This is a genomic window from Marinobacter sp. ES-1, from assembly GCF_000475255.1.
GTDB lineage: Bacteria > Pseudomonadota > Gammaproteobacteria > Pseudomonadales > Oleiphilaceae > Marinobacter > Marinobacter vinifirmus.
The window spans coordinates 1-55,796 of record NZ_AXBV01000033.1; the positions used below are offsets into that span (position 1 = coordinate 1).

The following is a 55,796-nucleotide window of genomic DNA, read 5'->3' on the forward strand; positions in this document are numbered from 1 at the left end:
ACTCCCCCTCCTACTCGATTTGCCGTTTCAAGGATCAGGCGGTGGCTTTGAGGGCTTCCTCGAAGATGCCGCAGGCTTCGTCAATCTGCTGTTCGTTGACGATCAGCGGCGGCAGCCAGCGTACGATTTCCTGGTAGGGGCCGCAGCGCAGCATCAGCAGGCCCCGCTTCTCGCATTCCTTGAGAATCTTGCCGGCCCGCTCGCCGTCCGGGCATTCGCCCCGGCGCATTTCCACCCCGATCATCAGGCCCTTGCCGCGCACATCGGCCATGTCCGGGTAGTCTTTCTTCAGGTTATGCAGGTTGTCCCACAGGCGCTTGCCCATGCGGTCGGCGTTTTGCACCAGGCCTTCTTCCTGGATTACCTCGATGGTTGCGATGGCCGCGGCTGCAGCCACTGCGTTACCGCCGTAGGTACCGCCCTGGGAGCCGGGCCAGCCCTTGGCCATGGTTTCCTCAGACGCCGCCAGCGCGGAAATCGGGAAGCCGCTGGCCAGCCCCTTGGCAATCATGATGGCATCCGGCGTTACCCCGAAGTGCTCGTGGGCCCAGAATTTGCCGCTGCGGCCGAAGCCGGCCTGCACTTCATCGAATACCAGCATGATGCCATGTTTGTCGCAGCGTTCCCGCAGCCCTTGCATGAAGCGGGCGTTGGCCGGCACATAGCCACCTTCACCCTGCACCGGCTCGATCAACATGGCAGCGGTTTCTTTCGGGGCAGAATAGGTGACAAAGATGCGGTCCAGTTCTTTCAGGCAGAAATCGGTGGCTTCGTCTTCGCTCCAGCCATAGTGGAAGGCGTGGGGGAAGGGGGAAACCACGACACCGCCCATCATCGGGCTGACCCCGGCCCGCAGGCCGACGCTGGAGGTGGTCATGGACAGCGAGCCCATGGTGCGGCCATGGAACCCGCCATGGAACACAATGATGTTGGGCCGGCCGGTTACCTGCCGCACCAGCCGGATGGCCCCCTCGGCCACTTCGGTGCCGGCGTTGGAGAAGAAAAAGGCATTGAGCGGGTCTGGTGTGAGCGCACCGAGTTTTTCCGCCAACTCCGGCAACCGGGGATTCATCACCGTGGTGGCCTGGGCGTGAATCATGGTGGCCACCTGTTTCTGGGCGGCTTCCACCACTTTCGGGTGGCAATGGCCGGTACTGGTTACCCCGATACCCGAGGTGAAATCCAGGTAGCGACGGCCGTCTGTATCAACAATGTAGGCGCCTTCGCCTTTGGCGGCAGTGATGCCGGTAGCCTGCTTGAGCAGGGGAGAAAGTTTGCCTTTGTGGTCGGTCATGGATACCTCCCGAAGTGAATGGAACAGCTCTCTATTGCAGCCTAGTCACGGGGCCAGCCGTTTACAAATAGCGTCGCCGATTTCACGGGTGGCGCGCCGGTCTCCGCCGTGTTCGGCCAGGTCTGCCGCCACCGCATCGAACAGTTCTTTGCCGGCCTGGGCCAGGGTCGGGTCTTTGCGGCCCAGCCAGTCGAGCATGCGGGCGGTGGTGAACAGCATGGCGGTGGGGTCGGCAATGCCCTGGCCGGCGATATCCGGGGCGCTGCCGTGGGTGGGTTCAAACATCGACGGCATGTCCGGGTCTGTGGGGTTCAGGTTGCAGGAGGGTGCCACCCCCATACCGCCGGAGATCACTGCGGCCAGGTCGGTCAGTATGTCGCCCTGCAGGTTGCTGGCCACCACCACGTCAAAGGCCCAGGGGCTGGATACAAACTTCATGCAAGCGGCATCCACCAGTTCGTGGTGGGTGGCCACATCCGGGTATTCCCGGGCGATGTCCTCGAACACCTCGGTGTACATGTCGCCCCAGTAACGCAGGGCATTGCGCTTGGTTATCAGGCACACCTGGCTTTCACAGGTGGAACCGTCGTACCGGTGGAAGCTGCGGGTGCGGCCGTCCTGAACGCGCTCGGCGGCGCGCTGGCGGGCCTGCTCGAAACCGTAGCGGATAATCCGCTCGGTGGCTCGGCGGGTGAATACTTCCATCTGGGTCGCCACTTCATCCGGCGTGCCCTGGCGCAGGCGGCCACCCTGGCTGACATACTCGCCTTCACTGTTTTCGCGGATCACCAGCATGTCGATGTCTTTGGCTCGGTCATCTTTCAGGTACTGGCGGGCGCCGGGCAGTAACCGGGCCGGGCGTTCGCACACCCACTGGTCAAAGCCTTTGCGCATCTCCAGCAGGGGTGCAAGGGACACGCTGTCCGAAAGCAGGTAGCGGTTGGTGTCATCGATCGGCCCGGGGTCTCCCAGCGCGCCCAGCAGAATGGCGTCGTAGGCTTTCAGTTGCTGCAGGGCATCCTTCGGCCAGCTTTCGCCATATTCCTCATGCCAGGCGTGTGAGGGCCAGGGAAACCGTGTCCACTCCAGGGCCAGGTCGTGCTTTGCACGCAGGGTTTCCAGGCAGCGGACGGCTTCTGCCACCACTTCCGGGCCAATGCCGTCACCGGGGGTAACGGCGATGCGAGCGGTCTGGGCCATTCCCGAACCTCCTTCATGCTTTGCTGTAGGGTGTGATGCAACACCGTCAGTGTAGTTCCCGGCAGGTCAGATGCCAGTGGCAAAGCCGTGTTTCCGGATTTGTTGTTTTACCCCTGAAGACATGCTGGCTATAGTGGCAGGTAATTGATTTCTGGAACGGCTTACTCAGCCGGATTGTGGCTGAGGGGGTGGAAGTGCCCGAAGAGTATTACTGGCTGCGATCCCAGGGCATTGCGCTGTACCAGGGCTATCTGTTCGCCCGGCCCGGATTCGAGTGCCTGCCGGAGCCGGTGTTCCCCGATTGATCATGTTTTAACAGGATACCCGCGTGCTGTACCGGATAATGACCCTGATTGGCGGCCTGGTGTTTGTGGCCGCACTGTTCGCCCTGGTGTGGTTCTTCTGCAAGAAGTTCCTGGAGCACCACAATGTGACCGACCAGACCTCTGACCGGGCCATGGTGCTGGCCACCTGGACCTTTGCCGGTATTGCCATCGGGCTAGTGTTTGCCGTGGTAGGTGCCTTTGTACTGGGCCCCTGGGCTTTCTATCGCACTCTGCGGGGCCACGGTGTGAACATTTCCGATGGCGCCGCCATCTGGTGGGGGTTCGGGATTGTGGCGGTGTCGCTGGGCATTACCGCCACCGGGTTCTTCGGTTTCCTGATGCTGGTGGGGGCTTACTGATTCCCCGACAGGCTCCGCAGCAGATCCCGGAACCACACCAGCGCCGGTTCGCCTTCATAGGCCTTGTGCCAGTACAGGTGCACGTCTAACGACGGCAGCTGTGCCGGCGGGCTCATCACCTGAATGTCGGAACGCTCAGCGATAATCCGGGCGTAGGTTTCCGGCATGGTCAGCAGCAGGTCTGAATTTTCCACCACCCGGCAGGCGGCATAGTAATGCTGGCAGCGCAGGCGGATATTGCGTTGAACGCCACGGCGAGACAGCTCGAAATCCTCAATGCCCGGCCCCTCGGTTCGGGACGACACCAGCACGTGTTTCGCCGCCAGATAGCTGTCCATATCCAGCCCGCCTTTCACCACCGGGTGCCCTCCACGGGCCAGCACCACCAGCCGGTCCTGCCGCAGTAATTCATGGCTGGTGTGATTGCTCACCGGCAGCAGCACATCAATGGCAAAGTCCAGCTTGCCGGCCGCCAGCTGGGTTTCCATATCCCGCCGCGGAATTCGCTGGCTGACGATTTCCATTTCCGGGTAAGGCTCCAGCCGGTTCATCAACTGAGGCAGGAAGGTGGACTCCAGCACATCCCGCAAACCGAGCGAGTAGGTTTTACGCTGGGTGGCCGGGTCAAAGGCGTGGAACTGGTTCACCGCACTCTGGATCTGATTCAGCCCCGGGCGCATGGACTCCAGAAACCTCCGGGCCAGCGGCGTAGGCACCATCTGGTTGCCCTGGCGGGTAAACAGCGGATCGTTGAAGTGATCCCGCAACCGGGCCAGGGAATGGCTGATGGCGGGCTGGGTCAGGTGCAGGGCCTTGGCGGCCCGGGTCAGGCTGCCCTCCCGGTAGATGGTGTCGAAAACGTGCAGCAGGTTCAGGTCCAGTCGATTCAGGGCCATGATGGGAATCCGTTATCTGAATTAATAACGCTAATGATAAATGATAAGAACAATTCAGTCGCGTAATAGAGCTTCGGCTCCTAGACTGTTCGCCATCTGACTGAAAGTGCGCCCCCAACGGGGCAGGCAAGCGCGAGGAGCTGCACCATGGATTTCAACATTTCCGAGAAAGGCCAGGATTACCTCAACCGCGTGAAAAAGTTCATGCGTGACGAGATCTATCCCATCGAAGAGCAGTACCACAAGGAGCTTGCCTCCCTGGACAACCGCTGGGTGGTGCTGCCAGTCATCAAGGAGCTGAAAGAAAAGGCCAAGGCCCAGGGCCTGTGGAACATGTTCTTCCCGGACGACAAGTACGGCTGCGGCCTGCTGAACTCCGACTACGCCCTGATTGCCGAAGAAACCGGGCGCAGCTTCATCGCTCCGGAAATCTTCAACTGCAACGCGCCGGACACCGGCAACATGGAAGTGCTGATCCACTACGGCTCTGAAGAACAGAAAGCCGAGTGGCTGCCGAAACTCCTGAGCGGCGAAATCCGTTCTGCCTTCTGCATGACCGAACCGGCCGTGGCCTCCTCCGACGCCACCAACATGAAAGCCACCGCCACCGTTGAAGGCGACGAAGTCGTGCTCAACGGCCGCAAATGGTGGAGCACCGGCATCGGCCACCCGGACTGCAAAGTTGGCATCTTCATGGGCGTAACCGACCCGGACGCCCAGAAACATCGCCGTCACTCCATGGTGCTGGTGCCGCTCGACACCCCGGGCATCACCGTTGAGCGCATGCTGCCGGTTTTCGGCGCCTACGACGAGCCCTATGGCCACGGCCAGGTACTGTTCGACAACGTACGCCTGCCCAAAAGCGCCATCATCGCCGGCCCCGGCCGCGGCTTCGAAATCGCCCAGGGCCGCCTTGGCCCGGGCCGCGTACACCACTGCATGCGCGCCATCGGCGCCGCCGAACGCACCCTGGAAATCATGATCAAACGCGCCATGACCCGCGAAGCCTTCGGCCGCCCGATCGCCAAACTAGGCGGCAACCCGGACATCATCGCCAATGCCCGAATGAACATCGAACAAGCTCGGCTTCTAACCCTGAAATGCGCCTGGGCGCTGGACACCAAGGGCATCATGGGCGCCTTGCAGGAAGTCTCCATGATCAAGGCAGTGGTACCGAAGATGCTGCAGCAGATTGTGGATGAGGCGATTCAGATTCACGGCGGTGCCGGTGTCAGCGACGACGATTTCCCGCTGACGGCGTTGTTCGGTTACGCTCGGGTTCTGAGATTAGCCGATGGCCCGGACGAGGTTCATCGGGCTATGGTGGCCCGGTTGGAGCTCCGGAAGTACAAGTCCTGACGTTGGTTCGGGCTTGGGAGCAGGGTGTTCGTCTTGGCCGCCAGTATTGGTGATGGGAGCGGGTGGGTTGGGGGTTCTGAAAACCGCTCCTTACGGCACATCCCTGTGGCGCTTCTGCTCCGCCATCCATGGCTCCGCACATTTTCAGAACCCCCAACCCACCCGCTCCTTCAGACTGCGGAGAGGGATGACCGGGTGAAAACACTCTATGCCGTGAGGCATTAAGGATTTGCCAGCTAGATTTGGTTTTTTGAACAGCTGACTAGAGAGTATGGGAGTTGGTGCTGGAAGGGCCTGTCCAAAAATTTCGTAGGCCATGGATGGCCGGAGAGAAGCGCACATGGATGTGCTCGTAGCGGTTTTTGGACAGGCCCTTCCAGCACCAACTCTTACTCAATAAGAACATGAACTCAAACGTAAAAACGGTGAGCACGAACATGACACAGAGGGTATTCATAACCGGCGGGGCCAGTGGCCTGGGCCGGGCGATTGCATTGCGGTACGCCAAAGAGGGCGCGAAAGTCTGCATCGGGGACATTAACCCGGAACAGGGCTTGGCCGTTGAAGCGGAATTGAACAACGCCGGTGGCGAAGGTTACTTTGTTGAGTGCGACGTACGCCGCCTGAGCGACTTCGAGAAAGTCCGCGATGACCTGGTACAGAAATGGGGTGGTGTGGACGTGGTCGTCAACAACGCCGGCGTCGCCTCCGCAGGCTCCATCGAAGACACCACCATGGCAGACTGGGAATGGATCCTCGACATCAACGTACTGGGCGTAGTGCGTGGCTGCAAAGCCTTCACCCCGCTGTTCAAGGAACAAGGCTCCGGCGCGTTTGTGAACGTGGCCTCCATGGCCGGACTCATGCTTGCGCCCTTGATGGACAGCTACAATGTGTCCAAGGCCGGGGTCATTGCCCTGTCTGAAACCCTTAGCCAGGAGCTGCGGGATGCCGGTATTCATGTCAGCTGCGTGTGCCCGGCGTTTTTCCAGACCAATTTGACCAGCACCATGCGTTCGGACATTCCCGGTATCCAGCAGAACGTGAACAAGCTGATGAAGCGCTCCAGCATTACCGCTGAAGACGTGGCCGAGGATATTTTCCGCAGTGTGAAAGACAAGGATTTCTGGGTGCTGCCCCACGCCAAGGAGCGCCGTATGTGGGTGCTCAAGCGCCATGCGCCCTGGGCGTTTGACTGGCTGATGCACCAGGAAACCAAGCGCTGGATGAGCAAAATGGGTGGCAAGGCGAAAGCCTGAACACATCACAGGAGAAATTGAATGACACAGATCGACCAGGCCGTAGACATCCGCGAAGGCGAGGAGCTGGATGTTGGTGCTGTTGACCGGTTCATGAAGCAGGCCATTCCGGGCCTGGAAGGCCAGCCGAGTATCAAGCAGTACCCGGGCGGTGCGTCCAACCTGACCTATCAGGTGGATTACGGCGACCAGTCCTACGTGCTGCGCCGGCCGCCGTTCGGCAAGATTGCCAAGTCTGCCCACGACATGCTGCGGGAAGCTCGCGTAATGGAGGCCTTGAAGCCGGCATATCCCTACGTGCCCAATATTGTCGCCATCTGCGACGATCACAGCGTTCTGGGCTGTGACTTCTACGTGATGGAACGGCTCAAGGGCATCATTCTGCGCCAGGACTTCCCCAAGGATTTCGAGCTGAGTGCTGAAGACACCCGCAAGCTGTGCCTGAATGTGATCGACAAGTTGGTAGACCTGCACAACGTGGATGCCAGGGCCGCAGGGCTGGATAAGCTGGGTAAGGGTGCCGGTTACGTGCAGCGGCAGATTGGTGGCTGGAGCGATCGGTTCCGGAAGGCTCGTACGGAAGACGTGGGTGACTTTGAAGAAGTGATGGCCTGGCTCAATGACAAGATGCCGGACGACATCGCCCAGGTGGTGATCCACAACGACTACCGTTTCGACAATGTGGTGCTTAACCCGGACAACCCGTTTGAAGTGATCGGCGTGCTGGACTGGGAAATGGCCACCATCGGCGATCCTCTGATGGACTTGGGCAACAGCCTGGCCTACTGGATTGAAGCTGACGACGAAGGCCCTTTCCAGATGCTTCGGCGCCAGCCCACCCACCGCCCGGGCATGCTGACCCGGAAGGAAGTGGTGGACTACTACATGGAGAAATCTGGCTTTCGAGCCGATAACTTCGATTTCTACGAAATCTATGGCCTGTTCCGGCTGGCGGTGATCATCCAGCAGATCTATTACCGCTTCTACCACGGCCAGACCAAAGACAAGCGCTTTGCCGCCTTTGGCCATGCCGCCAACTACCTGGAGAAGCGCTGCCAGCGGCTGATCAGTGAGAGCAGTTTGTAATGGCCACCATCTATCTGGTACGCCATGGCCAGGCCAGTTTTGGCAAGGAAAACTACGATCAGTTGTCTCCCCGCGGCTGGGAGCAGGGCAAGATTCTGGGCCGCTGGCTGGCGGACAAGGTGGAGCCCGGCGCCATCTTTGGCGGCAACCTGCAGCGCCATCGTGAAACCGTGGAAGCCATCGCCACCGGCTATGGCTCGGCCTTGCCGGGGATGCAGGTGCTCGAGGGCCTGAACGAATTCGATCACCTGCAAGTGGTGGAGCGCCTGCGCCCGGAGTGGGCCGATAAACAGGTAATGGCGCGGGATCTGGCCAGCTTTCCCAAGCCAGCCAAAGCGTTCCAGCAAGCGTTCGAAAAAGCCGTGGCCCGCTGGGTCAGTGGCGAGTACGACCACGAATACGCCGAAACCTGGATCGGTTTCCGGCAGCGGGTCGGTGCAGCGCTGGATGAGTTGATCGAGCTGGCCGGCGGTGCTGATGTGATCGTCTCCACCTCCGGCGGCCCCATTGCAGTGATTGCCCAGCACCTGCTGGAGCTCTCGGACCGCAAGGCGCTGGAGATGAACAATGTAATCGCCAACACCAGCGTGTCCCGCATTCTGTATTCCGGCCCCCGGCGCAGCCTGGCCGTATTCAACAACTACAGCCACCTGGAAGCGGAGAACCCTTCCCTGGTGACATTCCGATAATTCTTTACCCGAAAACCAAGAGGGAACCCCATGAGCAACCTGAACCTGTTTGATCTGAGCGGCAAAGTCGCCCTGGTAACCGGTGCCAGTCGCGGCATTGGCGAGAGCATTGCCCGCACCCTGGCTCATTACGGCGCCCATGTGATTGTCAGCAGCCGCAAGATTGACGGTTGCGAAGCCGTGGCCAGCAGCATCCGGGAAGACGGCGGCAGCGCCGAAGCCTTCGCTTGCCACATTGGTGAGATGGACCAGATTGAAGCGGTGTGGGAACACATTGCCAAAGAGCACGGCAAGCTGGATATCCTGGTCAACAACGCTGCCGCTAACCCGTACTTTGGGCCGGTGGAAGATACCGATTTAGGTGCCTTCAACAAAACCGTAGACGTGAACATCCGCGGCTACTTCTTCATGTGTGCCCGTGGCGCTCAGATGATGAAGAAGAACGGAGGCGGTTCTATTGTGAACGTGGCGTCGGTTAACGGTGTGAACCCCGGCCACTTCCAGGGCATCTACTCGGTAACCAAGGCGGCGGTGATTTCCATGACCAAGTCCTTCGCCATGGAACTAGGCCAGCAGAATGTGCGGGTGAATGCCCTGCTGCCGGGCCTGACCGACACCAAGTTCGCCAGCGCGCTGACCACCAATGAGGCCATCAAGAAACAGGCCATGGCCCACATCCCGATGAAGCGGGTAGCGGACCCGGACGAAATGGCCGGTACTGTGCTGTACCTGGTGTCCAATGCGTCCAGTTACACCACCGGCGCCTGCATTAACGCGGACGGTGGTTACCTGACCGTTTAACGATTGCAGCGTAGCCAAACAAAAAGTCCGGATGACGGAAAATCATCCGGGCTTTTTGTTTGGCTGAATGAAAATTCAGCTACAAGTGAGGGTGGTGAAGTCGCCGTTCAATTCGCCGGCCTTGGCCAGCAGATGTTCCTGGTGCCGGCTGCTGCCTGCCTGCAGCAGGTTATGCATCAGCTCTGCCATGGCTTGCTGGCTCTCATCCAGCATTGCCTGGTACTCAGGCCCCCGGGCTGTCTCCGAGTTCACCACCAGCTCCCGGATATTGGCACTGAAGCCGGGTTGGTTCCGGGTTTCCAGCGTGGCCAGAAGGGCTTTTTGCCAGCTCTCTCGACCTTGCAGCCAGATTTCGGTTTGCCGGCCCCGGTCGGCAGACCAGGCCTCAACCAACGCCTGCTGCTGCGAATTCAGTGAACCCAGCCAGCGTTCCAGCCGCTCGCTGGTTCTTTCCGCCCGGGCCCTGGCTGTTTCCTGCTCGGTGCCAGCCAGCATTTCGTCTTCCAGTTCCCGCTGATCACGGGCCATGTTCCGGGCCAGCTCCTGAACCTGGTCATCTGACAAGGTTTTCAGCAGGTTGACTGCAACGGGCACGGCTCGGTCCAGCAGGTCCGGGATAAAGGCAGTGAGCTGCTGGCGGTGGTAGTGAATGGTTTCGACATCGGGCGTGCCGCGGGCCAGGTCGGTTTCCAGTTCATCCAGCCAGAGGGTATAGCGGGGAAGCTCCGCGGAGCAGTGCCACTGGCGCAGGGCATCAAGATCCCGGTTCAGGGTGGCTTTTTGTTCACCGGTCAGGTCGACGTAGTCTTCCACCCACCAGACCACACCCCAGTCGGCATAACGGTAGGCCAGTTTGGTTGAGCTGCACCCGGCAAGTATCAGCATCAGGACTGCGAGGCCGAGGAAGCCAGGGCGTTTGCTGAGCCTTCGATGATCCATCATGAAAGTCTCTCGGTAATAAGCCGTATGGAAAAATGTTGCATGCTTACTAAGATGCAAGCCTTAGCTATACAATACGCCATCGCCGGCGGAACAGATGCCGGCACATCTGCTTGAAACCTGGAGTCTGAATGTCAACGTTCACTGTAGCCCGAGCGCGCAGGTTTATCTTCTCGTTTTACATGTCGGGCATTATGTCGTCACTGATGTCCGCGATTATCACACTGATCAATACCGGTCTGTCTGAGGGTTTCCTGCCCCGCTGGGGTGCGGCGTGGCTGGTAGCCTTTCCGTTGGTGATCTTTATTGCCCCGCTGGCGGGCAAGATGGCCGATGCCACCGTTGCGAGGCTATCAAGCCCGAAATAACTTTCGGGCCTATTGAATAGAGGTACTGGCGGAATCTGCCCGGGACACGGCGGTACCGGTAGGCGGCCGGTAGTGCAGGGAGTGCAGAACCCGGTCGAGTACGGCCCGACCGTTCCAGGCCGGGGAATTATTGACCATACCAACGATTGCCCAGGTGGTGTTGTTTTCATCGCGGGCAAAGCCTGCAATGGAACGTACGTCTGCCAGGGTACCGGTTTTGATGCGCCCTTCACCATCCATTCCCGTGTTGCGTAACCGCCTGGCCATGGTTCCGTCCATGGCAATGATCGGTAGCGAGGCCATCAGGTCAGAGGCATACCGGCTTTCCCAGGCATGCTGCAGAATTCGGGCACCCTGCCGGGCGGTGATGCGGCCATGGCGGGTCAGGCCGGAGCCGTTGTCGATCACCATGCCGGCGGTGTTGATGCCTTTCTGCTCGAGCCAGTCATAAATGGCCCGGATACCGGCTACCCGGTCATCGTTGTCCGAGTCTTGCCGCACTTCTGCGCCAATGGCCAGAAGCATCTGCCGGGCCATTACGTTGCTGCTCCACTTGTTGATGTCCCGCACCATGGTTACCAGGTCGGGCGAGGTGGTTCGCATGACCAGCCGCAGGTCTTCCGGAGTTTGTTCAAAACGGTCGCCGCCGCTCACGATAATGCCCATTTCTGACAGTACCGTGCGAATGGTCGAGGCCGCGTAGTGATCGTGGGGTAGCAGTGACATATAGGTAGTGGTGCGGCAACCCTGAGGCAGCTCGCCGGTCACCTGCACGGTCACCCGCTGGTCGTCATGAAACACCGGTTGCCATTTGAAGTCCCGACGGGATGGGCAGGGGCCTTCCGGCACGGCGGTTACCCGGTTGTCGATGGTGACCTCGCCAAGATTGGGGGTGGTCCAGGCCTGGGTGCCACGTTCGTCTGCACGCACCTGGAACTGCAGCAGGTTCAGGTTGGTCAGGTAGGCCGAGGGCTCTACCAGGAACGGTGCATAGGGATTGTTTCCGTTGTCATTGAAGTGCGGGAAACCGCCATCTACCTGAAAATAGCTGCCATCCAGTACCAGATCGCCGCTGATGCGGTTTATTCCCATGTCTTTGAGTTCCCTCAGCGTGCTCCAAAGCCGCTCCAGGGTAAGCTTCGGGTCGCCGCCGAAGCGTACATAGAGGTTACCTTCCAGGGTATCACCCACCATCTGGCCGTCGGTCAGAAAATCGGTATTCCAGTGGTGGTTGGGGCCCAGCAGCTCAAGCGCGGCGTAGGTAGTCACCAGTTTCATGATGGAGCCGGGGTTCATCAGCTTGTCAGCGTTTACATACTGATCAATACCAGGGCCGTTGAGGGGAACGGCGGCAACGCTAAGGCCTTGCTCGTTGTTCAGGGATTCTGTGGCGTAAGTGCGGATTTCAGAAGCCCACAACCCGGGATTGGAGAAGTTCCTGGCTGCGTCGTCCTGACTCTGGGCCAGTGCCGGCGTGGCGAATGAACATGCGGCAGCAGCGGCAACCAACAAACGGCCGGGCCTTGAAATTCTTTGGAGTGAGCACGCACTCACCTTTGAACCGTGCAGTCGCATGGCCTGAGTCCCTTGTTAGCTTCTTTTCCTACCATAGCCCATCTTACGGGTTTGTACTATGCAAAAAAGTGATACATGACGTTAAAAAATGACAGTAGCCATGTTGTTTCTATTGAGGTTTTGTTTCAAATTTCCGCTGGGCTTTGTGAATCAGTGAGTTACTGTGACCCCGGGTTTGTGGCCCTGCAGCCAATGGTGAGTGCAAAATATGTGGGACAATGCCTGAAATACTCAACAACAAAGGGAAACATCCATGTTTCGAGCCCTCAAGCATCAGGTTAACGTGCTGGAGTCTGTGGCCACGTCTTCGTTTTCGGCCTGGCGCGGGTGTCTTGTGGTCAAGGCCGTGCCGCAACCGGAAAAGCCGCTGATTCTCTTTGATATTGAAGCCTGCCCGTTCTGCCGCAAGGTGAGGGAAGCGTTGACTGCCCTGCACCTGGATGCAGAGATTCGCCCGTGCCCGAAAGGCGGCCGGATTTTCCGGGCGGAAGCCGAGGCCGTTGGCGGCAAAAAGCAGTTTCCGTTGCTGGTGGACCAGAACACCGGTGAAACCCTGTATGAGTCAGACGCGATTGTGGAGTACCTGTTCCGTCAGTACGCCAATCGTCCTGTGCCGGGCTATTACAAAGGCAAATCCTGGCAAACCGCCCTTGGCGCGGCTGGCTCTGCCGCCAGTGAGTTGAGGGGCATGCGGGCGAGGCCAGCCAAGCGCCCGGCCCAGGCGCTGCATTTGTGGAGTTTTGAGGGCAGTCCGTTCTCCCGTTTGGTTCGCGAGCGCCTGTGCGAATTCGAAATTCCCTACACGCTGCATAACCTGGGCAAAGAGCATTGGACCGAAATCGGCCCGGCCGTTCAGCGCATCAAGCCCGGCCCCTATGAGCCCGAGGCTGGCGGCAAGCGTGATGCGTTCTTTCAGGCGCACGGCCGGGTACAGGTGCCGTACCTGGAAGACCCCAACACCGGTGAGAAGCTGTTTGAATCTGCCCGTATTCTGGCCTACCTGGAAAAAGAATACGCCATGTGAGGTGCAGGCTGCCCCGGGTATGGCAATCGTGCCCGGAGCAGGTATCATCGGCGCCGGTAACCTGACAGATGATTCCGGGAGAGTGCGATGTATACGGGCCAGTGTTTGTGTGGCGAGATCAAGTTTGAATACGACGGTCCCCTTGGCCCCATCGCGTTGTGCCATTGCAGCCAGTGTCGCCGTGCCCACGGCAGTGCCTTTTCGGCCAGTGCGCCGGTTCAGAAAGTGCGTTTTCACTTTACCCGGGGCGAAGACAAGGTGACCGAATTCGAGTCTCGTCCAGGCAAGTACCGGGCCTTCTGCAGCTGCTGTGGCAGCCAGTTATACAGCCGGGTAGACGCCATTCCCGGTATTCTGCGTTTGCGCATCGGCGTGCTTGACGAACCGGTCGGCAAGAAAGCGGCCCAGCATGTCTACGTGGGTTCGAAGTCTGACTGGTTCGATATTACCGATGACCTTCCGCAGTTCGAGAAAACCGAAAGAACCAACGACCCGCACTGACCGCCTACTTCGCCGGAACCATTCGGTAGACCTTGCCCCTTGGTGAATCTGTCAGTAACCAGAGGGCACCGTCTGGCCCCATGCGCACATCCCGGATGCGCTCACCCAGCTCGGTCAGTAAATCTTCCTCTTCGGTAACCTTCTCGCCATCAAGACTCAGGCGCACCAGTTTGCGCATTTTCAGCGCACCAACAAACACATCACCTTGCCACTGGGGAAACAGCTCTCCGGTATAGAACGCCATGCCCGATGGCGCGATGGAAGGATCCCAATAGTGCGGGGGATCGGCCACGCCCTCCATGGTGGTTCTGCTGGAAATCGGAACGCCGGAGTAATCGATGCCGTAGGTCACCTTCGGCCAGCCGTAATCGTTGCCAGCCCTGATGATGTTGATTTCATCGCCACCCCGGGGGCCGTGTTCGTGGCTCCAGACCTCACCGGTGTCCGGGTGCAGGGTCATGCCCTGAATGTTGCGGTTGCCGTATGTGAAGAAGGTGTTGTTGATGTCCGAATTGCTGAGGAAGGGATTGTCAGGTGCGGGTTCTCCGTTAATGGTGATGCGGTGCACGCCACCGGCGTCGTCCCGGGTGTCCTGGGCCCGCTCCATCTCGCCGCGGTCACCAACAGAAATGTATAGATAGCCATCCTGGCCAAACACCATGCGCCCGGCAAAGTGCCGGGTGGTGTTGCCTCGCGGCGAGGCTTCGAAAATCACCTCCGCATCACTCAACGCCTTGCCGTCAAACCTGGCCCGGGCTACCCGGGTGGTCATGCCCTCACGACTTCTGTGGGCATAGCTGAGAAACAGCGTCTGGTTATCTTCAAACTCCGGATGCAGCAATACATCCAGCAGGCCGCCCTGGCCGGCAACTACCAACTCCGGCACACCGGTAACCGGCTCCTTGTGCAGCTCCCCATCGCGAATCACCCGAAGCCTGCCGGCCCTTTCGGTGACCAGTTGCGAGCCGTCTGGCAGGAAGGCGAGGCTCCAGGGGTGTTCGAGGTTGTCTGCAACCACCGCCAGTCGAAAGCGAAGGTCATCGGCCTCATAAATATCAGCAGCTCCGGCTGCCGCCGTGTGGGCCAGAAAAGGAGCAAGCAGCAACAAAGGGATGCGGCCGTTCATGGCGAAAGACTCCTGAGAGGATCAACTTAGTCAACCATAGCACCGATTTACGACTCCCGCGGCCCGCGCAGTATTTTCCACTATTCCGGCCAAAACTGTCGTCATCAACCGCTACACTGAATCGTTCAGAATAAACGCGAAGGAGGTGTGCAATGCCAAGTCGTTATCAGGATTTTCATTTGCAGCCGCTGGCGGGCGAATGGCGGGAAGGCAGCAGTGACAAGCTTCGCCCGGTGTTAAACCCCTATTCCGGAGAGGAATTGGTGAGCATTCGCCTGGCGAATTCTGAAGACCTGGATAAGGCATACCGTATGGCCCAGGCTACCCAGCAAGAGTGGGCCAACCGGGCACCTTCCGAGCGATCCGGGGTCTTGTTTCGGGCCGTATCGATCTTTGACGAGCGTAAAGAAGAAATCATCGACTGGCTGATCCGCGAATCCGGCAGCACCCGCCTGAAGGCGATGGTGGAGTGGGGAAGCGCCCGGGCAATCACCCAGGAAGCAGCCAGCATGCCGGCAAGGGCTCACGGCTACACCATGGCCAGTGATATTCCGGGCAAAGAAAACCTGGTCTACCGGCGGCCATTAGGGGTGGTTGGAGTGATCAGCCCCTGGAACTTTCCCCTGCACCTGTCCCAGCGTTCCGTAGCACCGGCGCTGGCGCTTGGTAACGCGGTGGTTATCAAACCTGCCAGCGACACACCGGTTACCGGTGGCCTTTTGCTGGCCCGTATTTTCGAAGAAGCCGGGTTGCCGGAGGGTGTGTTGAGCGTTGTGGTGGGTGCCGGTTCGGATATCGGTGACGACTTTGTGGCCCACCCGACCCCGGCGCTGATTTCGTTTACCGGATCCACCCCTGTGGGCAAAAACATCGGCCGAGGTGCCACCGGCGGCGACTACATCAAGAAAGTCGCGCTGGAACTCGGTGGTAACAGCCCCTTTGTGGTGCTGGATGATGCCGATGTGGAGCAGGCCGCGAAGGCTGCTGTGTTCGGTAAATTCCTGCATCAGGGCCAGATCTGCATGGCCATCAATCGGATTATTGTCGACCAGAGCCGCTACGACGAATTTGTGGCTGCTTTTGTTGCCCAGGTCAAAACGCTGAAAGTGGGCGACCCTTCCGACATCGAAACGGCTATCGGCCCGATCATCAATCAATCCCAGCTTGAAGGTCTGCAGAAAAAGATTGCAGACGCCAAGGCACAAGGCGCCACCGTCTTACTTGAAGGCGAGGTGAGTGGGCAGGTGCTTCCTCCCCATGTGTTCGGTGATGTGACGCCGGATATGAAGTTGAGTGCTGAAGAGATCTTCGGGCCGATTGCCGGCATCCAGAAAGCCCGGGACGAGCAGCATGCCCTGGAGCTTGCCAATGGCACAGAGTTTGGTTTGTCCAGTGCGGTGTTCAGCGGCGACCCCGAGCGCGGTTTGAGCTTTGCCAGAAAGGTGCGGGCGGGGATGACCCATGTGAACGATATGCCGGTGAACGACGAAGCCGCCTTGCCGTTTGGTGGCGAGAAGAATTCCGGACTGGGCCGCTTTAACGGTGACTGGGCCATCGAGGAATTCTCAACGGTGCAGTGGGTCAGTGTGCAGCGCACACCCAGGCAATACCCGTTCTGAACCGGCGCATTTTCTGAATTGAGCGAGCCCCGGCCCCGGATTGTGGCAATTGCCTGACTGGCCACCCGACCGTGTGTGACACCGTCAACGACCGTGAAGCAGTCTCTCAATGCTCTGAGACCGTTGGGTACCTGCGCTATTGTCGGCGTGACTCCGGGCCTCTGGCGATTCTCCCGACTTTACTTCCCGCGCGTGTTTTTCTGCAGCCACCGGTCCAGCTGGTCGGCAAATTCCTTGCGATCGGCCTGGCCAAAGGGGGCCGGGCCGCCGGTCACCTGGCCGGCACTGCGCATCTCTTCCATGAAGTTACGCATGGCCAAGCGTTGGCGGATGTTTTCCTTGGTAAAGGCCTGTCCCCGGGGGTTGAACACGTCGGCGCCTTTTTCGATGGCTTCAGCGGCCAGGGGAATGTCCTGGGTGATCACCAGGTCGCCTTTGCTCATCTGGTCCATGATTTCGTTATCGGCGACATCAAATCCCTGGGGTACCTGCCGGCGGCTGATGTAGGGGCTTGGCGGCAGGGTGATGGCGTGGTTGGCGATGAAGGTGGTCTGGACTTGCCAGCGGGTAGCGGCGCGGCAGAGGATTTCCCGGATGGGTACGGGGCAGGCGTCGGCGTCGACCCAGATTGGCATTTAACTTTCCTTCGGTAACTTGGTGTATTGTCAGTTTAACCGTTCAGTGCGGGTGCGGGTTAGTTTTGGCCCGCTGATTCCTGGTGGTGGTATAATTCGATACTCATTCAATTAACAGGAAATGATAATGTCTCAACTTCCTCCATGCCCCCAGTGCAGCTCTGAATACACCTATGAGGACGGCGTTCAGCTGGTTTGCCCCGAATGTGGCCATGAGTGGACCGAAGCGGAACAGGCGGAGGCCGCAGCTGGCAAGGTGGTTCGCGATTCCAACGGCAACGAGCTTCAGGACGGTGATACGGTAACAGTGATCAAGGACCTGAAGGTGAAGGGTTCCAGCCTGGTGGTGAAAGTCGGCACCAAGGTGAAGAATATCCGGCTGGTAGATGGCGACCATGATATCGACTGCAAAGTGGATGGCGTGGGTGCTATGAAGCTTAAGTCAGAGTTTGTCAAAAAGGCCTGACCGCTTTGATGGCCATTGCCGCAACCACCCTGGCTTTTGTGGTTACCTGTAGGCTGTTGCGGCAAGGCCTGCCATATGAGCGGTGGGATGATTGAGTCTCAGGCCTGGCTGACGGCCCGCACTTGTTGATCAAGCTCTTTGGCCAGGCCGGGGTCGAGGTTCAGGGCCGCGGCCAGTTGGTCCAGCCACGCTCGTTCCATGGCGTTCTGGTCATCAATCATAACGGCGCTGACCACATAGATTTCCCGGCTTGCCTGGGGGGAATCCGCGTTTTTGGCAAGCGCCTGGGCGTCCAGCGGGGCATCAAACTGTTGTTGAATCCAGTTGTGTAATTCGTCGTCTGGCCCCAGTTTTTCGATTTCCTGAGTGAGCAGTGCGCGTTCGTTGGCGTCTATGTGGCCGTCAGCCCGGGCCGCCATGATCATGGCCTGCAGTATCTCAAGGCCGCGCTTTTCCTGCTCGGCACCCTGCAGTTGTTCCAGTGGCCGGCCCTGCTGGGCTGGCGCTTGCTGAGGGGCGCCCTGTGCGTTGCTCTGGTAATTCTGGTAGGCCTTCCACGCCAGCGCGCCTACACCTGCAAGCGCGCCATATTTCAGCGCCGTGCCGCCCATCTTCCTGCCGCGTTTGGAACCCAGCATCAGGCCCAGGGCACCGCCGCCCAGCAGGCTCTTGACATCAATCCCGCTGCCGCCATTCCCGCCAGAGACCTGGTTGCCCAGGCTGCCCATCAGGCTGTTTATATCCATTCCACCGCTGCTGCGGGATTGGCCACCCTGAGCCTGGCCCATGATCTGATTCAGTACCGACATGACGTTCATTGTTCAGCTCCTTCGAGGGGCGTTGCCCGTGTTTGCTCTTTGAGTTTAGCCACAATAAACCATAGCCAACATGAATCCGGGATGAACGTATTGTCAGGCGCCTGCCCGTATAGTTCCTTTGATCATTTCCGAACCATCGTCTAAATATTAAACAGGGTGTCCGTTAGCACCCGGAGAAATCCCGCAGCGCGTAACCCGCGCCAACAACAAGACGAACCACCCCACCGCTGCCGTTGCCCGCCACAAGCAGGCTTTAGTGCAGCCAGGCTTTTATCGCGAAGCCGGGGGACAGGAGGATGGGATGAAAGAAGTCCACGAGTTTCATGTGGATAGCGCCCGCTATCTGGATGATCACGGTAAGCCCCTGAGTGAGCTGCCGCCCCAGGCCGGGAACACCGACAGGGTTCTGGCCGCCTACCGCAACATGGTGCTGACCCGCACCTTCGATTCCAAAGCCATTGCCCTGCAACGTACCGGAAAATGCGGTACCTATCCCTCTGTGCTGGGGCACGAAGTGGTGGGCACGGCCATTGGTCAGGGTATGGCGAAGTCCGATGTGTTTGTGCCTTACTACCGGGACCAGGCTGCGCACATTCTGAGGGGCGTCAGCCTCAGGGAGTTGCTGCTGTACTGGGGCGGCGACGAGCGCGGCAGCGCCTGGCAGAATTGCCCGGAAGACCTGCCAATCTCTGTACCCATTGCCACCCAGTGTTGCCATGCCGTAGGTGTGGCCTCGGCCATGAAAATTCGCGACCAGCTGCGGGCGGTGGTGTGCTGCATTGGCGATGGCGGTACATCCAAGGGTGACTTTCTGGAAAGTATCAACCTGGCCGGTGCCTGGCACCTGCCGGTGGTGTTTGTGGTGATCAACAACCAGTGGGCGATTTCCACCCCGCGCAGCCTGCAAAGCGGCGCCGAAACCATCGCCCAGAAAGCCATCAGTGCAGGATTGCCGGGCCACATTGTGGATGGCAACGACTACTTCGCGACGATTGAAGCACTGGACGCTGCTGTGGAGCGGGCCCATGGCGGCAAAGGCGCAACCCTGATTGAAGCGGTGACCTACCGGCTGGGCGACCACACCACCGCAGATGATGCGACCCGCTACCGCACCGCCGAAGATCTTAAACGCGCCTGGGAAAAGGATGGCATCAAGCGCCTGCAGAACTGGCTTCATGACAGCGGACACTGGAGCCCGGATAAGGAAAAAGCCTTGCAGGCGGACTGCAAGCAAGCAGTAGAAAAGGCCGTGGAGGAATACCTGGCCACCGAGGCCGAGCCACCCACCGCTATGCTGGATTACCTGTTTGAAACCCTCCCCGCGGCGCTGCAACCCCAGCGTGATCAGATCGCCAACAAATACCGGGGAGGTACAGCATGAATGCGGCAAAGCGTTCGAATGAAACCCGTGACGTGACCCTGGTGGAAGCGGTCAACATGGCCCTGCACCGGGCCATGGAGGACGACGAAAACGTGGTGGTGCTGGGCGAAGACATCGCCACCAATGGCGGCGTGTTCCGCGCTACGGTGGGCCTGAAAGAGGCCTTCGGCTTCAAACGGGTGATGGATACACCGCTGGCGGAGAACCTGATCGCCGGCACCGCCATCGGTATGGCTACCCAGGGCCTGAGGCCTGTGGCAGAGTTCCAGTTCATGGGCTTTATCTACGCCGGTATGGAGCAGATTGTCAGCCACGCTGCGCGCATGCGTAACCGCACCCGGGGCCGGCTGCATTGCCCGCTGGTGTTCCGGGCGCCGTTCGGCGGTGGTATCCATGCGCCGGAACATCACTCTGAAAGCACCGAAGCCCTGTTTGCCCACATCCCTGGCCTGCGGGTGGTGATTCCCAGTTCGCCACAACGGGCCTATGGCCTGCTGCTGGCGGCCATCCGCAATCCGGACCCGGTGATTTTTCTGGAGCCCAAACGTATCTACCGGGCAGTGACCCAGAGCGTGGAGGACAACGGAGAGGCGCTGCCGCTGGATACCTGCTTCACCCTTCGAGAAGGCGATGACGTGACCCTGATCACCTGGGGTGCCTGCGTGATGGAAACCCTGCAAGCGGCCGATAAACTGGCAGAGCAGGGCGTGAGTTGCGAGGTGATCGATGTAGCCACCGTCAGCCCGCTGGACCGGGAAACCCTGCTGTGCTCTGTCGCCAAAACCGGTCGGGCGGTGATTATCCATGAAGCCTGCCGAAATGGCGGAGTGGGTGCGGAGGTAGCCGCTTCCATTGCCGAAGCGGCTTTTCTGGACCTGCAGGCGCCGGTGGTGCGGGTAACCGGCTACGACACTGTGATGCCTTACTACCGGAACGAGCAGTATTACCTGCCCCAGGTGGAAGACATTGTAACTGCCGTTGAACAGGTGATCGCGCTCTAGGAGGCCAACCATGAAAAACTTCAAACTCCCGGATCTGGGCGAAGGCCTGCCGGAAGCTGAAATTGTTGAATGGCACATCAAGGTGGGCGATGCCGTAGAGGCGGACCAGGTACTGGTCAGCGTGGAAACCGCCAAAGCCATCGTGGAAGTGCCGTCACCGCAGGCCGGCACCATCGCCAAACTCTACGGCGAGCCCGGCGACATCATCCACACCGGCGAACCCCTGCTGGCCTTTGAAGGGGCGGGTGACGACACCGGTACGGTGGTGGGTGAGCTGAAATCCTCCGGCAAAGGGGATGGGAAGGGCGCTCAGAAAGACCAGTTCATTGTCGGCGCAGCTGCCTCCAGCAAACGGGCCCGTGCCAACCGCGCGACTCCGGGTGTGCGGGCGCTGGCGGAGCGGCTGGGTGTCAGCCTGGAAACCATCAAAGGCAGCGGGCCCGGCGGCCTGATCACCACAGACGACGTACACAAGCAGGCCAGCCACCAGAAACAGTTGGGCGATGCTGAACCCTTGCGCGGCACCCGCCGCACCATGGCGAAGAACATGGCGTTGTCTCACGCCCAGGTAGTGCCAGTCTCCATTTTTGAGGATGTGGATATCGGCGACTGGAAAAAGGGCACCGATACCACCATGCGCCTGGTCCAGGCCATCGGGAAAGCCTGCGATGCGGTGCCGGAGCTGAACTGCTGGTTTGATGGCGACAACCTGAGCCGCCAGTTATTGAGCGAGGTGCACGTAGGCATCGCCGTGGATACGCCCGAGGGCTTGTTTGTGCCGGTGCTGAGAGACATTACCCACCGTAACCTGAAAGACCTGCGCAAAGGGCTGGAGAATCTGCGCGAAGCGGTGGCCACCCGCAAGATTCCACCAAAGGAGATGCAGGGTGCCACCATCACCCTGTCCAATTTCGGCACCATGACCGGCCAGTACGCCAACCCCATCGTCAGCCCGCCCCAGGTGGCTATCGTGGGTGCCGGGCGTATTCGGGAGAAGGTGGTGCCATATGATGGTGCCGCGACCATTCGTCGCATTCTGCCCCTGTCCCTGACCTTCGACCACCGGGCTGCCACTGGCGGCGAAGCCTCGCGGTTTCTGGGCGCGCTGGTCGATGCGTTGCAGAAAACAGGCTGAACGGGCGGGCCGGTGGTCGCCGGCCTGCTGTTCCGGGTACTTGCCAACCGGCGCGTTGGCGACAACACTAAGGGCCTTCAAATGCCTGAAACCATCACCGTGCGAGACACCATGAACCGATTCAATAAACTGACCTCCGCGCTGCTGTTGGCCTGTGCCACCCTGGCAACACCGGTACTGGCGGCTGATCATGGTAACCATCATGGCCACAGCAAGGTCCAGATCGATAACCCCTGGAGCCGGCCAACCCCGCCCGGCACGCCCATGGGCGTGGGCTACCTGGCCATCACCAATAACGGTGAGCAGGCCATCACCCTGGTGGCGGCACAAAGCCCGAGAGCCGGCCATGTCTCCATCCACGAAACCTCCATGCACGAAGGTGTGATGCGCATGCAGCCGGTGAAGGGTGGCCTGGCCATTCCGGCTGGCGAAACCGTGCAGCTGAAACCCCGCAGTTATCACCTGATGCTGGAGCAGTTACCCCAGCCCCTGGTTGAAGGCGAGAAGATTCCGGTGCGTCTGGACTTCGACGGTGCGGACGACATGGATATTGAGCTGGTGGTTCAGCCGCTGGATGGCATGCCTGTGGACCACTCGAAGATGGATCATTCCAAAATGAAACACTGAGGCGGTCTGAGGGTGTTCTGGTCCGGAAGCGCTTAACGCTTCACGCCGGCAAAGATCGCGTTTCCGGATTCGCCATCCCAGGGCACAATGCATTCGTAGTCGTGCTCGAAGATGTGTACCTCGAACCACGGCTTCAACAGCGCTTCGAACTCGCCGAAGCTGAGTGCCACCATCGGGTGCTCATCCTGCCAGGACTCGCAAACACCGTTGGTATTGCGGTCAATACTCAGCCGCAGTGATTGCCGCTCACCAGGGCCGGCGTAGTGCCAGCCGGAACGGAAGCTGAACTCGCTGCCATCATGCTGCGCTGTGTGGCTGACATACAGGTTGTTATTGATGCGGGTTTTGTCCACCGCATTGAAGCAGAGCAGCCCGTTTTCTGATAACGCCTGGTGGGCACTGCGGATGCAGCCTTTGAGTTTCTCGATGCCGTCGCTGTAGTGGATGGAATACAGAAAGCAGGTGATCAGGTCGAACGGCTGCGCTACCTGAAACGCACACATATCCCCAACGCTGAATACCGCCTCCGGGCAACGCTGCTGCGCTACATCCAGCATCGGCTGGTTGATATCCAGCCCCTGACACTGAAAACCGTCATCCAGGAAGTGACGAATATGCGGGCCGGTACCACAGGCCAGGTCCAGGTGGCTGTTGCCTCCGTTACCGAACAACTGATGAAGGCGCCGGATACCCCGGCTTTGCGCCCGGTAGTCGATATCTGCACACATCAGGTCATAGTACCCGGACAAGTCCGTGTATAAGGCATTGGTGGACACTGGAAAGCCTCTGCAGGATTAACTGGATCACCTCTGGCGATCAGCAGCTGCAGCGCAGGCAAGGCGCAGCGGGCGGGCGTTTCGAGGGCGGGGTATGGTACCGAATTTGCCCGTTAGCCGGTAGCACTTCCAGAAGCGGTTTCCGACTTATATTGACGGGTGGCATAAAGTCATTGTGGTCACTCTCCTTCGCTATTACGGCACCGCCTTGCACCTCGGGGCGTTGCGGCGGTTCTGAATTGAATGCAGAATGCCGTAACGGTTTAATCTGCTATTCAACAGCCCCGAGAGTGGAGTGCAGCTATGTCGCCAAAGGATATTGTGGCGCAGTTTATTTCAGACATTCACGCCCAGCGTTTTGACGAGGCCAAGACCCTGTTGGCGGAGGATGACTTTGAATATGTGGGGCCCAACATGCGCTTCCTCAGCCGGGACGATATGCTCGCTTATCAGTTCGGCATGGCCGCGATCCAGAAAGACCTGGTGCTGCGGCAGCTAAGCGCAGACGGCGAGCACGTGTTTGCGATCCTGGACTACCGGACGCATTTCGAACCCATCGGGGATGTGCGGCTTGCGGTGTGGTTTCGAGTTCGTGATGACAAAATCCATACCATGGAAACTTTCTATAACGCCGCAGTAGTGGAGAATATGTTGGGGGGTAACCTGCCAACGGCAGGCTGAACAAGGCAGGTTCACATTGTTCAGCCCTGGCAGGCTGCCTTCAGGCACGCTCCCTGAAGGCAGGTTCTGATTACTGCCTTGCGCGCTTGCGGGCAGCGCCCAGGCCAAGCAGGCCCAGACCCAGAAGCGCCATGGTGCCGGGCTCCGGCACGGGCAGTTCGGTGACGTTGAGGCGGGCCATCAGATCGATTGATGTGTCAGCATTTTCCGCGGTGAAGAAGGTCTCCACCTCGCCGGCAAAGCCAATCAGATCCAGACTGTAAAGGTTGTTACCCAGCTGGAACTCTGAACTGCTCAGGTGTTGATCCAGGATCCATACCTGATCATCCACATCGCCAGTTTGCGTAATGATGTCCCTCCAGAAACCCCAGCAAAAGCCGCCGAGATTTAGCCCCCAGCACTGTTGTCCGATAACTTCCGGCGCTGTATTCGGCGTTTCGTTATGGGCAAAGACGAACGTGCCAGATGAACTGCCATTATCACCAAACCCGTCAAAGCCAAGATTGACCGCCAGGTCCACCCCGGTAATGCCATCACCGGTCACCGGCTTGTTGATGTGAGTCAGGCTGCCCAGCACAAAGGCATCGTTGTCCAGAATCGTCTGGGGCAGTGGAGCTGTTCCATTAAAGTTATAGCCACTCTGGCCATAGCCTGAACTGTAGCCCCAGCGAATCTGGCTGGTACCTTCACCGTTAACGTTGGAGCCACCAACGGCATTTTCAAAGCTTCCAGATACAGAAGTCAGGTTAACGGGAAACGCAAACGCAACGCTGGCGGTCAGTGCGGTTGCAGTTGCGACTAAGGCTTTTGCTAGCATTTTCATTATTCGTTCCTTCGTTTTGAGTGAGTCCGTTCTCGTTTAGCAAGTTAAGTGCCATTTCTTTAGGTTATTGATTTGTGGCTGTTTTTATGAGGCCCTGAAAATATGTGTCAATTAACCTGACATTTGCGTTGTTCTTAGGCTGTTCCAGCGCTGCTTATCGCTGCTGGGAGCAGTAATGTGTCCACATTATTTACAGTATTTTGGTCGCGCCTGGACTGTAGCGATCTCTCGTTGCCATACGGTAATGCTCCCGGCATGAAGAAACCGGCAAGCCGTGCTATCAATTGAGAGGGATTATTATTTTCTTCTGAAGGAATGGGCATGGCTTACTGGTTGGTGGACAGCCCGGGTTCTGGCGATGGCTCTCGCGACAGCGATTTCTGGCTGAAGCACCTGCGCGAGCAGGGCATAACGGATGTAACCGTTTGCAAGCTGGATGACGCAGAGCAGTGGATTCGCCTTGTATCGGGTGATGACTGCCTGATGGCGGCGGGTGGAGACGGTACGGTAAACGGCGTGGCGTCACTTTGTCTTCGTACCGGGGCAACCCTGGCGGTTCTGCCATCGGGCACCGCTAATGACTTCGCCCGAAACCTGGGCCTTCCTGAGGATCCTTCAGAGGTTGTTCGGCTGGTGGCAGAGGGTGGCTCGCAACGGATCGATGTGGCGGAGTTTTTAGATCGCATTTATTTAAATGTGGCTCACATCGGGCTTGGAACCTTGCCCTCCCGAAAAGCCAGTTCCCCAACCAAGCAAGCTTTGGGCAAGTTCAGCTACCTGGCCACCCTGTTTCAGCAGGTGGGTGCCAAGCGGGGCTTCCGGGCCAGGATTCAGACGGATCGCTCATCGCTCGAAGGCCGCTGGCTCTCCATTGCGGTTGCCACGGGAGCCTACTTTGGCGGCGGCCAGGAAATACCGGAAGCCTCGGCTGACGATGGACTGCTGGATGTGATTGCCATACGCCCCCGCCCGCTAGCCCAGTTGTTACTGACCTTCCTGACGGTTCGGCTGAACCGAAAAACGCCCCGGAGAACCAGCACGGTTATTCAGATCAAAGGCAAGTGGTGCCAGATAGACACCCAGCAGCCCAGAACCGTAACCGTAGACGGTGATGTAGCCGGCAAAACGCCCTTTCGGGCGACTTGCCGGCCGGGTGCTATCCGGGTGATTGGCAAGAGGGTAGTGCATACCGGCGAGCAGCCGGCAGCGGGTTAGACTGAGATGCCGGCTTTACGGGCCCGGGCCGCGTGCAGCTTTTTGTAGCTCTCGATCATTTTCAGGTGCCGGTCGAGGCCGCGCAGGTCCATGCCGGTTTCTTCAAGGCCATAGAAACGCACGGTGCCGTTGATGGAACCCTCGACGGCATCCATTACCTCGTTGCCGAACATGCGGCGGAAGTTGTAGCGGTAGTCTTCCAGCTCCAGTTCTTCGTTCAGCGTGGCTTCCAGGGCTGCGTTCATGGCCTGGTAGAACAGGCCGCGCTCAACGGTGTTATCGTTGAACTGCAGGAACATCTCCACCAGTTCCCGGGCCTCTTCCAGTTCACCCAGCGCCAGGTAGATCAGCAGTTTCAGTTCCAGAATGGTGAGCTGGCCCCACACGGTGTTTTCATCGAACTCGATACCGGTGAGAGTGACGATGGTCATGTACACGTCCAGCTCGGCCTCTTCCAGCCGCTCCACCAGGCTGGTTAGTTCGTCCTCATCCAGGCGGTGGAGATTGAGGATGTCTTCCCGGAATTTCAGCGCCATGTTGGTGTTGTCCCACACCAGGTCTTCCACCGGATACACCTCGGAATAGCCGGGTACCAGGATGCGGCACACCGGCGCACCCAGATAATCGAAGCCGGCTACGTAGCACTCCTTGCCCATATCCGCGAGCATCTGGAACAGGGTGGCCGCTTCTTCTTCGTTGGTGCCGGAGAAGTCCCATTCCACAAAATCGTAGTCGGATCTGGCACTGAAGAAGCGCCAGGACACCACCCCGCTGGAGTCGATAAAGTGCTCAACGTAGTTGTTGGGCTCAGTCACCGCCATGGAGTTGAAGGTGGGGGCGGGCAGGTCGTTCAGGCCTTCAAAACTGCGGCCCTGCAGCAGTTCGGTCAGGCTGCGCTCCAGCGCTACGTGGAAGCTTGGGTGAGCGCCGAAGGAGGCAAATACGCCGCCGGTTTTTGGGTTCATCAGGGTCACGCACATCACCGGGAACTGGCCGCCCAGAGAGGCATCCTTCACCAGTACCGGGAAGCCCTGTTCTTCCAGGGCCTTGATGCCTTCGACAATCCCCGGGTACTTGGCCAGCACGCTATCCGGCACATCCGGCAGGGCGATTTCGTTCTCGATGATTTCTTTCTTCACTGCCCGTTCGAAGATCTCGGACAGGCACTGCACCTGCGCTTCCTGAAGCGTGTTGCCGGCGCTCATGCCGTTGCTCAGATACAGGTTTTCGATCAGGTTGGAGGGGAAATACACGGTTTCCCCATCGGAATGGCGCACGTAGGGAATGCTGCAGATGCCCCGCTCCGGGGTGCCGGAGTTGGTGTCGAACAGATGGGTGCCCAGCAGTTCGCCATCGGGGTTGTAGATGGCCAGGCAATGGTCGTCCAGGATACCTTTGGGCAGCTCGCCTTCCGGCCCCGGCTGGAACCATTTCTCGTTCGGGTAATGTACGAACTCGCTGTTGGCGATGTCCTGGCCGAAGTACTGGTCGTTGTAGAAAAAGTTGCAGTTCAGGCGCTCAATGAATTCACCCAGGGCCGAGCACAGGGCCGCTTCTTTGGTAGAGCCCTTACCGTTGGTGAAACACATGTGGGCGGCGGTATCGCGCACGTGAAGGGACCAAACATTGGGCACGATGTTGCGCCAGGAGGCAATCTCGATCTTCATACCGAGATCCGCCAGGATGCCACTCATGTTGGCAATGGTCTGTTCCAGCGGCAGGTCTTTGCCTTCAATGTAGGTGCTGGAGTCGCCGCCCGGGGCTGCAGTCAGCAGGGCCTGGGCGTCTTCGTCCAGGTTTTCCACCACTTCAATCTGGAAATCCGGGCCGGTTTGCACCACCTTTTTGACCGTGCAGCGGTCGATGGAGCGGAGGATGCCCTGGCGATCCTTGTCGGAAATGTCTTCCGGCAGTTCTACCTGAATCTTGAAAATCTGCTTGTAGCGGTTTTCCGGGTCTACAATGTTGTTCTGCGACAGCCGGATGTTGTCAGTGGGGATGTCGCGGGCGTTGCAGTACACCTTCACAAAGTAGGCTGCGCACATGGCGGATGAGGCCAGGAAGTAGTCAAACGGGCCGGGCGCCGAGCCATCGCCTTTGTAGCGGACGGGCTGGTCTGAGATGACGGTAAAATCGTCAAACTTGGCCTCAAGCCTCAGGTTGTCGAGATAATTGACTTTGATTTCCATGGGCAGCTTACCGGATTCAGAAATATGAGCAGTTTACGCGGAATAGACGAGGTGATCCCCGATGCGCGGGATGGTCTCACAAAAACGGAACGGACGATACTTTACGTCCTGAGCGAGACCCAGAAGGAATTGGGCGGCCGTAATGTGCCGACGGTAATGCTGTATGGCCGGGTGCTGGAGTATGTGAATATCAGCGTGGACGAGCTGCACCTGTACCTGGATCGCCTCGGTGTGAAAGGAGACGGGCTTTAGGGCTGGTGAGCGCTGAAGTCCCTTGGGTCTATCCGGTAATAGCCGCACATCGCCTTGTAGACCTCCGGTTGCGCCTCTAGCAGGTGTTCCGGCTGCTGAAAGAAGGCTTCCGTCAGCACCGCAAAGAACTCCGCCGGCTCGGTGGCGCCATAAGGGTCCAGCCAGGGTTTATGGTGGTGTTCCAGCCGGTGTTGCAGGTGGTCCCAGGCCTTGGTCATGGTTTCCTGCCAGTGCTTTGCGTCTTGCCCGCTCAGTGGCGGAGCCCCGTCTGCCGAGCCATCCAGGTAATCCAGCTGATGGGCGAACTCGTGCAGAATGACGTTGTGCGGGCCATGAGGATTGGCGATGGCTTGTTCACACTGGCTCCAGGCCAGAATTACCCGGCCGTGAGACCAGGCCTCCCCGGCCCGGGTTTCTTCACTGGTACTGACCACCAGGCCATCACTGTTGGTGTCCTGAACCCGGTAGATATCGGGGTAGACCAGAATGCTCTTTACATCGTCGTAGTTCGAGAATGCTCGTTCCAGCAATAACAGGCAGGCATGACCCGCGATGGTCACCCGTACCCGGTCATCGATGTGAAAGCCTGCGCATTCATAGAATTCCTTTTCCGCGATAAACAGCTGAACCAGGTTCTCCAGCCGGGATTTGTGGCTGTTGGAGAGCTGGTTATAGATGGGTACGTTTTCCTTGAGGTGGCGCCGCCAGTGCTCAGGGAAGGGCTGTTGCAGTTCTCGCTGGCGTCGCCAGTTGCGGTAGAAGAACAGGTAAAAGACTGTCCCGGAAAGCAGAAGGATAGCGGCCAGGGAAAAGATCAGTGCGGGCGACATGGGTAGGCCTGTTCAACGGTCATGTTGCAGTCTGTGTAGTTGCAGGTCTTTTTCTAGCCGGTAAGTGTCGAAATCCCGGGCCAGGAACAGGTGGCCCTTGTAATGCTGCAACGCCTCGGCGGCGAGCTGGTTGATATGAGGCGTGCCACCCGGGGCGGATTGGTAGCGGGAGCTGAAGTGGGTAAGCACCAGGTTGGGGACCTTTACGCTCTGGGCAAACCGGGCGACCTGCTGCGCCGAGCTGTGCTGGGGCCAGGGGCCGACCCGGTCGGCGACGTCCTGGGTGTAAGTCGCTTCGTGGATGAGTACATGAGTTCCCTGGCTGGCCTCTTTCAAAAGCTCTGGTGTGTCATTATCACCACCCACAATGATGCGCCGGGCGGTTCTGGGTATCTCCGTGTAGTCATCGCTCCTCAACAACCGGCCGTCATCCAGCAGCACGTCCTTGCCCTTCTGCAGATCGCCCCAGGATGGACCAGCGTCTATGCCGTCCGCCGTCAGTTTCTCCTGCTTTAGCTGGCGCTCCATATTTCGTTCAGTAAAGACATAAGCGCGACAGGCAACCCGGTGCGAAAGCGCCACGTTGGTAACGCCCACGTTGTCATCCTGCCAGTAAAAATCGTGCGCTTCGGAATTGATGAAGTTCAGGGGGTAGCTCAGGCTGGAGTCGCTGTTGTCAATCGTCGCCTCTATGAACCGCCGCACCTGTGGCGGGGCGATGATATCCAGCGGCTCGGTGCGGCCGAGCATGGAAGCGCTGGTAAGCAGGCCCGGCAGCCCGAAGATGTGGTCACCGTGGATGTGGGTGATGAAAATGGCGCGCAACTGCATCACCGAATAGCGGGTACGCATCAGCTGGTGCTGGGTGCCTTCGCCGCAATCGACCAGGTACCAGGGTTTGGGACCGGACCGGCAAAGGGCCAGGCCAGTAACGTTCCGTGACCGGGTTGGTGTTCCGGCGGATGTGCCCAGGAAAGTAAATTCCATCGTGCCTCGTTTCGCGGTAATGTGCCCCCTAATGATACGAAACCCTGCTCTGAGATGATACGGAACCCATCATGTCTGAACTCGCAAACTACGAAAGCTTTAACATCGAAGTAAAAGACCACATCGCCCACGTACAGTTCAGCCGTCCTGAAGCGCTGAACTCCATGAACAAGGCGTTCTGGCTGGAGTTGCCCCGCTGCGTGCAGGACATCGAAGCCAACACAGACGCCCGGGTGATTGTGATCTCCTCCACCGGCAAGCACTTTTCCGCCGGTATGGACCTTGGTGTGTTTTCTGATCCGAAATCCGTGCCCATGAGCGGTGATCCCGGCCGTATGGCCGAGAACCTTCGCCGCGTTGTCTTGCAGTTGCAAGATACCCTGAGCTCTCTGGAAAAAGTACGCCTGCCGGTGCTGGCGGCGGTTCACGGCGGCTGCATTGGTGGTGCGCTGGATCTGGTGTGTGCCGCCGACAGCCGCTACTGCACGGTGGATGCCTACTTCACCATCAAGGAAACTGAGCTGGGAATGACCGCCGATGTAGGCACCCTGCAGCGTTTGCCCAAGCTGATGCCCGAAGGCGTAGTGCGGGAACTGGCCTACACCGGCCGCAAATTCGGCGCCGAAGAGGCCCAACGTCTTGGTTTCGTGAATACCGTTTACGAGAACCAGGAAGCCATGCTGGAAGGTGTGATGGCCATTGCTGCCCAGATTGCGGCCAACTCGCCGCTGGCGGTGACCGGCTGTAAGGAAATGATCAATTTCAGCCGTGATCACAGTGTGGAAGACAGCCTGAAGTACATGGCTACCTGGCAGGCCGGCATGTTCCGTCCTGGAGACATGATGAAATCCTTCCAGGCCAAGGCCCAGAAACAGGCTCCGAGCTACGATGCCCTGTTCCCCGTCAAGGATCTGTTCGACAACTGATCCATGCCTGAACGCGGAAGTCCCTCCATGCCTTCAGCCACCGCCCTGCTGTTTCAGGGCGGTATTGGTTTAATCGGCCTGTTTGCGGTTTGGCTGTTTGAGATCCCGCTGCTTCTTGATGGCCTGAATGTTGTTGAGGTGGTGTTGTTCGGCACAGTGGGGGCGGTTGGTACCTACCTGGTGCTGGTGTTGTTATCCCGCGTGCCCTGGCTTTTCCCGGATAATCTGAGCAGCCAGATGCAAGCGCTCTATAACTTCGCCGCCGGTTATCGCTGGCCAGTACTTGTGGCGCTGTCGGTGTTGGCGGGTGTCGGGGAAGAGTTGTTGTTTCGCGGGGCTATTCAGGGCTGGCTGCTGCAGCACACCGGTCCCTGGACGGCGGTTATTGCCGCTTCCGTGTTGTTCGGCCTGGTGCACTATGTTTCGTTCACCTATTTCGTGATGGCCACAGGCCTTGGTGCAGTGTTGGGCGTTGCCTACCAGTTCAGCCAGAGCCTGGCGCTGGTTATGGCCTGGCATGCGCTGTACGACATGGTCGCGCTCTATTGTCTGCTGCGTTATCCCCACTGGTTTGGTGTTCGCCGGTCCCGGCCCTGAACCAGAAGAGTTCCCACCTGTGAGGCGCGCGGGTATCCTTGCGCCATTTTTTTCGGAGTAGTTGGAATGCTTGAGAGTTACCTGACCGGTCTGCTGGTGTGTGGCGGTATTATTGTGGCCATCGGTGCCCAGAATGCCTACATTCTGAGCCAGGCCATTCGCCGGGAACACCACTGGTGGGCAGCCGGATTGTGCATGGTGTCAGACGTACTGCTGTTTACGCTCGGCATGTTCGGCGTGAGTGCGGCCCTGATGGCGGCACCCCAGGCGCTGGAAGTCTTGCGCTGGCTGGGTGTTGCCTTCCTGGGCTGGCTGGCCTTGCAGGCGTTTGTGCGCGCAGGCCGTGGCCGGGCGGCGCTGAAGGCGTCGGGTGATGTAGGGCGAAGCCTGAAACGGGTTATCCTGACCACCCTGGCCGTAACCCTGCTTAATCCGCAGGTTTACCTGGACACCCTGTTACTGATCCCGGCAGTGGGTGCCCAGCAGAGTAGTGCCGTGACTTTTGTGGCCGGCGCCAGCAGCGCGTCGATCCTCTGGTTTGGTGGTCTTGCCTGGTTCGGCTCCAGGCTGGCACCGATTCTTTCCAAACCCGGTGCCTGGCGAGTGATTGATGGCGTTATTGGCCTGATGATGGCGGCTATCGCTTTACAGCTGGCCCTTGGCGGCCTTTGATATCTCGCCTTTCTCAACTTGTTCCAGAAATGCACGGATATCCTCGAAGGCTTCTTCGGCTTCTGGCAACAGCGGTGTGAAGATGTGCCACACATGCACCATGTTCTGCCAGGTGTGCAGTTCAACCGGTGAACCTTCAGCCCTGGCCTTGGCTGCATAGCGGGTAGAGTTGTCCAGCAGCATTTCTGTGGAGCTGGCATGGATCAGCGTTGGCGGCAGGTTGTTCAGGTTGCCGCGCAACGGCGAAGCCACCGGGTTGGTGGGGGAAATCCGGAATGCCGCCAGTGTGCCCCACCAGAGCACCGGCAAAGGAATCTTGGACAACCCGCCAAACACCGGCCCCAGCAGGGGGTCGGTGCGGATGTTGTCGCGGTTGCTGGGGGCCGTCAGGGTGAGGTCTGTGGACGGCGACAGTGCCACTGCGGCATCCGGCTGGCGGATACCATTGTCCCGAATCCAGGCAATCAGCGACAGGGTATGGCTGCCGCCTGCGGAATCACCGGCCACCACCATAAAATCTGCAGTTTCTTCACCGTCCGGGCCGTGGGCTAACAGCCAGGTGTAAGCCTGGCGGCAGTCACGGATGCCATCCATAAACCGGTGCTCCGGCATCAATCGGTAGTCGAGGGCGAAAACGGCGGCATTGGCCAGCTGCGAGAACCTGTCGGTAATCGCCCGGTGGCTGCGGGGGCTGCCGGCGGCCCAGGCGCCACCGTGGATATACAGAACCCGTCGTCGGGTGTCCACGCCCGGGGCGATAACCCATTCGCCCCTGGGTTGGTCGTTATGACGAATCTCTGAAGTTACTTCAACATCCTCACCCAGACTGTCCAGGTGATTCCTCAGGGCAATCAGCCTGGCTTTGCCTTTCAGTCCCTTTGATGCCCGGCCCATATCTTTAATGCGTGACAGCACCTCATCGTGAGCCGGATTGGGTGCGACTTCCTTCACTGCCCACTCGTTGCCGTCAAATTCGGACAGGTCTTTGACCCGGAACAGCAGGAAAGTGGCAACAACAATCAGCGCGACAATGGCGAGCAAGGTCCAGAGCATGGGTGTTCCTTTTCGGGAAGCAGTGGATTTGTTCTGTGGATCACTGAAATCCTAACACGGCAACTATCACATCCGTGCGTTGTGTTGCCATTGGCCGGGCGGCCGGAGAGCAAGGCGATGTTTGGGAGGCTTGCAGGAAAGGAGGGGTAGAGAAAAAGGGCCCGGAGAACCGGGCCCAGGGGCCTTAGTGACCGTAGATACGCATAGTGGTGTCCTGAACCACGAGGTTATCCAGCATCACAGAACCAATACTGGCTCCGCCTACCAGAACCTCGCCGATGGACATATCCGCTGCGAAGGTATTCAGGTCGATGGCTAGTGCATCGCCGGAACCGCCCAGACGGGTTGCCTTGTAGACGTCCATATCAATGGTGGCGCCGAGTGTCAGCACACTTGGTGCAGCGGCGGTGCCATCCAGCTTGGTGCCCATGTAGTCGGCGCCGGTCATTTTCAGGTCACGGATGCCGAGGCCCAGGAAGTCGATGTCAACGTCCAGGTCAGAGATACCTACCTTAGTGTTCAGGTTCAGTCTGTCCGTAGCGGTGTCAACGGTGATGCCTACCTTAGTGAAGGCACCGACCATGTTGAAGTTGCTGGCCAGCAGAGTGGAATCGGTGTGGCCTTCCAGGGTCCACTCGCCGGTGCTTACGCCGAAGTCGATCGGCGCAGCGGTCAGCGGCAATACGTTGATGATTGCGTCGCCGTCAGCAGCTACATCGATCTCGATGGCAATGTTGTCGATCAGGTTAGTGGTGGCGTCCAGCCCGAGTGCATCCCGGAAATCAGTGATTTCAGAGAACAGACCAGTGGTATTCGCACCGCCAATCGAGATGTCTTTGATAGACAGGGAGCCTTCATCGGTGTATCGGAATTCGCCGATGTCCACACGGGTTTCCAGCTCGATAGTCACACCGGCCTGACCGGTGATACTGCCCATCTGGGCGTCATCAATGGGTTTCAGGTCGGCCTGGGCAGCAAACGGGAGGCCTGCCATGGCCAGCACTAACGCGGATTTTTTCAGGCTTTTCATTTCGTTGTTCCTTTTTTGATTTTGTTTTCTCTTCTTTCCTGATTTGGGTTACAGCCGGCCGATACCGGCTGTAACCCTTTCCGGCCAAGCCGGAACTTTTAGAACTGAGGAGTCAGGTCCAGGTTGATGGTGTTGCCCGGGCCAGTCATGAACTGGTTCAGCAGGCTGGTCAGCAGGCCGCAGTTTTCCAGCGCGCCCAGCTCGTATACACCGCTTACGGTACCGCCAGTGGCCGGTGAGAAGTTGGAGCCTTCAACCGACTTCAGCTCGATGTTGATCGGATCGCGGGTCTGACACTCGGAACCACCACCAATGCGAATTGGCAGCAAGCCGATCTTGATAGCCACCTTGGGTACTTTCACATACAGCTGGGAGTTGGCAGTCAGCTTGCCGTTTACCAGGGAGCCAGTGGTTACCGCAGCCTGCTCGAATTCCACGTTGGCGGCAGCATTGATCTTGCTGAACAGCACCTTGATGGAGAAGTTGCCGGAGGTTGGCTGAACTTCCAGGTCTGCTTCAAAAGTGCCGGCAGCCAGGTCGAGAAGGGTAGCGATAGAGCCAGTCAGGGGCAGGGAGCCGCCGGTTGCCTTGATCAGTGTGGAGCCTTCCAGGCCCAACAGCAGTTCAATGGGGTCGGGGCCGCCGGTGGCTTCTTCATAGGACTCTGCACGCACCGGAATGGTTACGGTGGCGTTTTCTTCGTCGCTGGAGTTCACGACCAGGGCCGCGCTATACACACCCGGTGCACCGGCAGCAAAGCTCAGGTCGACAGAGCAGCTGGCGCCAGCGGCAACCGTGGTGCAGTTATTGGTCTGCAGGAAGTCAGCGGCATTGGCGCCTTCCAGGGCAATGCTGTTGATTTGCAGGGCGGCATTACCGTTGTTGGCAATGGTAACCTGCGCGGATTCGCTGGTTCCGGACAGAACGCGACCCAGTTCGACCGATTCCGGAGATACCGAGATTTCCGGTGTCGGAGCCAGGGTGCCGCGGCCAGACAGGGCAACGTCGATGCTCGGGGTTTCGGCATCGGTAGACTCGATGGTCAGGGTTGCGCTTCGGGTGCCGTCAGTGCTTGGAGCAAAGGTGACATCAACCGCACAGGAAGCTTCCGGCGCAAGGCTGGAGCCACACTGGTTATTCACGGTGAAGACGTCAGCATCGTTACCACTGATGGCAATGTTGTTCAGGCCCAGGGCTGCACTGCCGGTATTGGTGATGGATACGGACTGCTGAGCGCTCAGGCCGGCCTGTACCGCACCGAAGGCCAGTTCTTCAGCGCCTACGGTGATGCGCGGTGTTTCAACCACTTCACCACCCACGGTGATGGTTTGAAGCAGATTGTCCTGGCCTGGCAACTGAACACAGTCAGTCAGGATTTCACCGATCGGAGCCGGGGCAATGGCGCCATTGGCGGTGCGCGCAGTCAGGTCCAGCTGCAGGGCGCCAACACGGATGACCAGTTCGCCAATATCATCCTCTGTAATCAGGAATTCCGGAGACATGCCGGAGGCCGGAACATTGAATTCGCCTGAAGTTTCGGGAACCGGCGTGGGCGGAATGTCCAGCTTCACAATTTGTTCAACGGTTCTGCCTGCGGTCACAACACTGTTGTAACTGGTGGCAACGCCTTCGAGTGTGGCGGACTGAACCAGTTTGAGGCCGGTGCGGGCATCGTCATTGACTACGGTGATGGCATCAACGGTGAATGCGGGGATGGTGTCACCCACAGACACTACGGAAGGAATATCTGCGCTGATGGTAGCCCGGATGGGCTGGTCGCCAATCAGCGGGAATGGGCATTCAAAGGCCAGTTCGGTAGAGACCTGTTCGGCTGCCGCATTTGATGCACCGCCGGCCATCAAGGCCGCCGCCGCAACGGCGGGACCGAGCTTGCGAACGCTCGTGTTGAGGTTCCTGAGTTTCATGAGTTCGTCCTCTGTGTATCTTCTTTGTTGTAGTTGGGGTTGCAGACAACACCGATAAGGACTGCTCGATCGGACTTGCAAAGATCCCGTGCCATACGCGTTTACGCATGAATGCAGGGTTATTAGACGGGGAGTGGGTGCCGCCGGTCATTGCTGGTGGCGGCACCATTTTTGTCTTAAACGGAAATCAGGGTGGGTTATTGTTCAAACCGTGAACGGTGTCAAAACGGCCAGGGAACGCCGGTCACTTTTTACTGCGGGCCTGCCGGCGAATGTCGCCCGGGGTCTGGCCAGTCCAGGAACGGTAGGCCTTGGTGAAACCGGCCTGGTCACTGAATCCCAGTTTTTCTGCAATGGATTCCAGCGGCACATTGGTGTCTTTCAGGTACAAAGTGGCAAAGTTTTCCCGGATTTCGTTACGCAGTTCCCGGAAGGATGTGCCGGCGCTGGCAAGGTGCTGCCGCAATGTGCGGGGGCTGATCTCCAGGCGGCGGGCGATATTCTCGGTGGTGCAGGGGCGCCCGGGCTGGCTCATGATCAGTTCCCGTACCTGCATAACGGTCTCGTCTGCTTCCCGGGGTGTCTCCCGGGCACCGTGCCGGGTCCTGGCCACCAGGAATTCCAGGCTGGCGTCGTCTTTGCGAATCGGGGTGCCGTTCAGGGGCATGATCACCTGGCTGATGCCGGCATCGAATTCGAACTCGCTGTCTGGTGCCAGCAATTGCCAGTCTTCCTGGCTGGCTTTGCCCGGGAAGTCGAACTGAAAGGTGAAATGGCTGCATACCTGGGAGGAGACCCGGTGAATACTGCCCATGTAGATCTTGGTCAGGCAGGGCCGAAGATCGCCCACTCCCCAGGTATCGATCAACCGGATGCGAATGGTGGAGCCGCTGGATTCCAGCTCCATATCCATCAGTGGCAAGCCCACCCGGAGGTATTGAACAATCATGCTGACCAGGCGACGGGGATTTTCCTGGCCGAGCACGGCAAAGCCGAGCAAGCCGTGGCTGGGCAGGTCCAGCTGCTGTCCGAATTCGAAGGCGGCCCGTTCGTCGTGCATCAGCCAGTCGGCCTGGCGGAGCAGGAGCAGCACCTGGCTCATGGTTACGTTGGCATCAGGGTTGTTCAGAAGGTCGTCGGTAATGCCGGTTTCCGCCATGATGGCGTGGCGTTTAACGCCGCGGTTTTCCATAAACCGGATAAAACGGCGGGCATAGCGGGCCGAGATGATCGGCACCTCCAGTGCAAGGTTGTTCAACGAATCCATGTTTCCGTCTCTGTGCCGAGGCTGTGTACGGGGTTAGTATAGGCGCGGTGTTACGGTGGATATCCGGCAACTGGTCACAAATTGGCCGCATGGCCGGATATGACAATGAAACTTCAGACAGGTTTGTCTCCCATGATTTCAGGTGGTGCCACAGCATCCAATACAGAGTTGTCCGAGTGCTGTTCGGTTTGTGAGAGCCGCACACTCGCACCGTTTATGGAGGTAGAAGGCAAACTTTACCTGCGTTGTGGCACTTGCCAGGCAACCCTGATGGCGCCGGGGTTCTACTTGTCTGAGCAGGAGGAACGGGCTGTCTACCAGTTGCACGATAATCAGCCAGAGGACCCGGGCTATCGAAAGTTTCTGTCAAAGCTTGTCGGGCCTCTACTGGCAAAGCTTTCCCCGGGCGCCCACGGGTTGGATTTTGGCTGTGGTCCCGGGCCCGCGCTGGCTAGCATGTTTGAGGAGGCTGGCTACCCGATGGCGGTTTACGATCCCTTCTTCAGACCAGAAAGGGAAGTGCTGAACCAGGCCTATGATTTTGTGACCTGTACCGAAGTCGTGGAACACCTGCACCAGCCTGCCCAGGTATTCAGACAGCTCGATACCTTGGTAAAGCCCGGAGGCTGGCTGGGTATCATGACCTGTTTCCAGAACGCTGATGACCGCTTTGCCACCTGGCATTACCGCAGAGACCCGACCCACGTGGTGTTCTACCGGGAAGAAACCTTTGCCTGGCTGGCCGCACATTTCGGCTGGGAGCTGGAGGTGCCGAGAAAGGATGTTGCGCTGTTCCGAAAGCGGGCCTGACCCGGTTCAAGGCGCCTCGGCGGGACATTGGGGAATGGCCGGGCATTGCTGCGTGGCGTTTTGGATGGGGCCGGGCAGGTTGTCTGCTTTATTTTTGAAGCGGTCAGGGGCAAGGGCGCTTGCGCAACCCCGGGCTTTCCCGGCTGTTTCAGGACAGCCATTGGCCGACAGGGCATAGGCCAGGTTGTTCCAGCCTTCAGGGGCTTGCGGGAATAGCTTCACAGCTTTCAGAAAGTGCTCGATCGCTTGTTGCGGCTGTTGTTGCGCATAGGCCAGGTTACCAAGTGCCATGATCGGGGCAGAGTGTTCGGGCCAGCGTGTTTGCGCGGTCTGGTAGGCCTCCCGTGCCGCACGGCTGTGACCGGTGGTTTCCAGGTCATGGGCGGCCCGCAGCCAGGGCAGGGGTTCGGCGGTTGCCGGTAGCGTGTCTGGAGGCAGGATCACCACGGCCCACCGTTCAGCCCTGTTCCAGGTTGCGTGAAAGGCTTTGTAGGGCATCCGGTAATGCTGGCGGGTGTCGGTGTTCAGCACCAGCTCCTCCTCCCGGGCGTCGAAGCCCACCACCACGGCAAAGTGCCATTGCGGCCACCAGTTGAAGCGCAGGTTCTGCATGACCAGTACCGGGTTGCCAGCCGCAACTTCCGCCAGTACGGCATCAATTTCCGGTTGCAGTGGATACACCACCATATTGTGGGAGCGCGCCCCGGCCACCATCTCCACCTGCAATGAGCCTTCCCGGTCAGGAATGTACACCAGCTCTTTCAGGATGTCCGGATCGGTGGACAGCCCCTGACTGTTGAGCATGGTGGCCAGCGATGCCGGGCCGCACTGGTACTTTTCCTGGGGATAGAAGGGCACTTCCTTCAGCAAGGTCGATGCGGGCCTCGCATCACTGTTGATGGCTGATGGTTCGGGCCAGGGCGGGGTAGTTGCGCAGCCGGCCAGCAGGACCAGGCCCGTGAGGGCCATCAACCTGCTGAAACCGGAGAGCTTCCTGAGCATGGTTCGGTGGTTTACCGGATACAGTTAATGAACGAGAAGAGATCGGTGGCGCACAGCATGTCGGTGATGATGAACACCAGCAGGAACAGGACGATCACACCGACAACCCCTTCACCGGTGGGTGCTTCGGCCAGTTGCTGCTCGAAGTCTGCCAGTTCGGCGGGGGTCAGGTTCTGGATGCGCTCGGCCACCTGGTCTTCACTGACACCAAGCTCGGACAGCTTTTCTTTCACTTCCTGCTGTTCCAGCATCTCCAGCAGCTGTTGCCGGTCGAGCTCGGTCTGTTGTTGCTGGATCAGCTCACCGGTGCCCACCATGCCGGCGTGGGCAGAAACGGAGAAGGTGGTGGCAAAGGCCATCAGCAGGGCCATCACCAGAGAAAACTGCTTGGTGTAACGTCGCATGGCGTTCATTACAGACTCCTTTCTCAGTTGTTTACAAAGACACTAGTTTGAACTGTGTCGCTGTTCAACATACAAAACGTTCACCAAGAAGAAAGGGTTCCTCAGAAAGTGGAAAGCCCTGTGGCTTCCATCACCCGGTACTGCCAGTAACGGAACCTGGAGGCCTCCTGCCACCTTGCCCACGGCAGGCTGAGTACCGGGTTGCTGTCCGGGCCATGGTTCCAGTGCAGCTCGAAGTAATCAGTCGCCTTAGTGGCAACGGGGTGGTCGGCCGGGAGCTGCACCCATACGTTGGATTCCAGGTTCAGGTCGTCCAGGTTGCGCCGGGTGAAGTTGGCAGAGCCCAGTAGCATTTCCTGTTGGCCATCGCTACGGGTTCGGATCAGCAGCTTGCTGTGGCACTGCTCCCCGTGGGTGTTACACCAGCGGACGGCAACTCCTGCCTGGTTCAACTCGTTAGCCACCGGGCGGTTGGGAATGCCGTTCTTCTCGTGGCCGAAGGCGTCTTTATTGGCATCCAGCAACAGCCGGACGCTCACGCCCCGTTGCTGAGCGGCTATCAGGGCTTCGATGACAGGGCGGTGGGAGAGGTAGAACATGGCCATGTCGAGGCTTTCCCCGGGCTGGCTCTGGTCAATCATCGCCAGGGCCTTGTCCCGGATGGCGGATTCAGTGAGTACCTGAATGCTGCTGCCGGATTCCTGGTGTTCGCCGGCCATGGCCTCCAATGTGTTGATCCAACGGTCAATTGTGGCGGTATCTGCGCCGGACATCTGCATAACCGCGCGTTCGCTGCGAACCACATCGGTGACTGCCGGGCCATCGAAGGCCAGGGCGGTGTTGCTGTGCCGGCTGCTGCCATCGTGGGGGTTGGCGGAGGTGATCACAGCACGGAAGCGATCTCCCTCGTCGGCAACCAGTACCTTGCGATGGTTGGCCTTGAAGTTGGGCAGGGCCAGGTAGCTGCGAACGGTGGCGGGCTCCGTGCCCAGTGCGTTGGGCAGCCAGCCACCATCGGGGTTGTTGCTCAGCCACTGGCAGCAGAGCCGCCATAATGATGACCAGGCCGGGTTGCTGTCCCGCAGGGGTTCCAGCCGGGTGATGACCAGTTGAATGCCGGCATTTTCGAGGGCTTCGAACAGCGTCGATCGGGTGCCGCCGTAAAAGGTGTTAAGCGGGTCTGTGATGACCACAATGTCGATGTCGGGCTGCGATTGCTTTCGGGCAACCAGTGCATCGACGGTCTGCTGTGCCAGGGGCCGTAATCCCTTGTCTTCGGGGCCGGTGCTGTTGAACAGGAACATGTCCAGCAGGATGAATGTTTCGGCCTGTCCGATCAGCCGGAACATCTCGTCGAAAATTTCGTGGTCCAGCTCGGAGCGGCCATCAGGGAAGTGCAGGGTGGTGTCGGTCAGCAGTTCAGGCGCTTCGAGGGGCAGAACATCGCCCTGATAGGCAAGGCCGGCCGGCAAGGGCTTGCAGGTGTGCCATAGCCCGAGGCTGACCAGAATCAATAACAGGGCTGCGGCGAGTAACTTCATTGTCATGGCAGCATCATTCCTTTGAGTGTGGGGCGCCTGGCTCAGGTTTCGCTGTGACGGAGGATCCGTTCCGAAAACAGCTGCAGCAGGCGGGCTGCGTCGTCGGCCGGTTGCACCGAGGCCATCAAGCCATTGGCATCCAGCCCTTCGGCCTGAAGGTCAGGGTACTGGACTTCCAGATACGCCTTCATGATGTGTTCGGTGAACTCGGGGTGAAACTGCACACCCCAGGCATTGTCACCGACCCGGAAAGCCTGGTGCGGCTCAAAGTCGGACTCGCCCAGCAAAACAGCGCCAGGGGGTAGCTCCAGCACAGATTGCTTGTGAGTCAGCTGAGCCGGAAAGGTTTGCGGAAGCTGGCTGAACAGGGGATCGCTCTGTGCAGCAGCAAACAGGCGAACCAGTCGGGTGCCGGTTTCACGGCCTTTGGGATGGTAATCCACCTTGCCGCCCATGGCATGTGCCAGAAGCTGGTGGCCGTAGCAGACACCCAGAAGCGGAACATTGTCTTCTACTGCCTGGCGCACCCAGTGGGCTGCTTGCTCGCTCCAGGGTTCCCGGTTACTGACCATGGCCGGCGAGCCGGTGATAACGATGCCTTGCCAGTCCGAGGGGTGGCCCGGAGGTGAAGCACGGGTTACGTCGACGACAGTCAGTTGCAACTGGCTGGACAAGCCACGGGTAAACCAGGCATCAAAGTCTCCGAACTGATCCTTGATTTGCGGATAGGTGCTCCCTGTTTTCAGGATAACCACCCGCGGGGCCTGTGTGTTGCCTGTGCCAGCCATACTGCGCTCCGGTGACAGCTAAACGGGAGAGGGTTATTCCTCTTCCGGCAGTTCCGCGTTGTGGAACACGTTCTGAACGTCGTCCAGATCGTTCAACATGTCGAGGAACTTCTCGAACAGGGGAATATCGTCGCCCTGAACAACCGTAGTGGTCTTCGGCAGGAACTGGATCTCGTCCACATCGAACTCGATGCCTTCGAAGGCCGCTTCCAGTGCCTGTTTGGCCTTGGCGTATTCGGTGTTGGGCGTGAATACGGTGATCTTGCCGTCTTCATTTTCGATGTCGGTCACGTCAACATCGGCTTCCATCAGCGCTTCAAGAACGGCTTCTTCATCCTGGCCGTTGAACGCGAAAATAGCGCAGTGGTCGAACATGTGGGCAACCACGCCGGGGGTGCCGATCTTGCACTTGGTCTTGGTGAAGGCCAGGCGAACGTCGCCGAAGGTGCGGTTGGGGTTGTCGGTCAGGCAGTCGACAATCACCATGCAGTTGCCGGGGCCATAACCTTCGTAACGGGCTGTCGAGTAGTCTTCACCCGCGCCGCCCTTGGCCTTCTCGATGGCTTTTTCAATAACGTGTGTGGGGACCTGGTCTTTCTTGGCGCGCTCGATCAGGCCGCGAAGCGACAGGTTGGCCTGGGGGTCGGGGCCGCCAGACTTGGCGCTCATGTAGATTTCCCGGCCGTATTTGCTGTAAACCTTGGTTTTAGCCGCGGCCGTCTTGGCCATGGATTCTTTACGGTTCTGGTAGGCTCTGCCCATCGTTGGTGCCTCTCGGATTTACGATCAAAAGCGGGATTTTACTGAACCTGAGGGATTTGCGACAGGGGTGATTGCGCAAGGAATGCAGAAGGAGGTTTCCGCATCCCTGCGGAAACCGGGGAAATCACACAAAATCGACCGGCGGACGGTAGTTGTCCTGGGTCATCAGGTCGATGCCGCAGTCCATGCTGCTGACCCAGTTCAGGAAGCGGTCAACCATGGCCGGCCCTTCAAAACGCTTGCCGTGCTGGGGCACGATCATGGCTACGTCCATATCGCGAACCATGTTGGCCCACAGCTGGCACACCTTTTTAGAGGCAATATACCGGCGGTGGAAGCCAATCATGTGCTGGATGTGGTTGTCGAAGTCTTCCACCGGTTTGTGGTCGTCTTCACCACCCAGAGAGGCGCCCAGGTCGCCGGAAAACAGAATCTTTGATACCGGATCATAGAACTGCAGGTTGCCCACAGAGTGCATGAAGTGGGCTGGCAGACACTGGATATGGGAGTCGCCGAAACGCACTTTCGCACCCTGGTCCGGAATGCTGATGATGCGATCGTACACGCTGCCGCTGAGCTGGTTGGTTACGTAACTGGACACCAGGTGGGGCAGGAAACGGGCCCACAGCTTGGAGGTTACGATGCTGGCCTTGGTGTGCACAATCCAGCGGTCAATGGCACCGATGATGTCCGGGTCCTGGTGGGAGGCAAATACATAGTCCATCTCACGGATGTTCATGTACTTGGAGGCAGCCACCGACAGCGGGGTATAGGTAAGGTCTCCGCCGGGATCAAGCAGGGCTTCGTGGTCACCATCTACAATCAGGAACTGGTTGGACTGCACGCCCTCGCCGGTTACCAGGGAATCAAACATCAGGCACTTGTGGTGCCCGTTGTCGAACAAAACGATCGGCTCAACTGCCATTAGGGTCTCCCGCACAACAATAAGTTACAGGCCATGACAACGGTGCTCATGCACCGCCATGGCCGGATATTGCAATAAGGTTTGGAGACTACCGAACGGCGGGAAGCCGGGCCTTGCCACAGGTCAATTATCTGATATTCATCAAGTAACGGATTGTTGCTATGGCTACGCCAGCTCCGGAACCCGGCGGATGCCACGCTTCAGGCCCTGCTCCAGCGCTGCACTGACCACCTTGCCTGAAAACGGCACGATATCTTCGAAGGTGATGGTATAGCTGACCCGGGTTTGACCTTCCTGCGTGTCATAAAAACGAATACGCCCCATATGATTTCGAATCGGGCTAAGGCTGGTGATGGTGTATTCAATCAGCGAGTCCAGCTCGAAAACCAGTACGGTTTCCTGCAGGGACAGGGGGCCAATGCCGATTTTACGTACCGAGCCGGTACCGTTCGGATCGGCCTGGTCACTGTCTTTGATGCGTTTTACCGGAGCACCGATCATTTTCCCGAAACGGTGATGGTCGGCAAACAGGGCGAAGACTTTTCGCCTTGGTACATCAAAAGTTTCATCAATTTCAATGGTGTAGCTGGCCATCGTCATGCTCTTTTTGTTGGTTGTGGCTGCCAGATTACCTGTTTACGGTATTAAACAAAAGTCGAATACTGTCCGGCCTGACCCCAATGTTTCCGAAGTCCGGCTTTGCGGTCAATTCATACAGTATTTGAAGGGTTAAACTATACAGAACGCTAACAATGAACCTTCAGTGCGAGAGGGAAGAACCATGAGCACCAACGCCAAGCTGCCACTGGATATGCTTTACCAGTGGGAAAACAACCACAAAGACCGGCTCTACATGACCCAGCCCATGGGCGACGGCACGGTGGATGAATTCACCTGGGGCCGCGCGGTGGACGAAGCCCGGCGCATGGCGGCTTACCTGAAGTCTCTGGACCTGCCGGAGAAGAGCCGGATCGGGATCATCTCCAAGAACTGCGCCCACTGGATCATGACCGACTGGGCCATCTGGCTGGCCGGGCATATTTCTGTGCCCCTGTACCCGATGCTCAATGCCGACACGGTGAACTACGTACTCAACCACGCCGGCTGTGAAGTGCTGTTTGTGGGTAAGCTGGATGACTGGCCGAGCATGAAGCCGGGTGTTCCGGAGTCTGTGCGTTGCATTTCGTACCCGCTCAGCCCGCCCAACAACTATGAAACCTGGAACACAATTGTTGCCGGCAACGAGCCACTGCAGGGCAACCCGGTGCGGGATGCGGAAGAGCTGGCCACCATTGTTTATACCTCCGGCAGTACCGGGCGGCCCAAGGGTGTGATGCTCAGCTTCGACAACATGGCCTTTGCCGCAGAAGGCGGCATCAAAACCCTGAATGTGGGGCCGGATGAGCGTATGCTGTCTTACCTGCCCATGGCCCATGTGTTCGAGCGTACGTTTGTCGAGCTGGGTTCGCTGTACGCTGGTTTTCAGCTGTTCTTTGCCGAATCCCTGGATACCTTCGTGCAGGATCTGCAGCGGGCGCGGCCCACGCTGTTCCTGTCTGTACCTCGCTTGTGGGTGAAGTTTCAGCACGGCGTGCTGCAGAAGGTGCCCAAGCACAAGCTGGACCGCCTGCTGAAGATCCCGCTGGTGAACAAACTGATCAAGAAGAAGGTGCTGAAGAACCTGGGCCTGGACCAGGTAAAGCTGGCTGGCTCTGGCTCCGCGCCCTTGTCCCACGATGTGCTGGACTGGTACCGCAACCTGGGGCTGGAGCTGCTGGAAGGCTACGGCATGTCTGAAAACTTTGCCTATTCCCACATGAACAAGCCGGGCCGCACCCGCACCGGCTACGTGGGCGAAGCATTGCCAGGGGTAGAAACCCGCATCAGCGAGCAGGGCGAAGTCCAGGTGAAGAGCCCGGCCACCATGATGGGTTATTACAAGGATGACGAGAAAACTGTGGAAGCTTTCACCGAAGATGGCTTCCTCAGAACCGGTGACAAGGGCGAGATCGACGAGATGGGGCGCCTGAAGCTTACCGGCCGACTGAAGGAAATCTTCAAAACCAGCAAGGGTAAGTACATTGCGCCCGCCAAGCTGGAAAACCTGCTGATGGCCCATGAGTCCATCGAGGTGTGCTGTGCATCCGGTGCTAACCAGACCCAGCCCTTTGCCATGGTGATGCTGAACGAAGAGCTGCGGCCCCAGGTGCAAGACGATGCAGCATTGAAACAGGAAATCGAGGACAGCCTGAAGCAGCTCATCCAGGACATCAACAAGCAGGTTGATCCCCACGAGCAGCTGGCGTTCATTATCGTGATGCAAGACGAGTGGACCATCGAGAACAGCTTCCTGACCCCGACCCTGAAGCTCAAGCGTAACGTGGTGGAAGACACCTACCAGCAGAAGGTAGACGCCTGGTACGGACAGAAGAAACCGGTTATCTGGCAGTAAGTTTTGCCAGCATAAGCAGTAACGAAAAGAGCCCCGGTCGGGGCTCTTTTCAGTTGAGGTGTCAGGAACTTCAGCCGGTGGCTTTCAGGGGCAGCCTGCGCTGGCGAACGCCGGTCAGCCGGAACAGGGCGTTGCCCAGAGCAGGGATAACCGGTGGAACCCCGGGCTCGCCGACACCGGTAGGTGCCTCGTTGCTGTCTACGATATCCAGTTCAACATCTGGCAAGTTGTGCATGGCCATCACCGGGTAATCGTGGAAGTTGCTCTGCTGCACCTTGCCATCTGCCAGGGTGATCTCGCCCCACAGCGCTGCTGACAGGCCGAACAGAATGCCGCCCTTGATCTGGTCGCTTACCACCGACGGGTTTACCACCTGGCCGCAATCCACGGCGCACCATACCTTGTGTACCTTGATCTCGCCGCCTTCAATGCTCGCTTCAACCACCTGGGCTACGAAGGTACCGAAGCTCTGGAAGACTGCCACGCCCCTGGCGCGCCCGGAAGCACTGGTGCTGTTCCAGCGGGACATCTCTGCCACCCGGTCGAGTACCTGCAGGTGCCGGGGCTGGTTCTGAAGCCTGGCCCGGCGGAACGCCATGGGGTCTTCACCCAGTTCATGGGCGATTTCGTCCATAAAGGTTTCCACGGCAAAGCCGTTATGGGAGTAACCCACCGAACGCCACCAGGTAATCGGGAAGCCCGGGTCGCTGTGGGTATGTCGCAGCTCCACATTAGGCACCTGATACGGATAGTCGATGGCCCCTTCAATGGCGGAGACATCTTTCGGCGTGGCTAGCCCTTCGGCAGCCAGGCCCACCCGCCCGAGTGTGTTGTAAAGCATTTTCGGAGCCCAGGGATACTGGGCCGGGGCCGCGTTGGTGATATACCAGTCAAGGATCTGCGGCCCGACAATCTGGTGGTGCCAGCCTTCGAGTTTGTTGCCGCTGACCGCGGCCCGCATCCGATGCAGCATGGCCGGGCGGCAGGGGCTGTGTTGGGTATCTTCCTCCCGGGACCAGATCACCTTCACCGGGGCCTTCATGCGGTAAGACACGGCAGCGGCTTCCTCGATGTAATCGTTGGTCAGCCTACGGCCAAAGCCGCCGCCCAGAAACGTGGTGTGTACCTTGATGTCGCCCGGTGAAAGATCGCAGGCCCGGGCAGCGGCAATGCGCCCCAGGTCCGGGGCCTGGGTGGATGCCCAGACTTCCATGGCGTCGCCCTTGTACCAGGCGGTGGCATTCATGGGCTCCATGGCAAAGTGGGCGAGGTAGGGCTGTTCGTAGTCAGCGTGCAGAACCTTGCCGGCTTGCTCTTCGGCCTGCACATAGTCGCCGTCTTCCCGTTCGCTGACACCGGCATCCTGTTCCGAATCCTTGTAGTAATGGTGGAACACGCTCTCTGTCGACAGGGTGATGGCGTCGTCGTTATCCCATTCTACTTGCAGGGCTTTCTGGGCCTTACGGGCACGCCAGTAGGAGGTGGCGACCACCGCCACACCCCGGTCAATCTCGAAGACATCCTTTACGCCGGAATGGATGGTGACATCCGCCTTGTTGAAAGATTTCACCTTCGCGCCATAGCGGGGCGGGCGGGTAACCACTGCATACAGTATGCCCGGCTGTTCGATATCAATGCCGTACACCGCGGTGCCGGTGGACTTGGCTTCGGCATCCAGCCGTTTCATCTGCTTGCCGATGTACTTCCACTCGCTGCGGGGCTTCAAGGGAACCTCGATACGGGGAATTTCACTGGCTGCCAGTGATGCCAGCCTGGCGTAGGGCAGGCTGTCGATGCCGTTGGGGTGTACCACACGGCCATCCTGCGTGCTGCAGTTGTCGGTTTCTACCTGCCAGACCTTCGCTGCTGCCATCATCAGCATATAGCGGGCTTCTGCGCCGGCCCGGCGAAGGGGTTCCCAGGAGGTGGCAACACTGGTGCTGCCGCCGGTAATCTGAAGCTTGTAGGCAGGGTTCAGGTATTCCTTCGCTACCGGTGCAAAGCGGGGCTTGATAGAAGCCGGCTCTACGTCCAGCTCTTCGGCAATCAGCGTGGTCAGGCCAGTGTAGGTGCCCTGGCCCATCTCAACCCGGGCCAGGGTGAAGTAGATGTTTCCGTTGTCCTGGATTTCCAGCCAGGCATCCGGGCGCCAGGTACCGGCGTTTTCGGAGTAGCCGGTATCAACAGTGGCACAGCCGGGCAGTGACAGTGACAACACCAGTCCACCGGATGCGCTGGTGGACACTTTCAGAAAGTCCCGTCGGTTCATCGCCATGGGTACAGCCTCGAATTCTTGTTATCAGGTGGAAGACGCCGATTTAACCGCTTCGACAATTCGGTGATAGGTGCCGCAACGGCACAGGTTGCCGGCCATCGCGTTCACAATATCGTCTTCGCTGGGGGAAGGGTTCTGCTCCAGCAGGTGGGCGGCGGTCATGATCTGGCCAGACTGGCAGTAACCGCACTGGGGCACACCATGTTCTACCCAGGCCTGCTGCAACGGGTGCAGTTCACCGTTTTTGCTGAGGCCTTCTATGGTGGTGATCTCCTGACCGTTTACGGCCTCTACCGGAGTCTGGCATGCGCGGGTGGGGGTTCCGTCCACGTGCACGGTGCAAGCACCGCAAAGCCCTGCACCACATCCAAACTTGGTGCCTTTCAGGTTCAGTTCGTCTCTGAGCACCCACAGCAGCGGGGTGTCTGAGTCTACATCCAGGGACCGTTTTTCTCCGTTTACGACAAGACTGATCATTGCGGAAAACCTTTTGTATTTGTATGTCGTTGAATCAGCATATTAGGGGCGATTATCAAACTTTGTAAACCGGCGATGCTCGCACAGTATGCTGAAAAACCTGTAGATTCGAACGCTCATTTGAATTTGGCCCGATATGACCGCCGTCCTTACGTGACGACCTATTACTTTATCCGGCATGATGAATAAGTAAGTATACGTACTGCAGTACGATACAGATCATAATCAAAAACAAAAACGGGGATTACCCCGAACAGGAGGTCTGCTGTGGCTGCTGAGTTCCGCCCGCGTGGTCTGGCATGTTTTGCGTTAGCCGGTTTGGTTCTGGCTTTGTCCGGTTGTGGAGGGGGCGATGGAGGCTCCGATGCGGTTGCTGATCAGAGCGACGCCGTGGCACAACAGCCTGACGAAAAGAATCCGCCCCAGGCCGGCCCCGGTTCGCAGCCTGAGGCCCGTGCCTACGCCTGGCAAGATACCCGTTACCAGTTTGCCAACGGTTGCTACAGCCTGCAGGCGGATGGCCTGTATGTATCCGAGGTAGCTGATGGCCAGTACAGCGTAACTCCGGATGCCGGAAAGGCCGCCCGTTTCACCATGCGGCCCACCGAGCTGGGCTCTTACCTGATGATGTCCGGTTTCTCCCGGGAAGACAGCCAGGTTGGCCAGTTTGAGTTGCTGGGCATCAGCGATCCGGGCGGTGAGTTCCTGGATACCGGCGGGCACTTCATTGGTGAACTCAGTTACCTGGTGTCCGGGCTGGGAGATACCGTCAACCTGGTGCTGGATCCGGTGCTGCCATTGGGCGGCATCCTTCGGGAGCTGGGTGAAAGTCTGGATTTTGCCGGCGGGCAACTGGGTAATGTAGACCTGCTGCCCCGACTGGCCGCAGTCGACCGACCCAGTGACCTGGCGGTCTGGAAACTGAACAAGCATGAAGCTGCAGACCAGTACACCATGACCTCGGCGGTCACGGGTCTTCTGTTAGGCACCTCGGAAGAGGGGTTAACACTCTCGTCGCCGTCCCTGCGCAATGCCGCCAATACCTTTACCTTCACTGAAGCCGAAGGCTGCATCGAATACCCGGAAGCTGGCCTGAACCTGGAGGTGGCCGGCCACCGTGGCCCGGCCATCTACCTGAAAGAAGTAGATCGCTTCAAAGGCATCCAGGGCATCGATAACGACGATATCTACGGCTACGTGGATACCCATTCCCATATTTCCGCCTACGAGTTCATTGGCGGGCGCATCAACTACGGCGCACCCTTCCACAAATTCGGCGTAACCCATGCGCTGGAAGACTGCGAAGTTGCCCACGGCCCCTGGGGCACCACCGGCTTCCTGGAACTGGTCACCAGCGGCACAGGCCCCCACGATACCCAGGGCTGGCCAAGCTTTAACGACTGGCCCCGGTACAACTCCCTGCAACACCACCAGAGCTACTACCGCTGGCTTGAGCGGGCCCACTATTCCGGCATGAAAATCCTGGTGAACCACCTGGTACACAACGAGATTCTGTGCCGCATTAATCCCCAGAAGCAGAATGACTGCGACCCGATGGAGTCCATCCTCCTGCAGATCCAGCGCATGTATGAAATGCAGGACTACATCGACGCCCAGCATGGTGGCCCCGGCGAAGGCTGGTTCCAGATTGTGACCAGCTCCGGCGAAGCCCGTGAAGTTATTAGTGATGGCAAGCTGGCGGTGGTACTGGGCATTGAAATGTCCAAGGTGCTTAAGTGCGGCGAATTCCTGGATGTGGCCGAATGTACCCGGCAAGACATCGTGGAGCGGCTGGACAAGCTGTACCAACTGGGTGTGCGCAACATTTTCCCGGTTCACAAGTTCGATAACGCCTTTGGCGGCCACTTGCCCGATCTGACCTCCGGTGTCGGCATTGGCCCGGTGCTCTATGCCGGCAACCTGCTGGAAACCGGCCACACCATCGAATTCGAGGAATGCCCGGAAGGCACTGAGTTTGTTGGCGACGAACCCGACCAGAATGCAGCCATGCAGCCCTTCGGCATCCTCGATCAGCTGCTGTTCCAGATGGACTACATCGGTGACCGCTTCCCGGAAACCCCGGAACAGCTGCGAGCGCTGGACCCGCGCCAGGGTACTGAACACCTGTGTAACCGCCGAGGCCTGACGGACCTGGGCGATTTCCTGATCCAGGAGCTGATTCGCCGCAAGATGATGATTGAAACCGACCACATCAGCCGCAAGGCCGCCGCTCGCATCCTCGACATTACCGGCCGGCTGGATTACCCGGTGATCAACAGCCACGGCAGCTGGGGCGGCACCGAAGCCCTGCGCGACCGCATTGCCAGCCAGGGTGGCATTACCGCTTCATTTGGTGGCACCCGTGAGAACTGGGTTGACAAACTGCTGCGCGACGGCAACCGCCCCCGCACCGAAAACCTCAAGGTTGGCCCCTTCGGTGGCGCCGGCTTCGCCTCGGACGTCAACGGTATCGCTCAGCTAGCCAGTAACCCCGGTACCCCGGAAGACGACGCCCGCCTGTACCCGTTCGAATCGGTTGATGGCCGAGTGATCTTTCACAAACAAAAAACTGGCGACCGCGAATTCGGCCTGTACGACGGCCGCGGCGTGGCCCATTACGGCCTCTACCCGGACCAGATCGCCGACATGATCCTCAACACCGATCGCCCGAAAGAACAGGTCGACGAAGCCGTAAACCAGCTCTTCACCTCCGCCGAGGCCTACCTCCGGATGTGGGAACGCATCGAAAACGCCCCCCTTTAAAAAGGACGCGATTGCTATGAAATTCACAACCAGAACTCACTTGCCCTGGCGCACCGGCGCGACAGTGCTGGGCATCAGCGCTTTGCTTTCCCTGAGCGGCTGCTTTGGCGGCTCGGGAGGCTCCACCGGCAGTCCTGCCGCAGAGAGTGATAACTCGCCGGAGCAGGAAGAAAACGTCGCCAGGTTCAGCGAAGGCAGGGTATTCAAGGTGGAACCCGGTGAACAGGCCACCGAAGACATGGTGGCGGCGATGATCCAGCTGCGCCCGGGAGATGCCCTGGAGTTTGGTTGTGGTTACTTCGACCTGTACCACGGCCTGTTGATCCAGGCTACGGAAGATGTAGAGATCCGTGGTTGTGGTAAGGATGAAACCGTCCTCAACTTTCGCGACAGCGATAACGTAACCGGCCTGGAAGCCCTGAACGTTCGGGGTATCACCGTGAAGGATCTCACTATCCTCGACTCACCAGGCGATGCCTTCAAGCTCAAGGGCGTGAAGTGGGGTACTTTGCTGAACGTGCGGGCCATCTGGTCCGGTGGTGGTGAACCCATTACCCGGGAAAACTACGCCTCCCGCTTGCAGGTGGAATGCACCACCCCGCCGTTCAACGAAGGCGACCCGGCACCGGATTACGTGCCCAGTTCCGACAGCGGCCGTTACGGCATCTACCCGGTGGAATCCGAGAACATCCTGGTGGATAACTCCGAATCTATCGGTGCCTCAGACGCCGGCATCTACGTTGGCCAGACCAACACCGCCATCATCAGGAACAGCCGCGCGGCCTATAACGTGATGGGCTTTGAGATCGAAAACGTCCAGGGCGGCGAGTACGACAACAACCTGGCGGAATGTAACACCGGTGGCTTCCTGATCTACGACCTGGAAAACATCACCCAGTACGGAGACACCTCGGTGATGCTGAACAACGTCTCCCGCAACAACAATACCTACAATTTCGCCCACAGTGGCCTGGTGTCTGCCGTGCCCCGGGGTACCGGGTTTATTACCCTCGGTTACGACAACATCGAGGTGTACGACAACGTGTTCGAAGACAACAGCACCGCAGCGGTGATCTACACCAGCTACGAGCTGATTGATGGCAAGGGCAAGACCTCGGACAAAAAGCTGGACCCGTATACCGAAGGCCTGCACATCTACAACAACGTCATGAAGAACTCCGGCTTCGATTTGCCGGCTCCGAACCTGGAGAAAGTGATCGGCGAAGGCGAGGTGGAAACCCTGCTGCCCACGCTGATTGGCATCAAGAACATCCATAACCCGGGCAAGGGTGCCCACATTGTGTGGGATGGACTGCTGGATGACTACGATGCCGAGTGCCCGTACCCGGTGGATGCCAGTGGCCAGCCGGTGCCTAAAGATGAAAACGGCAAGCCCATCCACACCAACGAGCATCCGAACCCGGCCTGCCATTACAACGCCTACAAGTTCAACGCACAGGGCGAGCGCAAGCTGCCGGAGTGGGGTTCGTGCATCTACAACAACGAGATGTCGTCAGACAGCCAGGATTACATCAATTTCCACGGTATGCGTGGCCTGGAACTGGTATTGAATGTTGTGGATTTTGACTTGGGTGCGATCTTTTCGTGGCAAGGGCTGCAGGACACGCTTACCGGCCCGCTCGAATTCTTCGCGGACACCGAGCTGGAAGATCACGACTGCAGCGCCCGTTTCGGCCGCACCCTGGCCAGCCTGCCCCGGGTAACCATTCCACCGTTCGAACGCAGCGGTTCAGTAGACCCGGCACCCACCCAGGAATACATCAACCAGCTGTGTGAAGCGCCGGTGAAACCGGGTGAAATAAACCGTGAAGCCCTGGTTGTCGACTGCCCGCGCCTGGACCAGTACAACCTGTTCGCCAACGCGCAAGACCCGCGCAGCATGCCCCATGAAGGCGGCGTGCCGTTCGTGCTCAACTCCAAGCTGTTTTCTGACTATGCCACCAAGTACCGGGTTGCGTTCATCCCACCCGGCACCAAGGCGGTGTATATGGATGGCCAGAACGGTGGCAACCTGAACGGCACCATTCACTTCCCGAATGGCACCGTGATCGCCAAAACCTTCGCCTTCACCGACGAAAGTAACGGCACCGAAGAATTGGTGGAAACCCGCTTGCTGATCAAGCGCACCTCCCAGAGTGGCAAGGCAGTCTGGAGCGGCCCCACCTACAGCTGGAGCACCGACGACAGCGGCAAGAAAGTAGCCAAACTGGTGCCGGGCGGCGAAACCCGCAGCGTAAGCTGGCACTATGAAGACCAGCACACCGGCAAGTTGCTGGCCGGCTCCACCGACAGCTACGCCATTCCCAACCAGAACCAGTGCATCACCTGCCACTCCAACGACGACCTGGAAGCGGGCGCCGCGCCCATCGGCCCGAAACCCCGCAACCTGAACCGTGCCTACGTTCCGGAATCCCGCTTCATGGGCACCGAAGGGCAGGGCGGTTTCCCGCAGGTGAACCAGCTCAAGTACTGGCAGGATCAAGGCATATTGGCCAACGTGCCGGCCCTGCAGATAGATGGCCGCGGCATCGCCACCAACATCGAGCGCCTGCCTCACTGGAACGTACCGGGCGACAGCGGTGCCACCGCCGGCTCCGATGCCGACGTGGAAACCCGCCTGCGGGCCTACCTGGAAGTAAACTGCCAGCATTGTCACAACGACAAGGGCGCGGCCTCCAACACCGGCTACTACCTGGACCACTACCGCAAGATCGACGCCGGCTACGGCATCTGCAAGAAGCCCACCGCCACCGGCGGCGGCTCCTGCGGCCGACAGCACGTGGTGGTGCCCGGCAGCCCGGGCCAGTCCATCGTCTCCTGCCGCGTGGAAAACGCCGACGACCCGCAGCGCAAAATGCCGCCCATCGCCAAGAGCGTAAGCCACACCGAAGCCGTCGAACTCCTCAACAGCTGGATCGCCAATGTTGTCAATTCCGACTACGAAAACGGCGAAGCCTGCAGCGGCACCGGCATCTTCCAGTCCCTCAACCAATAACAACGGCGGGTCAGACCCCCGGTACATTTCGAGTGGTGAAATGTATCGGGGGTCTGACCCCGTTTACAAAAGGTGAAAGCACGATGATTAACAGAAATACGTTACGGGGTGCCCTGGCGCCGCTGGTGGCGCTGACTCTGGTGGCTTGTGGCGGTGACTCCGGCTCGGACCCGGTTACTGAGCCGTCAGTTCAGGCGTCTGCAAACCCGAAACCTGGATCGGCGCAGCCGGGGAATAATTCCGGTGCCGGCAATGGCTCAGGCGACACCTCGCCGGAAGTCGAGTTTGGCCCGGTAGTACCAGCGGTGGCCTACGCTACAGACACCCGCACTGAAAACCGGGATCCTTTCCCCAACGTTCAGCCGATCATTTCCGATGCCCCGCCCTCATGCGCGCCGGAAGGCCGGCCCCTGGCTTCCGGCCCGTCCTGTGATGACGTGAAAGCCGCAAGCTATTACCAGGACAGCCCTACCACCTGGCTTGATGCCCAGGTGTTCGTTCCCGAGCACCGGGAAGGGGAGAAACTTCCGGTTATTCTGCACAGCCACGGTTGGGGCGGCAGTAAACTCACCAGCCTGCCAGAGCAGCCTTATTGTGAAGAGCACCTGAAACCCTATAACTGCCCGGTCAACGAGGGCGGTGGCCTGCTGTCGATGTTTGGCCAGTTGGATGATGTACTGGCAGACCTTCACAACAGTGGTTACATCGTAGTGAGCTTCTCCCAGCGGGGCTTCGGCGATTCCGAAGGGCAGGTTATGGTGATGAACCCGTACCACGAAACCCGTGATGCTCAGGCGGTGATCGACTGGATTGCCCAAAGGGCGAGTGATGGTCGCCTGCCGGTTGCCGTGGATGACACGGGAGACTTCCCGCT

Annotated in this window: 53 protein-coding genes (1 of these 53 running past the window's edge); 27 read left to right on the plus strand and 26 right to left on the minus strand. The window is 58.9% G+C overall.

Going from position 1 to position 55,796, the window contains the following annotated elements:
- Positions 1-34 precede the first annotated feature (34 nt).
- Both Q668_RS05450 and Q668_RS05455 read right to left on the minus strand, forming a co-directional pair.
- Positions 35-1,294 (minus strand): aspartate aminotransferase family protein, encoded by a 1,260-nt coding sequence (locus tag Q668_RS05450; RefSeq protein WP_022988604.1) that lies wholly within the window; start codon positions 1,292-1,294, stop codon positions 35-37.
- A gap of 45 nt (positions 1,295-1,339) precedes the next feature.
- On the minus strand, positions 1,340-2,494 hold the full coding sequence (locus Q668_RS05455) for an isocitrate/isopropylmalate dehydrogenase family protein (protein ID WP_022988605.1): 1,155 nt from the start codon (positions 2,492-2,494) through the stop codon (positions 1,340-1,342).
- 143 nt (positions 2,495-2,637) lie between these two features.
- Between Q668_RS05455 and Q668_RS16795 the strand changes: the two genes are divergently transcribed.
- Together Q668_RS16795 and Q668_RS05460 are read left to right on the plus strand one after the other, a co-directional pair.
- A complete protein-coding gene (locus tag Q668_RS16795) occupies positions 2,638-2,799 on the plus strand; it encodes an EAL domain-containing protein (protein ID WP_227498298.1) in 162 nt (53 codons plus the stop codon).
- A gap of 23 nt (positions 2,800-2,822) precedes the next feature.
- Positions 2,823-3,179, plus strand: a complete 357-nt coding sequence (locus Q668_RS05460) for a hypothetical protein (protein ID WP_036219298.1) — start codon at positions 2,823-2,825, stop codon at positions 3,177-3,179.
- Here Q668_RS05460 and Q668_RS05465 read toward each other — a convergent pair.
- Positions 3,173-4,075, minus strand: a complete 903-nt coding sequence (locus tag Q668_RS05465) for a LysR family transcriptional regulator (protein ID WP_022988608.1) — start codon at positions 4,073-4,075, stop codon at positions 3,173-3,175. The two genes, Q668_RS05460 and Q668_RS05465, sit on opposite strands and share 7 nt — an antisense overlap.
- A gap of 147 nt (positions 4,076-4,222) precedes the next feature.
- Here Q668_RS05465 and Q668_RS05470 point away from each other — a divergent pair, with 147 nt between their 5' ends.
- The 5 genes from Q668_RS05470 (at position 4,223) to Q668_RS05490 (ending at position 9,269) form a co-directional block, all read left to right on the plus strand.
- Positions 4,223-5,434, plus strand: a complete 1,212-nt coding sequence (locus tag Q668_RS05470) for an acyl-CoA dehydrogenase family protein (RefSeq protein ID WP_022988609.1) — start codon at positions 4,223-4,225, stop codon at positions 5,432-5,434.
- 437 nt (positions 5,435-5,871) lie between these two features.
- Positions 5,872-6,693, plus strand: coding sequence for an SDR family oxidoreductase (locus tag Q668_RS05475; protein WP_022988610.1), 822 nt, complete (start codon positions 5,872-5,874; stop codon positions 6,691-6,693).
- 21 nt (positions 6,694-6,714) lie between these two features.
- Positions 6,715-7,779 (plus strand): phosphotransferase family protein, encoded by a 1,065-nt coding sequence (locus tag Q668_RS05480; RefSeq protein WP_022988611.1) that lies wholly within the window; start codon positions 6,715-6,717, stop codon positions 7,777-7,779.
- A complete protein-coding gene (locus Q668_RS05485) occupies positions 7,779-8,468 on the plus strand; it encodes a histidine phosphatase family protein (RefSeq protein WP_022988612.1) in 690 nt (229 codons plus the stop codon). The genes Q668_RS05480 and Q668_RS05485 overlap by 1 nt, the downstream gene beginning before the upstream one ends.
- Positions 8,469-8,498: 30 nt before the next feature.
- Positions 8,499-9,269, plus strand: coding sequence for an SDR family oxidoreductase (locus tag Q668_RS05490; RefSeq protein ID WP_022988613.1), 771 nt, complete (start codon positions 8,499-8,501; stop codon positions 9,267-9,269).
- A 75-nt stretch (positions 9,270-9,344) separates the two neighbouring features.
- On the opposite strand, the gene Q668_RS05495 is transcribed toward Q668_RS05490, so the two are convergent.
- Positions 9,345-10,211 carry a DUF6279 family lipoprotein gene (locus Q668_RS05495; RefSeq protein ID WP_152521762.1) on the minus strand — a complete coding sequence of 289 codons (867 nt, stop codon included), beginning with the start codon at positions 10,209-10,211 and terminating at the stop codon, positions 9,345-9,347.
- Positions 10,212-10,339: 128 nt separating this feature from the next.
- Here Q668_RS05495 and Q668_RS05500 point away from each other — a divergent pair, with 128 nt between their 5' ends.
- A complete protein-coding gene (locus tag Q668_RS05500; protein WP_022988615.1) occupies positions 10,340-10,576 on the plus strand; it encodes a DUF2798 domain-containing protein in 237 nt (78 codons plus the stop codon).
- Between the two features lie 9 nt (positions 10,577-10,585).
- Here the strand turns inward: Q668_RS05500 and dacB are convergent, their stop codons facing one another.
- Complete coding sequence (gene dacB, locus Q668_RS05505) at positions 10,586-12,151, minus strand: D-alanyl-D-alanine carboxypeptidase/D-alanyl-D-alanine-endopeptidase (protein ID WP_052009672.1); 1,566 nt, start codon at positions 12,149-12,151, stop codon at positions 10,586-10,588.
- Between the two features lie 253 nt (positions 12,152-12,404).
- Here dacB and Q668_RS05510 point away from each other — a divergent pair, with 253 nt between their 5' ends.
- Positions 12,405-13,175 carry a glutathione S-transferase N-terminal domain-containing protein gene (locus Q668_RS05510; protein ID WP_022988617.1) on the plus strand — a complete coding sequence of 257 codons (771 nt, stop codon included), beginning with the start codon at positions 12,405-12,407 and terminating at the stop codon, positions 13,173-13,175.
- A gap of 87 nt (positions 13,176-13,262) precedes the next feature.
- Positions 13,263-13,676: a GFA family protein gene (locus Q668_RS05515; protein ID WP_022988618.1), complete on the plus strand. Its 414-nt coding sequence runs from the start codon at positions 13,263-13,265 to the stop codon at positions 13,674-13,676.
- A gap of 4 nt (positions 13,677-13,680) precedes the next feature.
- On the opposite strand, the gene Q668_RS05520 is transcribed toward Q668_RS05515, so the two are convergent.
- Positions 13,681-14,802: a PQQ-dependent sugar dehydrogenase gene (locus Q668_RS05520; RefSeq protein ID WP_022988619.1), complete on the minus strand. Its 1,122-nt coding sequence runs from the start codon at positions 14,800-14,802 to the stop codon at positions 13,681-13,683.
- Between the two features lie 152 nt (positions 14,803-14,954).
- On the opposite strand from Q668_RS05520, the gene Q668_RS05525 reads away from it, so the two are divergent.
- Complete coding sequence (locus tag Q668_RS05525) at positions 14,955-16,421, plus strand: aldehyde dehydrogenase family protein (protein ID WP_036219300.1); 1,467 nt, start codon at positions 14,955-14,957, stop codon at positions 16,419-16,421.
- A gap of 179 nt (positions 16,422-16,600) precedes the next feature.
- Here Q668_RS05525 and Q668_RS05530 read toward each other — a convergent pair whose 3' ends face one another.
- Complete coding sequence (locus tag Q668_RS05530; RefSeq protein ID WP_022988621.1) at positions 16,601-17,056, minus strand: YaiI/YqxD family protein; 456 nt, start codon at positions 17,054-17,056, stop codon at positions 16,601-16,603.
- 127 nt (positions 17,057-17,183) lie between these two features.
- Between Q668_RS05530 and Q668_RS05535 the strand changes: the two genes are divergently transcribed.
- The gene (locus tag Q668_RS05535; protein ID WP_022988622.1) at positions 17,184-17,522 is read left to right on the plus strand and encodes a zinc ribbon domain-containing protein YjdM; all 339 of its coding nucleotides are present in this window, start codon (positions 17,184-17,186) and stop codon (positions 17,520-17,522) included.
- Between the two features lie 98 nt (positions 17,523-17,620).
- Here the strand turns inward: Q668_RS05535 and Q668_RS05540 are convergent, their stop codons facing one another.
- Positions 17,621-18,340, minus strand: coding sequence for a tellurite resistance TerB family protein (locus Q668_RS05540; protein WP_022988623.1), 720 nt, complete (start codon positions 18,338-18,340; stop codon positions 17,621-17,623).
- Positions 18,341-18,641: 301 nt separating this feature from the next.
- Between Q668_RS05540 and pdhA the strand changes: the two genes are divergently transcribed.
- From pdhA to Q668_RS05560, 4 genes are all read left to right on the plus strand, one after another.
- Positions 18,642-19,721 (plus strand): pyruvate dehydrogenase (acetyl-transferring) E1 component subunit alpha, encoded by a 1,080-nt coding sequence (gene pdhA, locus Q668_RS05545; RefSeq protein ID WP_022988624.1) that lies wholly within the window; start codon positions 18,642-18,644, stop codon positions 19,719-19,721.
- The gene (locus Q668_RS05550; RefSeq protein ID WP_022988625.1) at positions 19,718-20,722 is read left to right on the plus strand and encodes an alpha-ketoacid dehydrogenase subunit beta; all 1,005 of its coding nucleotides are present in this window, start codon (positions 19,718-19,720) and stop codon (positions 20,720-20,722) included. The genes pdhA and Q668_RS05550 overlap by 4 nt, the downstream gene beginning before the upstream one ends.
- Positions 20,723-20,732: 10 nt before the next feature.
- Positions 20,733-21,857 (plus strand): dihydrolipoamide acetyltransferase family protein, encoded by a 1,125-nt coding sequence (locus Q668_RS05555; RefSeq protein WP_022988626.1) that lies wholly within the window; start codon positions 20,733-20,735, stop codon positions 21,855-21,857.
- 81 nt (positions 21,858-21,938) lie between these two features.
- Positions 21,939-22,484: a copper chaperone PCu(A)C gene (locus Q668_RS05560; RefSeq protein WP_227498296.1), complete on the plus strand. Its 546-nt coding sequence runs from the start codon at positions 21,939-21,941 to the stop codon at positions 22,482-22,484.
- A 32-nt stretch (positions 22,485-22,516) separates the two neighbouring features.
- On the opposite strand, the gene Q668_RS05565 is transcribed toward Q668_RS05560, so the two are convergent.
- On the minus strand, positions 22,517-23,260 hold the full coding sequence (locus tag Q668_RS05565; protein WP_022988628.1) for a class I SAM-dependent DNA methyltransferase: 744 nt from the start codon (positions 23,258-23,260) through the stop codon (positions 22,517-22,519).
- A gap of 303 nt (positions 23,261-23,563) precedes the next feature.
- Here Q668_RS05565 and Q668_RS05570 point away from each other — a divergent pair, with 303 nt between their 5' ends.
- Positions 23,564-23,941, plus strand: a complete 378-nt coding sequence (locus Q668_RS05570) for a nuclear transport factor 2 family protein (RefSeq protein ID WP_022988629.1) — start codon at positions 23,564-23,566, stop codon at positions 23,939-23,941.
- 70 nt (positions 23,942-24,011) lie between these two features.
- Here Q668_RS05570 and Q668_RS05575 read toward each other — a convergent pair whose 3' ends face one another.
- On the minus strand, positions 24,012-24,764 hold the full coding sequence (locus Q668_RS05575; protein ID WP_022988630.1) for a THxN family PEP-CTERM protein: 753 nt from the start codon (positions 24,762-24,764) through the stop codon (positions 24,012-24,014).
- A gap of 321 nt (positions 24,765-25,085) precedes the next feature.
- Here Q668_RS05575 and Q668_RS05580 point away from each other — a divergent pair, with 321 nt between their 5' ends.
- A complete protein-coding gene (locus Q668_RS05580) occupies positions 25,086-25,979 on the plus strand; it encodes a diacylglycerol/lipid kinase family protein (RefSeq protein ID WP_022988631.1) in 894 nt (297 codons plus the stop codon).
- On the opposite strand, the gene Q668_RS05585 is transcribed toward Q668_RS05580, so the two are convergent.
- A complete protein-coding gene (locus Q668_RS05585) occupies positions 25,976-28,168 on the minus strand; it encodes an OsmC domain/YcaO domain-containing protein (RefSeq protein ID WP_022988632.1) in 2,193 nt (730 codons plus the stop codon). The genes Q668_RS05580 and Q668_RS05585 overlap by 4 nt on opposite strands.
- Before the next feature lie 24 nt (positions 28,169-28,192).
- On the opposite strand from Q668_RS05585, the gene Q668_RS05590 reads away from it, so the two are divergent.
- Positions 28,193-28,420, plus strand: a complete 228-nt coding sequence (locus Q668_RS05590; RefSeq protein WP_022988633.1) for a hypothetical protein — start codon at positions 28,193-28,195, stop codon at positions 28,418-28,420.
- Here the strand turns inward: Q668_RS05590 and Q668_RS05595 are convergent.
- Entirely contained in the window at positions 28,417-29,250 is an 834-nt protein-coding gene (locus Q668_RS05595; protein ID WP_022988634.1) for a zinc-dependent peptidase, read from the minus strand. The genes Q668_RS05590 and Q668_RS05595 overlap by 4 nt on opposite strands.
- A gap of 12 nt (positions 29,251-29,262) precedes the next feature.
- Positions 29,263-30,237 (minus strand): ribonuclease Z, encoded by a 975-nt coding sequence (locus Q668_RS05600; RefSeq protein ID WP_022988635.1) that lies wholly within the window; start codon positions 30,235-30,237, stop codon positions 29,263-29,265.
- Positions 30,238-30,308: 71 nt separating this feature from the next.
- Here Q668_RS05600 and Q668_RS05605 point away from each other — a divergent pair, with 71 nt between their 5' ends.
- From Q668_RS05605 to Q668_RS05615, 3 genes are all read left to right on the plus strand, one after another.
- Positions 30,309-31,163: a crotonase/enoyl-CoA hydratase family protein gene (locus Q668_RS05605; protein ID WP_022988636.1), complete on the plus strand. Its 855-nt coding sequence runs from the start codon at positions 30,309-30,311 to the stop codon at positions 31,161-31,163.
- 27 nt (positions 31,164-31,190) lie between these two features.
- Positions 31,191-31,760 (plus strand): CPBP family intramembrane glutamic endopeptidase, encoded by a 570-nt coding sequence (locus tag Q668_RS05610; RefSeq protein WP_022988637.1) that lies wholly within the window; start codon positions 31,191-31,193, stop codon positions 31,758-31,760.
- Positions 31,761-31,826: 66 nt separating this feature from the next.
- On the plus strand, positions 31,827-32,432 hold the full coding sequence (locus tag Q668_RS05615; protein ID WP_022988638.1) for a LysE/ArgO family amino acid transporter: 606 nt from the start codon (positions 31,827-31,829) through the stop codon (positions 32,430-32,432).
- Here the strand turns inward: Q668_RS05615 and Q668_RS05620 are convergent.
- From Q668_RS05620 to Q668_RS05635, 4 genes are all read right to left on the minus strand, one after another.
- Positions 32,406-33,485: an alpha/beta hydrolase gene (locus tag Q668_RS05620; RefSeq protein WP_022988639.1), complete on the minus strand. Its 1,080-nt coding sequence runs from the start codon at positions 33,483-33,485 to the stop codon at positions 32,406-32,408. The two genes, Q668_RS05615 and Q668_RS05620, sit on opposite strands and share 27 nt — an antisense overlap.
- Before the next feature lie 184 nt (positions 33,486-33,669).
- Positions 33,670-34,515, minus strand: a complete 846-nt coding sequence (locus Q668_RS05625; RefSeq protein WP_022988640.1) for a DUF6160 family protein — start codon at positions 34,513-34,515, stop codon at positions 33,670-33,672.
- Positions 34,516-34,613: 98 nt separating this feature from the next.
- A complete protein-coding gene (locus tag Q668_RS05630; RefSeq protein ID WP_022988641.1) occupies positions 34,614-36,440 on the minus strand; it encodes a choice-of-anchor D domain-containing protein in 1,827 nt (608 codons plus the stop codon).
- A gap of 244 nt (positions 36,441-36,684) precedes the next feature.
- Complete coding sequence (locus Q668_RS05635) at positions 36,685-37,707, minus strand: AraC family transcriptional regulator (RefSeq protein WP_022988642.1); 1,023 nt, start codon at positions 37,705-37,707, stop codon at positions 36,685-36,687.
- A gap of 105 nt (positions 37,708-37,812) precedes the next feature.
- Between Q668_RS05635 and Q668_RS05640 the strand changes: the two genes are divergently transcribed.
- The gene (locus Q668_RS05640) at positions 37,813-38,517 is read left to right on the plus strand and encodes a class I SAM-dependent methyltransferase (RefSeq protein ID WP_227498297.1); all 705 of its coding nucleotides are present in this window, start codon (positions 37,813-37,815) and stop codon (positions 38,515-38,517) included.
- Between the two features lie 6 nt (positions 38,518-38,523).
- Here the strand turns inward: Q668_RS05640 and Q668_RS05645 are convergent, their stop codons facing one another.
- The 7 genes from Q668_RS05645 to Q668_RS05675 all read right to left on the minus strand — a co-directional run bounded on the left by Q668_RS05645 (position 38,524) and on the right by Q668_RS05675 (position 44,533).
- A complete protein-coding gene (locus Q668_RS05645; RefSeq protein WP_036219310.1) occupies positions 38,524-39,519 on the minus strand; it encodes a PA2778 family cysteine peptidase in 996 nt (331 codons plus the stop codon).
- Positions 39,520-39,530: 11 nt separating this feature from the next.
- Positions 39,531-39,932: a PA2779 family protein gene (locus Q668_RS05650; RefSeq protein WP_022988645.1), complete on the minus strand. Its 402-nt coding sequence runs from the start codon at positions 39,930-39,932 to the stop codon at positions 39,531-39,533.
- Between the two features lie 92 nt (positions 39,933-40,024).
- The gene (locus Q668_RS05655) at positions 40,025-41,470 is read right to left on the minus strand and encodes a phospholipase D family protein (RefSeq protein ID WP_022988646.1); all 1,446 of its coding nucleotides are present in this window, start codon (positions 41,468-41,470) and stop codon (positions 40,025-40,027) included.
- Between the two features lie 35 nt (positions 41,471-41,505).
- A complete protein-coding gene (locus Q668_RS05660) occupies positions 41,506-42,252 on the minus strand; it encodes a glutamine amidotransferase (RefSeq protein WP_022988647.1) in 747 nt (248 codons plus the stop codon).
- A gap of 33 nt (positions 42,253-42,285) precedes the next feature.
- On the minus strand, positions 42,286-43,014 hold the full coding sequence (locus Q668_RS05665; RefSeq protein WP_022988648.1) for a YebC/PmpR family DNA-binding transcriptional regulator: 729 nt from the start codon (positions 43,012-43,014) through the stop codon (positions 42,286-42,288).
- A gap of 124 nt (positions 43,015-43,138) precedes the next feature.
- Positions 43,139-43,939, minus strand: coding sequence for an MBL fold metallo-hydrolase (locus tag Q668_RS05670; RefSeq protein WP_022988649.1), 801 nt, complete (start codon positions 43,937-43,939; stop codon positions 43,139-43,141).
- A gap of 165 nt (positions 43,940-44,104) precedes the next feature.
- Positions 44,105-44,533, minus strand: a complete 429-nt coding sequence (locus Q668_RS05675) for an SRPBCC family protein (protein ID WP_022988650.1) — start codon at positions 44,531-44,533, stop codon at positions 44,105-44,107.
- A 187-nt stretch (positions 44,534-44,720) separates the two neighbouring features.
- Here Q668_RS05675 and Q668_RS05680 point away from each other — a divergent pair, with 187 nt between their 5' ends.
- A complete protein-coding gene (locus Q668_RS05680; protein WP_022988651.1) occupies positions 44,721-46,391 on the plus strand; it encodes an AMP-binding protein in 1,671 nt (556 codons plus the stop codon).
- A 70-nt stretch (positions 46,392-46,461) separates the two neighbouring features.
- Here the strand turns inward: Q668_RS05680 and Q668_RS05685 are convergent, their stop codons facing one another.
- Positions 46,462-48,666 carry a xanthine dehydrogenase family protein molybdopterin-binding subunit gene (locus tag Q668_RS05685; RefSeq protein WP_022988652.1) on the minus strand — a complete coding sequence of 735 codons (2,205 nt, stop codon included), beginning with the start codon at positions 48,664-48,666 and terminating at the stop codon, positions 46,462-46,464.
- A gap of 24 nt (positions 48,667-48,690) precedes the next feature.
- Positions 48,691-49,143, minus strand: a complete 453-nt coding sequence (locus Q668_RS05690) for a (2Fe-2S)-binding protein (protein ID WP_022988653.1) — start codon at positions 49,141-49,143, stop codon at positions 48,691-48,693.
- Between the two features lie 390 nt (positions 49,144-49,533).
- On the opposite strand from Q668_RS05690, the gene Q668_RS05695 reads away from it, so the two are divergent.
- From Q668_RS05695 to Q668_RS05705, 3 genes are all read left to right on the plus strand, one after another.
- Positions 49,534-51,906, plus strand: a complete 2,373-nt coding sequence (locus Q668_RS05695) for a hypothetical protein (protein WP_200861343.1) — start codon at positions 49,534-49,536, stop codon at positions 51,904-51,906.
- A gap of 16 nt (positions 51,907-51,922) precedes the next feature.
- Positions 51,923-54,922, plus strand: a complete 3,000-nt coding sequence (locus tag Q668_RS05700; protein WP_022988655.1) for a parallel beta-helix domain-containing protein — start codon at positions 51,923-51,925, stop codon at positions 54,920-54,922.
- Between the two features lie 83 nt (positions 54,923-55,005).
- Positions 55,006-55,796: the beginning of a CocE/NonD family hydrolase gene (locus tag Q668_RS05705; RefSeq protein WP_022988656.1), read on the plus strand. 1,306 nt of this gene lie beyond the right edge of the window; the window shows 791 of its 2,097 coding nt (coding positions 1-791); it begins with the start codon at positions 55,006-55,008; its stop codon lies beyond the right edge, outside the window.

What these genes read in the sequence shown, in the direction of transcription:
- Q668_RS05450 (WP_022988604.1), bottom strand. Translation starts at nt 1,294, where the DNA reads ATGACCGACCACAAAGGCAAACTTTCTCCCCTGCTCAAGCAGGCTACC.
- Q668_RS05455 (WP_022988605.1), bottom strand. Translation starts at nt 2,494, where the DNA reads ATGGCCCAGACCGCTCGCATCGCCGTTACCCCCGGTGACGGCATTGGC.
- Q668_RS05465 (WP_022988608.1), bottom strand. Translation starts at nt 4,075, where the DNA reads ATGGCCCTGAATCGACTGGACCTGAACCTGCTGCACGTTTTCGACACC.
- Q668_RS05470 (WP_022988609.1), top strand. Translation starts at nt 4,223, where the DNA reads ATGGATTTCAACATTTCCGAGAAAGGCCAGGATTACCTCAACCGCGTG.
- Q668_RS05475 (WP_022988610.1), top strand. Translation starts at nt 5,872, where the DNA reads ATGACACAGAGGGTATTCATAACCGGCGGGGCCAGTGGCCTGGGCCGG.
- Q668_RS05480 (WP_022988611.1), top strand. Translation starts at nt 6,715, where the DNA reads ATGACACAGATCGACCAGGCCGTAGACATCCGCGAAGGCGAGGAGCTG.
- Q668_RS05485 (WP_022988612.1), top strand. Translation starts at nt 7,779, where the DNA reads ATGGCCACCATCTATCTGGTACGCCATGGCCAGGCCAGTTTTGGCAAG.
- Q668_RS05490 (WP_022988613.1), top strand. Translation starts at nt 8,499, where the DNA reads ATGAGCAACCTGAACCTGTTTGATCTGAGCGGCAAAGTCGCCCTGGTA.
- Q668_RS05495 (WP_152521762.1), bottom strand. Translation starts at nt 10,211, where the DNA reads ATGATGGATCATCGAAGGCTCAGCAAACGCCCTGGCTTCCTCGGCCTC.
- Q668_RS05500 (WP_022988615.1), top strand. Translation starts at nt 10,340, where the DNA reads ATGTCAACGTTCACTGTAGCCCGAGCGCGCAGGTTTATCTTCTCGTTT.
- dacB (WP_052009672.1), bottom strand. Translation starts at nt 12,151, where the DNA reads ATGCGACTGCACGGTTCAAAGGTGAGTGCGTGCTCACTCCAAAGAATT.
- Q668_RS05510 (WP_022988617.1), top strand. Translation starts at nt 12,405, where the DNA reads ATGTTTCGAGCCCTCAAGCATCAGGTTAACGTGCTGGAGTCTGTGGCC.
- Q668_RS05515 (WP_022988618.1), top strand. Translation starts at nt 13,263, where the DNA reads ATGTATACGGGCCAGTGTTTGTGTGGCGAGATCAAGTTTGAATACGAC.
- Q668_RS05520 (WP_022988619.1), bottom strand. Translation starts at nt 14,802, where the DNA reads ATGAACGGCCGCATCCCTTTGTTGCTGCTTGCTCCTTTTCTGGCCCAC.
- Q668_RS05525 (WP_036219300.1), top strand. Translation starts at nt 14,955, where the DNA reads ATGCCAAGTCGTTATCAGGATTTTCATTTGCAGCCGCTGGCGGGCGAA.
- Q668_RS05530 (WP_022988621.1), bottom strand. Translation starts at nt 17,056, where the DNA reads ATGCCAATCTGGGTCGACGCCGACGCCTGCCCCGTACCCATCCGGGAA.
- Q668_RS05535 (WP_022988622.1), top strand. Translation starts at nt 17,184, where the DNA reads ATGTCTCAACTTCCTCCATGCCCCCAGTGCAGCTCTGAATACACCTAT.
- Q668_RS05540 (WP_022988623.1), bottom strand. Translation starts at nt 18,340, where the DNA reads ATGAACGTCATGTCGGTACTGAATCAGATCATGGGCCAGGCTCAGGGT.
- pdhA (WP_022988624.1), top strand. Translation starts at nt 18,642, where the DNA reads ATGAAAGAAGTCCACGAGTTTCATGTGGATAGCGCCCGCTATCTGGAT.
- Q668_RS05550 (WP_022988625.1), top strand. Translation starts at nt 19,718, where the DNA reads ATGAATGCGGCAAAGCGTTCGAATGAAACCCGTGACGTGACCCTGGTG.
- Q668_RS05555 (WP_022988626.1), top strand. Translation starts at nt 20,733, where the DNA reads ATGAAAAACTTCAAACTCCCGGATCTGGGCGAAGGCCTGCCGGAAGCT.
- Q668_RS05560 (WP_227498296.1), top strand. Translation starts at nt 21,939, where the DNA reads ATGCCTGAAACCATCACCGTGCGAGACACCATGAACCGATTCAATAAA.
- Q668_RS05570 (WP_022988629.1), top strand. Translation starts at nt 23,564, where the DNA reads ATGTCGCCAAAGGATATTGTGGCGCAGTTTATTTCAGACATTCACGCC.
- Q668_RS05575 (WP_022988630.1), bottom strand. Translation starts at nt 24,764, where the DNA reads ATGAAAATGCTAGCAAAAGCCTTAGTCGCAACTGCAACCGCACTGACC.
- Q668_RS05580 (WP_022988631.1), top strand. Translation starts at nt 25,086, where the DNA reads ATGGCTTACTGGTTGGTGGACAGCCCGGGTTCTGGCGATGGCTCTCGC.
- Q668_RS05585 (WP_022988632.1), bottom strand. Translation starts at nt 28,168, where the DNA reads ATGGAAATCAAAGTCAATTATCTCGACAACCTGAGGCTTGAGGCCAAG.
- Q668_RS05590 (WP_022988633.1), top strand. Translation starts at nt 28,193, where the DNA reads ATGAGCAGTTTACGCGGAATAGACGAGGTGATCCCCGATGCGCGGGAT.
- Q668_RS05595 (WP_022988634.1), bottom strand. Translation starts at nt 29,250, where the DNA reads ATGTCGCCCGCACTGATCTTTTCCCTGGCCGCTATCCTTCTGCTTTCC.
- Q668_RS05600 (WP_022988635.1), bottom strand. Translation starts at nt 30,237, where the DNA reads ATGGAATTTACTTTCCTGGGCACATCCGCCGGAACACCAACCCGGTCA.
- Q668_RS05605 (WP_022988636.1), top strand. Translation starts at nt 30,309, where the DNA reads ATGTCTGAACTCGCAAACTACGAAAGCTTTAACATCGAAGTAAAAGAC.
- Q668_RS05610 (WP_022988637.1), top strand. Translation starts at nt 31,191, where the DNA reads ATGCCTTCAGCCACCGCCCTGCTGTTTCAGGGCGGTATTGGTTTAATC.
- Q668_RS05615 (WP_022988638.1), top strand. Translation starts at nt 31,827, where the DNA reads ATGCTTGAGAGTTACCTGACCGGTCTGCTGGTGTGTGGCGGTATTATT.
- Q668_RS05620 (WP_022988639.1), bottom strand. Translation starts at nt 33,485, where the DNA reads ATGCTCTGGACCTTGCTCGCCATTGTCGCGCTGATTGTTGTTGCCACT.
- Q668_RS05625 (WP_022988640.1), bottom strand. Translation starts at nt 34,515, where the DNA reads ATGAAAAGCCTGAAAAAATCCGCGTTAGTGCTGGCCATGGCAGGCCTC.
- Q668_RS05630 (WP_022988641.1), bottom strand. Translation starts at nt 36,440, where the DNA reads ATGAAACTCAGGAACCTCAACACGAGCGTTCGCAAGCTCGGTCCCGCC.
- Q668_RS05635 (WP_022988642.1), bottom strand. Translation starts at nt 37,707, where the DNA reads ATGGATTCGTTGAACAACCTTGCACTGGAGGTGCCGATCATCTCGGCC.
- Q668_RS05640 (WP_227498297.1), top strand. Translation starts at nt 37,813, where the DNA reads ATGAAACTTCAGACAGGTTTGTCTCCCATGATTTCAGGTGGTGCCACA.
- Q668_RS05645 (WP_036219310.1), bottom strand. Translation starts at nt 39,519, where the DNA reads ATGCTCAGGAAGCTCTCCGGTTTCAGCAGGTTGATGGCCCTCACGGGC.
- Q668_RS05650 (WP_022988645.1), bottom strand. Translation starts at nt 39,932, where the DNA reads ATGAACGCCATGCGACGTTACACCAAGCAGTTTTCTCTGGTGATGGCC.
- Q668_RS05655 (WP_022988646.1), bottom strand. Translation starts at nt 41,470, where the DNA reads ATGACAATGAAGTTACTCGCCGCAGCCCTGTTATTGATTCTGGTCAGC.
- Q668_RS05660 (WP_022988647.1), bottom strand. Translation starts at nt 42,252, where the DNA reads ATGGCTGGCACAGGCAACACACAGGCCCCGCGGGTGGTTATCCTGAAA.
- Q668_RS05665 (WP_022988648.1), bottom strand. Translation starts at nt 43,014, where the DNA reads ATGGGCAGAGCCTACCAGAACCGTAAAGAATCCATGGCCAAGACGGCC.
- Q668_RS05670 (WP_022988649.1), bottom strand. Translation starts at nt 43,939, where the DNA reads ATGGCAGTTGAGCCGATCGTTTTGTTCGACAACGGGCACCACAAGTGC.
- Q668_RS05675 (WP_022988650.1), bottom strand. Translation starts at nt 44,533, where the DNA reads ATGGCCAGCTACACCATTGAAATTGATGAAACTTTTGATGTACCAAGG.
- Q668_RS05680 (WP_022988651.1), top strand. Translation starts at nt 44,721, where the DNA reads ATGAGCACCAACGCCAAGCTGCCACTGGATATGCTTTACCAGTGGGAA.
- Q668_RS05685 (WP_022988652.1), bottom strand. Translation starts at nt 48,666, where the DNA reads ATGGCGATGAACCGACGGGACTTTCTGAAAGTGTCCACCAGCGCATCC.
- Q668_RS05690 (WP_022988653.1), bottom strand. Translation starts at nt 49,143, where the DNA reads ATGATCAGTCTTGTCGTAAACGGAGAAAAACGGTCCCTGGATGTAGAC.
- Q668_RS05700 (WP_022988655.1), top strand. Translation starts at nt 51,923, where the DNA reads ATGAAATTCACAACCAGAACTCACTTGCCCTGGCGCACCGGCGCGACA.